This window comes from Rhodococcus maanshanensis NBRC 100610, assembly GCF_001894865.1.
Taxonomy (GTDB): domain Bacteria; phylum Actinomycetota; class Actinomycetes; order Mycobacteriales; family Mycobacteriaceae; genus Rhodococcus_G; species Rhodococcus_G maanshanensis.
In genome coordinates this window covers 1-57,671 of the sequence record NZ_BCXA01000036.1, presented here as the reverse complement: position 1 = coordinate 57,671, position 57,671 = coordinate 1, and the positions used below count along the sequence as shown (strand labels likewise).

Below are 57,671 nucleotides of genomic sequence, written 5' to 3'. Positions count from 1 at the left end.
GTCGCCAACGGGGCCTTCTCGTTGCGCGACACGAAGACACCGGAAGGTGTGCAGCAGCCTGTGACCGGCCTGCGGTCGGGTGGGCCCGGATCTGTCGTGCCGTGGGATTCGCTCGGGTGGCAGGGGCGCAGCTTCATCGGCGAAGGCCCGTCCACCGATCAGATCAGCCAGTTCGTCGACCATCAGGCGCTGGAGCCGATTCGCACCTATGCCGGTCTGGCGTCGTCGGAGGACTCCGAGTCCAGGGCGGCGCTGGCGGTCGAGGACCTCACCCGTGCGGGCGGATTCCAGCGCGCCAACCTGCTCGTGGTGACGACGACGGGGAGCGGCTGGGTGGACCCGGCCCTGGTGGACACCTTCGAGTACCTCACCGGTGGCGACGCGGCGACCGTGGCGATCCAGTACTCGTACCTGCCGTCGTGGATCTCGTACCTGGTTGACCAGTCGAAGGCACGGGAAGCCGGGCGCGACCTGTTCGACGCGGTCTACGACGTGTGGTCCAAACTGCCGCAGGACAACCGTCCCCGGCTGTTCGTCGCAGGGGAGAGCCTGGGCTCGTTCGGCGGCGAGACCGCATTCAGCGGTGAGTACGACCTGCGCAACCGCACCGCGGGAACGCTGTTCGCAGGCCCTCCCAACTTCAACACCCTGTTCCGTGAGTTCAGCGATCAGCGTGATGCGGGGAGCCCGGAAGTCGAGCCGGTCTACAAGGACGGGCGGACCGTGCGCTTCAGCAACGACCCCCAGGAGGGAATTCCTCCCGAGGGGCCGCCGTGGGACGGCAGTCGGGTCCTGTACCTGATGCATCCCTCCGACCCGATCGTCTGGTGGAGTCCGAATCTGATCCTGAGCGAGCCGGACTGGATCGGTCAGCCGCCAGGGCGGGACGTGCTCGAGGAGATGGTCTGGATACCGTTCGTGACGTTCTGGCAGATCACCGCCGACCTGCCGTTCTCCACCGGTGTTCCGGCCGGGCACGGCCACAAGTACATGGGCGAGTATGTCGACGGATGGAATGCGGTCCTCCAACCGGTGGATCTCACCGCAGACAAGCTCGCCACCCTCAGGACCGTCATCGACGCCGGTGGGTAGCCGCGGCTCAGTTGCCGGCCCCGCCGCCGAGCCGGTCCAGCAGCGACGTGCGGATCTGCGGCCGCGTCGCCGCGACGAGGGTCAGCGTCGCCTCGCGCATCAGCCGTTCCGCGGTCGCCCCGGCCACGGCCGCGGAGCTGCCCGTCGCGGTCACCAGCGCTGCGGCGGCCCGGATCGCGAGCTCGGATGCCCTGGCCCGCGCCGCGAAGAGGTCGGACCGGCCGCCGAGCGCGGCATCGAGGTCCGCCCGCACTGTCGATGCCTCCGAGGCGAACCCGGTGGTGTCCACACCCCGCTCGTCGAGCTCGGTGAGACAGCGCCGGGCGACGCCCATCGCCATGCAGGCGTTGAGCCAGGACCCGAATCCCTGACCGGCCGTGAACTCCTCCTGGGTGACCACCTTGCTCACCCGCTCGTCCGGCACCTCGAATCCGTCGAATCGCATCCGGACGGTGTTGCTCCCTCGCGCGGCGATCAGGGGTAGCTCCTCGACCGACACGCCCTGGCCGGGGACCGCGTCGACGACGGCGTGCACGATCGAATCGTCGAACTCGTCGCGGGCGCTCAGCTGCAGGATGTCTACGATGCCCCAGCCGGTGACGAAGGGTGCGACACCGTCGAGCACGTACCCATTGTCGACGCGGCGCGCATACAGCAGCGGCGGTCGCGGGATGGCGCCGGCAAAGGCGACGCCTGCCCGGACGGATCCATCCATCAACCCGTCCCAATACTCGTCGCGCAGATCGTGATTCGCGCTCGACGCCAGTCCCGCGACCACTCCGTGGTGCTGCATCCACGTGAAGCTCGTGGCGAGGCAAGCGCCGCACAGCGTCTCCACCACCGCCACCAGGTCGTCGATACCGAGGCCGGGGCCGCCGAAGTCGGGCGGCGCGGCGAGGCCGTAGAAGCCCTCCGCGGCCAGCGCCTCGAAGTGGCTGAGCGGGATCTCGCCGTCGGCATCGACGCTGTCGGCGGCGGGGTACAGCACGTCGTCGGCGATCTCGCGCGCGAGATCGGGCCAGTTCGTCACGCCTGTGAGGGTAGATCCGCTTGGCCTGCTGCGGTGAGAAGCGCGCGGAGGTTTCGGGTGACGATGCCGGTCGAGATGGACGGGTCGATGGCGCGCTGGATGCCGAGGCCGACGCCCATGCTCAGCACGCTGGTCGCGGCGTCGTCCACCGACATCGGCAGGGTGACCTCACCGGAGGCCACGAGCGCGCTGAGCATGGCGGCCACGATGCCGCGCGCCATGCCGAGGCTGGACACGAGCGCGGCCCGCAGCTCCGGATCGTGGCGGGCCAGCACGATGAACTCGAACTCGAGCGTGGTCCAGCCGACGTCGCCGAGCGTGCGCTCGGCCCAGTTCTCGAACGCCGTCAGCCGTTCCTCCAGCGGTGCCTGCCGGGACATGACCTCGGCCACCTCGGCGCCCTTGGTGACGTGGATCAGCTGCAGCACCTCCAGGCACAGCTCGTTCTTGTTACGGAAGTTGGAGTACACCGCGCCCTTCGAGTAACCCGCCTCCTCGGCGACCTTCTCCAGCGAGGTCACGGCGTACCCGTCCGCGAGGAACAGGTCACGCGCGGTCGCAATCAGGTCGGCCCTGGTCTTGGCCTGACTCTCCGACCTGGTCATTCGCGCCATCACAACTCCGTTCCGAGAAAACTTCAGATTTGGTATACCCATCGTATTCGAATACTGCTAGTTTCTGAATATGACTTCGAGTGACAGACAACTTCGTCGGGGCCTGGTGATCGGCTGCGGCGGCACGCTCGGTGCGGCGTGGACCGTCGCGGCGCTGGCCTCGGTCCGCGACGCGCTGGACTGGGATCCGCGCGAGGCCGAGGTTTTGGTCGGCACCTCGGCGGGCGCGGAACTGGTCACGATGCTCGGCAGCGGGGTCGGGGTGGACGAACTGCTCGCGATGCAGTTGGGGGAGCAGGTCACCGATCCGGCGCTTCGCACACACCTCGCCGACGCTCCTGGCCGGTTCCCGCCGCTGCCGCGGTTCAGGCTCGGCTCGCCGCGACTCGCGCGTGCCGGCCTGCGGCGCGAGGTCGCGCCGGTCACGGCGATGAGTGGTCTCCTGCCACCCGGCGGTGGGGATGCGGGTTGGCTGCACCGCCTCGCGCTCGGCATGGCCCCGGGACGGATGTGGGTGTCGCACCCCGCGACCTGGCTCGTCGCGATGGACTACGACAGCGGAGAGCGCGTCGCGTTCGGTTCACCTGGTGCCCCGGAAGCGACACTCTCGCAGGCTCTTCGGGCCTCCTGGGCGATCCCGGGCTGGTTCCCGCCGGTGCGTGTCGGCGACCGCCGGTTCGTCGACGGCGGTGCGGCCTCGACCGCATCGGCGGACCTGGTGGCATCCCTCCAACTCGACGAACTGGTGGTGCTGGCGCCGATGGCCTCCACCGGACGGGTCCCCGGTCGCGGCGCAGCGCGTGCCGAGCGCCTGGTGCTGCGCGGCTGGATGAGCGCAGGCCTGGACGCGGAGGTCGCCGCCGTGGAGGCCGCGGGCACCCGGGTCATCCGGCTCGACGCCACCGCCGAGGACCTGGCCGTGATGGGCCCGAACTTCATGGACGACCGCAGACGACTGGCCACCCTCGAGTCCTCGCTGCGGACCACAAGGGCCGCCCTGGCCCACCAACTCGCAAACGGAGACGTGCGATGACGCAAGCACAGCATTTCGAGTTCCTCATCGTCGGTGGCGGGATCTCCGGCATCGGCGCGGCGATCACCCTGCGCAGGATGGGGATCACCGATTTCGCGATCCTCGAGAAGAGCGACTCGCTCGGCGGGACCTGGCGCGACAACAGTTATCCCGGGTGCGCGTGCGACGTCCCGTCCGGCCTCTACTCCTACTCGTTCGCCCCGAACCCCGAGTGGACTCGGCTCTTCGCCGGGCAGGAGGAGATCCGCCGGTACATCGACAGGACCGCCGCCGAACACGGGGTCGACGCGCACGTGCGCCTCGGCACCGAGATGACCCGCGCCGAGTGGGACGAGTCGAGCAGGCGGTGGATCGTGGAGACCTCGGCGGGCACGTTCACCGCGAACTCCGTCGTCGCCGCCGCGGGTCCGTGGAACGAGCCGCTGACGCCCGACATCCCCGGCCTGGACACGTTCACCGGGGAGGTCTTTCACTCGTCCCGGTGGAATCACGCATACGACCTGACCGGCAAGCGGGTCGCCGTGGTCGGAACCGGCGCCTCCGCAGTGCAATTCGTGCCCGCGATCCAGCCCGAGGTGGAGCGGCTGCACCTGTACCAGCGCACCGCCCAGTGGGTGCTGCCAAAGCCCGACCACTACGTGCCGAGGATCGAGCGATGGGCGATGCGGCGCATCCCCGGCGCGCATCGGGCACTGCGCTCGATCGAGTACACGATCATGGAGGCCCTCGGCGTCGGGTTCAGGAACCCATGGATCCTGCGGGTCGTGCAGCAGATCGGCCGGGCCCAGCTGCGAGCCCAGGTCCGTGACCCCGAACTGCGCAAGGCGCTCACCCCCGATTACACGCTCGGCTGCAAGCGGCTGCTGCTGTCGAACACCTACTACCCGGCGCTGACCGAGCCGAACGTCGAGGTGCACGCGAACGCGGTCTCGGCCGTGCGCGGGAACATCGTCATCGGCGCCGACGGCTCGGAGCGGGAGGTCGACGCCATCATCTTCGGCACCGGCTTCCACATCCTCGACATGCCGATCGGCAGCAAGGTCTTCGACGGCGGCGGCCGCAGCCTCGACGACCACTGGAAGGGCAGCCCCCAGGCGTACCTCGGCACCACCGTCGCCGGGTTCCCCAACGCGTATGTGCTGCTCGGTCCCGCGCTCGGCACCGGGCACACCTCCGCGTTCATGATCCTCGAGGCACAGCTCGAGTACATGGCGAAGGCGATCGCGGCGGCCCGTGACGGCGGCTGGACCCGGATGGAGACCAGGCCTGAGGTGCAGGCGGCGTTCAACGCCGAGGTGCAGCAGGCGCTGGCCACCACCGTCTACAACGCGGGCGGATGCCAGAGCTACTTCCTGGACGTGAACGGGCGCAACAGCTTCAACTGGCCGTGGTCCACGGACCGGATGCGCACCCGGCTCGGCGAGTTCGACGAGCGCGCATACGAGACCTCCACCGATCTCCCCACAGAAATGGTGACGCGATGAACCTCACAGCACAGCAGCGCTACCCCGCGATCGAGCTCGCCGGGGCCGTCGTCCTCATCACCGGGGCCGGACGCGGGATCGGCCGGGCCACTGCGCTGGCCATGGCCGCGCGCGGCGCCAGGATCGCGGTCGCCGACCTCGATCGCGCCGCGGCCGACGGCGTCGCGGCCGAGATCGGCTCGGCGGCACGGGCCTACACGTTGGACGTGCGGACGCGGCCGTCGTGGGATGACTGCGTCGCCGCGGTGACCGCCGATCTGGGTCCCATCGACGTGCTGGTCGGCAACGCCGGGGTGATGCCGGTGGCCCCGTTCCTCGAGGAGCCGGACGAGGTCGGCGAGGCGACGATCGACGTGAACGTGTGGGGGCTGATCCACGGCATGCGCGCGGTGGCGCCCGCGATGATCGAGCGCGGTCGCGGCCACATCGTCAACGTCGCCTCGCTCGCAGGGAAGATCGCGATCCCCGGGCTGGCCGTCTACAACGCCAGCAAGTTTGCCGCCGTCGGCCTGTCCTCTGCTGCGCGGCTGGAGTTCGCCGACAGCGGGGTGAGCGTCTCGACGGTACTGCCGAGTGCGGTGCGCACCACGCTGACCTCGGGGCTGCCGCTCGGCAAGGGGCTGCCGACGGTGGATCCCGAGGACATCGCCGCCGCGGTGGTGCGGACCTGCCGCACCCGGCGCGCGCAGACGCCGGTGCCCGGCTACCTGGCCGCGCTCGACCTCGGTCTGGCGCTGGCCCCCGAACCGCTCATCGTGTTGGTGCGCCGGGTGGTCGGCGGGAACCGGGCGCTGACGTCGGTGGACGGCGCCGGTCGGGCTGACTACGACGACCGGGTGCGGTCGATCACCCGAACCTGACGCCCTGCGCGAGCGGCAGCTGGTCGGAGTAGTTGACGGTGTTGGTGGCCCGGCGCATGTACGCCTTCCATGCGTCGGAGCCAGACTCGCGGCCACCGCCGGTCTCCTTCTCGCCGCCGAACGCGCCGCCGATCTCCGCGCCGGAGGTGCCGATGTTCACGTTGGCGATCCCGCAATCGGAGCCGTCGGCGGCGAGGAATCGCTCGGCCTCACGCTGGTCCATGGTGAAGATCGACGACGAAAGGCCCTGCGGCACATCGTTGTGCAGTGCGATCGCCTCGTCGAGGGTCTCGTAGGTGAGCACGTAGAGGACGGGGGCGAAGGTCTCCTCGCGTACCACCGAGGTCTGCGCGGGCATCCGGACCAGCGCGGGGGTGACGTAGTGGCCGCCATTTGACTCCACCCGCTCGCCGCCACACACCAGGGTGCCGCCGTCCGCGCTGGCCTTGTCCAGCGCGGCCGTCATGGCGTCCCATGACCGTTCGCCGATCAGCGGACCGACGAGGGTGCCCTCCTCGAGCGGGTTGCCGACCGGGAGTTGCCGGTAGGCGGAGGCGACCCGCTCGACGGTCTCGTCGGCGATCGAGGAGTGCACGATCAGCCGGCGCAGGCTGGTGCAGCGCTGGCCCGCCGTGCCCGCCGCGGAGAACACGATCCCACGCACGGCCAGATCGAGGTCCGCCGACGGCGCGACCACCGCCGCGTTGTTGCCGCCCAGCTCGAGCAGGCACCGGCCGAAGCGCTGCGCCACCCGCGGCCCGACCGCCCGGCCCATCCGCACCGACCCGGTTGCGCTGACCAGCGCGACCCGCGGGTCGTCGACGAGCTGCTCGCCGACCGGTCCCGCGCCCAGGACCAGGCGATGGACGTCGGTCGGCGCGCCGACGTCCTCGGCGGCCCTGCGCAGCAACGCATCACAGGCGATCGCGGTCAGCGGCGTCAGCTCGGACGGCTTCCACACCACGGTGTCCCCGCACACCAGGGCGATCGCGGTGTTCCACGACCACACGGCCACCGGGAAGTTGAACGCGGAGATCACCGCGACCACACCGAGCGGGTGCCAGGTCTCCATCAGTCGGTGCCCTTGGCGCTCGGATGCCATCGTCCTGCCGTACAGCTGGCGGGACAGCCCGACCGCGAACTCGCAGATGTCGATCATCTCCTGGACCTCGCCGAGCGCCTCGGAGGTGATCTTTCCCGCCTCGAGCGTGACAAGGGTCGCGAGGTCCGGCTTGTGCTCGGTCAGCAGCTCGCCGAGCCGCCGGACCAGTGCGCCGCGCCCAGGCGCCGGCACGGTGCGCCACACGGTGAACGCATCGTGAGCCGCGGCCGTCGCGTCCGCGATCTGATCCGGGCTGCTCGGCGTCAGGGTGCAGAGGACTCCGCCGGTGATCGGCGTGCGGGCGAGCAGCGTGCCGTCGGAGGACGGGTGCTCGTCGCGGGCACCACACGCGCGCAGCGCCGCCTCGGCCATCGACCGCAGGGTCTCGGTGTCGGGAAGGTTCATGGTGTTCCTCCTGTCGGTGCCTGCTCCAGTGTCCGCTGAGTTAGCCTGCCTTGGTGCCGGACACACTGGACGAGATCGACACCCTGTTGGTGCGTGAACTGATCGCCGATGGCAGGGCCACCCTGGCGACGCTGGCCGAGAAGGCCGGGTTGTCGGTGTCCGCCGTCCAGACCCGGGTGCGCAGACTGGAGGCCCGTCGGGTGATCCGGGGTTACGCCGCGAGGGTCGATCCGGAAGCGCTGGGCAACCAGCTCTCGGCGTTCGTCGCGATCACCCCTCTCGACCCGTCCAGTCCTGACGACGCGCCAGCCCGCCTCGAGCACATCCCCGGTGTCGAGGCCTGTCATTCCGTCGCGGGGGAGGAGAGCTACGTCCTGTTGGTGCGGGTGGCGTCGCCCCGGGCGCTCGAGGCACTGCTGCAGGAGATCCGGTCGACCGCCAATGTGCGGACCCGCAGCACCATCATTCTGCAAACATTTTACGGCGACTAGCTAACGGCCGAACAATTTTCCACTTTCTAGTGACTTTGGCCGGATTATCAACATAATCTTGAGGTATGAGCACCGCGATCCGGCGTTCTCGGCCCGTCCCCGGCCTCGCTCCCGACGAGGTTCACGAGGTGCTGCGGGCGAGCCTGCTGGTCGACGGCTTCGACCTCGTCCTTGATCTGGAACGCTCGCACGGGCGGCGGCTCGTCGATCACCGCGACGGCACCACCTACCTGGACATGTTCGGCTTCTTCGCGTCCTCGGCGCTCGGGATGAACCACCCCGACCTGGCGACGGACGAGACCTTCCTGGCCGAGCTGACCGCCGCGGCGATGAACAAGCCGAGCAATTCCGACATCTACACGGTGCCGATGGCGGAGTTCGTGCGCACCTTCGTCCGGGTCCTCGGTGATCCGGCGCTACCGCACCTGTTCTTCGTCGACGGCGGCGCGCTCGCCGTCGAGAACGCCCTCAAGGTGGCGTTCGACTGGAAGAGCCGGACGAACGAGGCCCGCGGGCTCGATCCGGCGCTCGGCACCAGGGTGCTGCACCTGACCCACGCCTTCCACGGCAGGAGCGGGTACACGATGTCGCTGACCAACACCGACCCGAACAAGGTCGCGCGGTTCCCGAAGTTCGACTGGCCCCGCATCGACGCCCCGTACCTCGAGCCCGGTCGCGATGTGGCGGCGGCGGAGGCGCTGGCGCTGGCCCAGGCGCGGCGGGCCTTCGACGAACATCCCGACGACATCGCGTGTTTCGTTGCCGAGCCGATCCAGGGCGAGGGCGGCGACCACCACTTCCGGCCCGAGTTCCTCCAGCGGATGGCGGCGCTGTGCCGCGAGCGCGACGCCCTCTTCGTGCTCGACGAGGTGCAGACCGGTGTCGGACTGACCGGGACCGCGTGGGCGTACCAGCAGCTCGGGATCGAACCCGACGTGGTCGCGTTCGGGAAGAAGACGCAGGTGTGCGGGATCATGGCAGGCAGGCGCGTGGACGAGGTGCCCGACAACGTGTTCCGGGTGGCCTCGCGGATCAACTCCACCTGGGGCGGCAACCTCGCCGACATGGTCCGGGCCCGGCGCACCCTCGAGGTGATCGAACGGGACCGGCTGATCGACCGGGCCCGGCTGCTCGGCGCGCACCTGCTCTCGCGGCTCGTCGAACTGGCCGAGCGGCACCCGATCGTGACCGACCCCCGCGGGCGGGGGCTGATGTGCGCGTGCACGCTCGACTCGGCCGCCAGGCGCGACGCCGTCGTCGCCCAGATGCGTGAGCGCGAGCGCGTGCTCATCCTGGGGACGGGGGAGCGCGGCATCCGGTTCCGGCCACCGCTCACGGTGACGGTGGCCGAACTCGACGCCGCGGTCGACGCGCTCGATCGGGTGTTGGGCCGGTAGCGCGTCAGCCCCTGGCCGCCTCCCGGTCGAGGCGCTCCAGGCGCGGGCGATCGGCGAGGATGTGGATCTCGACGATTCGGCCGTTCGTGATGGTCACCGCCATGACCGACTGCAGTCGGCCATCCGGCGCGTTGACCATGCCGACCGCACCGTTGACGAGCGCAGGCATGGACGAGTGGGCGAATCGGGCGAAGCTGAGCGCCTGCGCGGACACCGCCTCCGCCCCGCGGACCACCTTCAGGAATCCGGCGCCGGTGTCGGCCCTGAGCACCACGTCGGGGTCGAGGACTGCGACGAGGGCATCGAAGTCGCCGCCCCTGGACGCGGCGAGGAATGCGTCCACGACCTCCCGCTGTCGGGCGAGGTCGGGATCGGGAACCGGGGCCGAGTCCTGGACGCGGCGGCGCGCGCGGCTGGCGAGCTGCCGAGTGGTGGCGGTGGACTTCCCGACGACGGCCGCCACCTCATCGAAGGGCACGGCGAACATGTCGTGCAGGACGAAGGACAGACGCTCGGCGGGTGTCAGGGTGTCCAGGACAACGAGGAGCGCGAGGCCGACCGAATCGCCCAGCAGCGCCTCGTGTTCGGGGTTGGTGCCCTCCACCACGCCGACGATCGGATCGGGCAACTGCTGGTCGTCGATGGAATCCTCGCGGCGCACCTTGCGGGAGCGCAGCATGTCCAGGCACACCCGTCCCATGACGGTCGTCAGCCACCCGCCGAGATTCGTGAGGCTGTCGGCCTCGGACCGGCTCAGCCGCAGCCAGGTCTCCTGGATCGCGTCGTCGGCATCGCTCAGTGAGCCGAGCATCCGGTAGCCCACCGCCCGCAGGTGGGAGCGGTGCTCCTCGAAACGCAGCGCCAGCCAGTCGTTTTCGTCCACCTGTCACATTCCCCCGTCACATTCCGTCATCACCGTGACGGACGAAAACCCGGACAACACTGGAGAAGTCATTATGCAGGCACGACTGGGCCGGCCGCCAATGCTCAGGCCTCGTTGTTCCTGTCGAAGACGAGTTGTGCGCGCTGCGCCAGGTCGGCGCCGATCTTGTGGCCCTCGGCGGTGAGGTGCTCGTGTGCGTGCGGGTCCGCGGTCTCCGCTCCGAAGAGCAGCCGAACGGACGACTCGTCGATTCGGGAGTATCCGGCGATGCCGTGCTGCAGCTGGGTGGTCATCGCCTCTCGGTAGCCGCGCCGATCGTAGGTGCCCTCGTCGACGGCGGCGACCCCGACGAAGTGCAGCTGGTCGATGGCGCTCGGACCGCCGTCCGGCCCGTCGTCGTAGGCCCAGCCCCGGGTGAACACTCGATCGATCCAGCCCTTGGCGAGGGCGGGCATGGCCCACCAGTACACGGGGAAGAGGACGACGACCACGTCCGCGGAATCCACCAGTCGCTGCTCCCGCAGGACGTCGGCAGGCGCGGCGCCGGTCTGCCGGTAGTGCGCGAGATCCTGCTCGCCGAAGACGGGATCGAATCCCGTTCGCGACAGGTCATGCGTTGTGACGGTGGCGTTCCCATCGGTCTCGATGCCCTGCTCGATGGCGCGGCCGATGGCCCAGGTTGCCGAGTCGCGGTCCGGGTGCGCCACCACGAGGAGCACGTTCGGTCGAGTCGTTTCGTTCGTCATGCGGACAACGTAAAGTATGACATTAACGTCAATGTCAAGGTGGAGGCCGAATGCGGATCAGCGAGTTGAGCGCGATCACGGGCGCGAGTGCGCGGATGCTTCGTCACTACGAGAGCGCGGGCCTGCTCTCGCCCGGCCGCGACCTCAACGGCTATCGCCACTACGCGCCCGAGGATGCGAAGACGGTTCACGATGTCCGCTGCCTGCTGGCATCGGGCCTGTCGCTGTCCGAGGCGGCCTCGATGCTGCACATCGTGTGCGGCGACGAGCCGAACGCATCGGCGGGCGAACGGGAGGCCGCACTGGTCAAGCTCGACGAGCGGAGTCGTCAGCTGGACGAGGCGATCGCGCGTCTGATCGCGGAGAAGGTCGGCATCGAAGAAATCCGTTCAAACATCGAACGAAATTACGGGCGTGCCTGAGAGCCGCGCGGGATCGTGGTCTACCGTGCTGGTATGAGCACTCCTTCCAAGGTCGGCGCCAGCATTCCCATCGCCTCGGTGCCCAACCTGCGCGACATCGGTGGTTATCCGACGGCAGACGGGGCCACGGTCAGGACGGGCGTCGTCTACCGGTCGACCGACCTCGGGCGCGTCGCCGACGGTGACGTGGCCGCGTTGGAGGCGCTGGCGATCACCACCGTGTTCGACCTGCGGACCGAGGCCGAGCGGGCCCTGCTGCCCGACCGGATCCCGGCCGGGGCGAACGAGGTGGTGCTGGACGTGCTCGCGGACACCGATCCGAGCGCGGCCCCCGCGATGATGCAGCAGATCCTCACGGACCCGGAACTGGCGGAGCGGCTGCTCGGCACCGGCGACACCAACGACTACCTGCTCAAGAGCTACGGGGACTTCGTCACCCTGCCCAGCGCGGTCGCGTCCTACCGCAGCCTGTTCACGGACCTGGCGCGGGCGCAGAGCACTCCCGCGCTGATCCACTGCACCACGGGCAAGGACCGGACGGGCTGGGCGAGCGCGTCGCTGCTGATGTTCCTCGGGGTCAGCGAGGAGGACGCCTTCGCCGACTACCTGCTGACCAACGAGCAGCTGTTGCCCGCCTTCGAGCCGGTCTTCGACAAGTTCCGCGCCGCGGGCGGCAACCCCGACATCCTGCTGCCCATCCTCGGTGTGCGCAGGGCCTATCTCGAGGCGGCGATCGAGCAGGTCCGCTCCGGATTCGGAGATGTCGAGGGCTACTTCGCGAACGGTCTCGGGATCTCGGCGGCGGACCGGGACGCGCTGCGCGCGAACCTGCTCACGTAACCGTCAACTCCAGCGCGCCCTCGGCGAACCGGCGGATGACGGTCGTCGCGGTGCTCAGCGCGTCCTCGTGCCCTGGGCGGGCCCAGCCGACCAGCGCGGCCCGCGGTCCGTCCAGGGTCAGACCCACCTCGGCGAGCAGTTCGCCGGTGTTCGGCTGGCACACCGCCCACGAGTAGTGCTCGTCGGCCGCCCACTGTGCGGTGCGGGTTGCGACATAGTCCGGGTCGTCGATCCCGCCGTCGGTCAGGGCGGGTCGGTCGTCGACCCGCTCGTCGGCACGCAAGGCGCGCAGGTACCAGGCGCCCGCGTTGACCTCGATGGGCTCCACTACTCGTCACCGCCCTGATCGCGGCCGGCGGTGTCGATGCGGATCTGGGGGAGCTCTGCCATGGCAACAGGATAATGCGCGCACAGCACAGCGCCCCCGGCTGCCTTGGCAACCGGGGGCGCAGCGAGAGTGCTTGTGCTACTTGAGCTCAGCGAGGACGGTGCCCTGGGTGATGGCGGCGCCCGGCTCCACGGCCAGTCCGGTCACGATGCCGGCCTTGTGCGCGTTGACGGGGTTCTCCATCTTCATGGCCTCGAGCACGGCGATCAGATCGCCCTCGGCGACCTCCTGGCCCTCCTCGACGGCGACCTTGACGACGGTGCCCTGCATGGGGGCCGTCACAGCGTCACCGGACGCCGCTCCGCCCGCGCCGCCGCCACGCTTGCGCGGCTTCGGCTTCTTGCGGGTGGCGCCGTTGGTTGACCCGCCACCGCCGAGCGAGAACTGCCCGGGCAGCGACACCTCGACGCGGCGTCCGCCGACCTCGACCACGACGGACTGACGCGGCAGCGCCTCGTCCTCGTCGAGCGCCTCACCGGCGGTGAACGGCTCGACGGTGTTCTTCCACTCCGTCTCGATCCACTTGGTGTAGACCTCGAAGCTCTCGCCGTTGCCGATGAACGCGGGGTCCGAGACGATGGCGCGGTGGAACGGGATGACCGTCGCGAGGCCCTCGACCTGGAACTCGGCCAGCGCGCGGCGGGCCCGGGCGAGGGCCTGGTCGCGGGTGGCGCCGGTGACGATCAGCTTGGCCAGCATGGAGTCGAACTGGCCGCCGATGACGGAGCCGGACTCGACACCGGAGTCCATGCGGACGCCGGGGCCGGTCGGGGGAACGAACTTGGTGACCGGTCCGGGGGCGGGCAGGAAGCCGCGGCCCGCGTCCTCGCCGTTGATCCGGAACTCGAAGGAGTGGCCGCGCGGGGCCGGATCCTCGGTGAACTCCAGCTCCTCGCCGTTGGCGATCTTGAACTGCTGGAGCACGAGGTCGATGCCCGCGGTCTCCTCGGTGACCGGGTGCTCGACCTGCAGGCGGGTGTTGACCTCGAGGAACGAGACGGTGTCGCCCTGCACGAGGAACTCGACCGTGCCCGCGCCGTAGTAGCCGGCCTCCTTGCAGATGGCCTTCGAGGAGCTGTGGATGCGGGCGCGCTGGTCGTCGGTCAGGAACGGCGCGGGCGCCTCCTCGACCAGCTTCTGGAAGCGGCGCTGCAGCGAGCAGTCGCGGGTGCCCGCGACGATGACGTTGCCGTGCTGGTCGGCGATGACCTGGGCCTCGACGTGGCGGGCCTTGTCGAGGTACTGCTCGACGAAGCACTCGCCGCGGCCGAAGGCGGCGATCGCCTCACGGGTGGCGGAGTCGAAGAGCTCGGGGATCTCCTCGATGGTGTGCGCGACCTTCATGCCGCGGCCACCGCCACCGAAGGCGGCCTTGATCGCGACGGGGACGCCGTACTGCTTGGCGAACTCGACGACCTCGTCGGCGTTCTTGACCGGGTCCTTGGTGCCCGCGGCCATCGGGGCATTGGCGCGCTCGGCGATGTGCCGGGCGGTGACCTTGTCGCCGAGGTCGCGGATGGACTGCGGCGAGGGACCGATCCAGATCAGCCCGGCGTCGATGACGGCCTGGGCGAAGTCGGCGTTCTCGGACAGGAAGCCGTAGCCGGGGTGGATCGCGTCGGCGCCGGACCGCTTCGCTGCATCGAGGATCTTGTCGAACACGAGGTACGACTCGGCGGACGTCTGGCCGCCGAGGGCGAAGGCCTCGTCGGCAAGGCGCACGAACGGCGCGTCGGCATCCGGCTCGGCGTACACGGCGACGCTGGCCAGGCCTGCGTCCGCTGCCGCCCTGATCACACGCACGGCGATTTCGCCGCGGTTGGCGACGAGCACCTTGGTGATGTGCGCGCTGGCATGACTGGGCACTGAGCCTCCTGTTTGTCGCAAGGGGTACCCGCTGTTCGATCCCCTTCCGGGGGTCGTACCCGGCGGGGTGGTTACGGGCATCACATCGGAGTGTAGGCACCGCCCCCCGGCCCGATGTAATCGGATAGCGAATTCGTCCGGATGGCCCCGCGGGCGGGACAAACACTACTGACCAGTAATTCTTCCGGTCACCGGGTGATGTGGTCCGGGAGCCCGCAGGTACCGGTGCCCACGACCTCCTCCATCAGGTTCCTGAGCCGGCCGAGATAGCGGCGCACGTTGGCCGCCGCCTCGTGGGTGTCGGGGTACCGGGCGGCGATGTTCACCCCCCGCGGAGTGCGGTTCACCCAGATGTGCACGTCGTGCTCGTACTGCTTGCTCCGCAACGCCCGCGCGTTCCACTGCTGCCACTGCGTCGCCGCGGGAACGAAGCGCAGGTCCATATAGGAGACGACGAATCGCGGCCGGGCGGCCGTGGTGAGGACCTCGCTGACCCGTTCGTAGGGATACCGTGCCGCGGGCTTGGCCGCGGCGATCTGTTCCTGGGCGCGCGCGGCCAGTTCGCCGAACGACCGGGCGCCGCGCACGTCGAAGCAGATCGGGCCGAGTCCGACGTACCACCCGACGGACGCGGCAAGCCGCGGGTCGTTCCTGGTGTGCATCGGGGTGACGGCCTCGAAGCGCGGCTCGCCCGCGAGCTCGGCACCGACGATGCCGAGGCACGCGAGGGTGCCCGCGAAGAAGCTGTGCCCGAGCTTGCGGCAGGCCAGGGTGAACGCGTCCGCGCCGTCCGCGTCGAGCGCCCAGGCGGACACGCCGCTCTGCGGCACCGGGCCGGGGTCGGCGTCGCCGAGATCGAGCGGGAACTCGGGCAGTGCGCCGCCGCACTGATCGAGGGTCGACCGCCACAGCTCGACCACCGGGTGTCCTGGGTCCAGTTCGGCTGCGCCGTCCCGTTCGCGCGCCCCGAAATCCACGTAGCTGCCGACCGGGAACAGGTCGGCGCCGACGCCGTCGCGGGCCTGCCGATACAGCGCCTCGATCTCCTGCGCGACGATCACGACCGACAGGCCGTCGATGATCGCGTGGTCGGCCGCGAGGAACACGGTGAAACGATCGTCGGGGCCGGGCGGCACCAGGGTGGCGAAGGCGTAGGAGGGCCAGGACAGCGGGGAGGTGCAGCCGTCGAACAGCTGGGCGAGGTCGGCGTGGTTCTGCGCGCCGCTTGACCGGTAGCCGTGGCTGCGGGCGGCCACCCGAACGCGCCCCGTATCGATCGTGTGACGGCTGACCTCGCCCGTGGTCGGACTGATGCTCGCGTGACTTCGCAGCGCCTCGTGCCGGTCGATCCACTCGTTCAGCGCACGCGCGAGCGCCGCGCTGTCGAGCTGTCCGGCTATCTCGAATGCGATCCCGAGCCACGAGCCGTGTTCGGGCCCGGTGGTGCGGGCGGCCTGACGGAGGCGGGCCTCGTGAACGTAGGAGGCGGGCCTTGGATCGTCGAACCACGGCGACGATCCACCGTCGAACGGCGCGGACGGGAGCCACTCGGTGAGGGTGCCCGCGGAGATGGGGTAATCGGAGAGCTCGGTGAATTCCATTGGCAGCATCCAATTCTTGCGAGTGGTGTGCTGATGGATGGGTGGGACCACACTGACCCGCCCGTCCGGGAGTCTACCGGCGGGCGGGTCGGTGTGCAGGTCTCGATCAGTCCGTGAGGTGTCGTTTGATGCGCGTCAACATCGCGGACATCCCGCGGAGCCGGAGCGGGCTCACGGCCTCCGCCAGGCCTAGTGCCGAGTAGAAATCGGCGGGGACATCGAGAATCGCCTTGGCGCTCTGGCCGTCGAGGCCCTGGTGCAGGATCGACGCGAACCCCCTCGTGGTCGGCGCCTCGGGCGGGGCGCTGAAGTGCAACCGCACCCGCTCCCGATCGGTGGCGTCGACCGAGAGGAACAGCGGCGACTGGCACTCGGGCACCGGCTCCATCGCCGCCTGCTCGAGCTCGGCGGGCAGATCGGGGAGTTCGCGGCTGAACTCGAGCAGCAGCTGCAGCTTCTGCTGACCGTCGACGGCGGCGAAGTCGTCGACGATCTCGGCGAGCGGTTCGGGCAGGCTCATACGGACGCGGGGACCTCTCCAGGCTCCTCGCCCTTGGTGATCGGGACCCGCACGGCGTTGCCCCACTCGGTCCAGGAGCCGTCGTAGTTGCGCACCTTCTCGAAGCCGAGCAGGTGGGTGAGCACGAACCAGGTGTGGCTCGACCGCTCGCCGATCCGGCAGTAGGCGACCACGTCGTCGGTCGGTGCGTAGGCGCCGTAGATCTCCTCCAGCTCCGCGCGGGAGCGGAACCGGCTGTCCGGCGCGGCGGCCTTCGCCCACGGGATCGACGCCGCGGTGGGGATGTGGCCGCCGCGGAGGGCGCCCTCCTCCGGGTAGTCGGGCATGTGGGTGCGCTCGCCGGTGTACTCCTGGGGCGAGCGGACGTCGATCAGCGGTCCGGTGCCCAGGTGTCCGAGGACATCGTCCTTGAAGGCGCGGATCGCGGCGTCGTCCCGCTCGACCACCGGGTAGTCGGTGCGCGGGTTCTCCGGCACGTCAAGCGTGGTGCCCCGGTCCTCCGCGATCCACGCGTCCCGACCGCCGTCGAGCAGACGCACGTCCTCGTGGCCGAACAGGGTGAACACCCACAGCGCATAGGCGGCCCACCAGTTGCTCTTGTCGCCGTAGATCACGACGGTGTCGTCGCGGCTGATGCCCTTGCGGCTCATCAGGTCCGCGAAGGCCTCGCCGTCGATGTAGTCGCGGGTCACCGGATCGTTGAGGTCGAGGTGCCAGTCGATCTTCACCGCGCCCGGGATGTGGCCGACGTCGTAGAGCAGCACGTCCTCGTCGGACTCCACGATCTTGACGCCAGGTGCGCCGATGTGAGCGCCCAACCACTCGGATGTGACCAGTCGTTCGGGATGGGCGTACGCCGCGAAGGAGGGATTCGGGTCGGGCGCTACGGGCACTGGGGATCTCCTGACGAGGCGGCGAACGGGTCGCCGTCGATTCTAAGCTGACGGCGCCGGGTGTGCCGCCCGCGCCGATGCCGAGCGGCGGGGCCCTCGCAGGCGATGGAGTGTATAGTTCGCGGTTTCGGACTACGGGTAGAACGCCGAACGGGCGGCCGCGGGGAATTGTCGCCGACCGTCTTGCAGCACTTTGACCTGCACCGATCCGACGTCGAAATGCTACTCGGAGCTTCCTGGCAATTTATCGGACAATTGCACGATTTGCATGCGCGATGCCCTCGGTGTCTCGTAGTCTCCCGCAAAGACACGCGCCGATCCGCGTGCAAAATCAGCGTGCCCAGCACTCGCAAGTGGCACTCAAATACCCCCGCCGCAACCACACATTCGCCCCGTCAACTGGACACTTGCCCAATCGCCGAGTCTCTTGGGGGCTTAGCAATCATCTCGAGAGGTTCTACCCGTGGTGCCTGCACGCGACTCTGTCCGTGAGTCCGATCTCCTCCATTCACATCCGCAGGCGGATGCGGACAGCGGTACCGAGGCGTTTCCGTTGTCGGCGGCACAGCGTGGGATCTGGTTCGCGCAACACCTCCTGCCGGAGGTGCCGATCACGATCGCCCAGTGCGTCGAGGTGGTCGGCGACCTCGACGTCGAGGCCCTGCAGGCCGCGGGGGCCATGGGCTCGCGGGAGATGGGTACGGGGATGTTGCGGATCGTCGAACGCGACGGAGAGCCGGCCCAGGTCATCGACGGGACGCTCAACGACCAGATGAAGGTCGTCGACCTGCGGTCCGCAGCCGACCCGGCCCTGGCGGCCGAGGACTGGATGCGCGCCGAGTACAGCGCTCCGATCGACCTGTTGACGGACCGGTTGATCGAGTCCGCGGTCCTGCGGATCGGGGAGGACCGCTACTACTGGTACGCCCGCATTCACCACATCGCGCTCGACGGGTTCGGCGCGATGACGTACATGAACCGCGTGGCGGAGCTGTACACGGCGGCGGCAGAGGGCAGGCCCGCGGCCGAGCACCTGGCCAGTCCCGTCCGTGAGATCTGCGAGGACGAGACGCGCTACCGGGAGTCCACGCGGTTCGCCAAGGACCGCGAGTACTGGATGGAGCGGACCCGGGACCTGCCCGAGCCGATCAGCCTCGCCGCGAGCACCGCGGCGGTCGGCGCCTTCTCGCTGGTGGCGGGCGGCCCGATGGCCGCGGCGACCGAGGCCGCCATGGAGGGGCAGGACTCTCAGTTCACGCCGACCGCCATCGCCGCGGTGGCGGCCTTCCTCTCCCGGCTGACCGGCGAGTGTGATGTCGCGCTGAGCCTGCCGGTGTCGGCCAGGACGACCGCCCGGATGCGGCGATCCGGCGGCATGGTCTCCAACGTGATCCCGCTGCGGGTCCAGGTCGGCAACGAGACGACGATCTCGGACCTGGTCGCCCAGGTGCAGCTGGAGCTGACCGGGGCGCTGCGCCACCAGCGCTACCGCCACGAGGACATGCGGCGCGGACTCGGCTCCGGTGCCGGGCAGCGCGGCTTCTTCGGGCCCGCGATCAACATCATGATGTTCCACAGCGAGATCCGTCTCGGCGCACTGACCGGGCGGATGCGGGTGCTCACGACCGGCCCGGTCGAGGACCTGTCCGTCAACATCTATCCGAGCGTCGCCGGGAGCAGGCCCCGCATCGACTTCGAGGCGAACCCGAACCTGTACACCACCGAGGACCTGCAGGGGCACCACGCGCGGTTCCTGGAGTACCTCACGCAGTTCGCCGCGGCCGATGGCGCCGCGCCGGTATCCGGCCTCGACGTGCTGCACGACGACGAACGCGCGGAGTTGGTGCCGCTGCGCGGGCCCGTGGCCCCCGCCGCCCGCCTGCTGCCGGACCTGTTGGCGGACGGTGTGACGGCGAACCCGGACGGCATCGCGATCCTCGCGGGTGCGGAGCGGGTCAGCTACCGCGAACTCGATGCCAGGTCCAATCAGCTCGCTCGGCTGCTGATCGACCGCGGCGTCGGCCCCGAGTCGTTCGTGGCCCTCGCCTTCGCGCGGTCGGTCGAGGCGCTGGTGGCCGTGTGGGCGGTGGCGAAGTCCGGTGCGGCCTTCCTGCCCATCGACCCGGAGCTCCCCGTCGACCGCAAGGTGCACATGGTCACCGACTCGGGCGTACTGGTCGGGCTCACCACGGCGGCGCAGCGCGGTGTGTTGCCCTCCTCGGTCGACTGGCTGGTGACGGACGACGAGGAGACGATCGCCCGGATCGCGGTGCTGCCCGGGGATGCGGTCGCCGATGCGGACCGGCGTCGTCCGCTGCGCACCGGAAACCCGGCGTACGTCATCTACACCTCGGGATCCACCGGTATGCCGAAGGGCGTGGTGGTCACGCACGCCGGACTCGCCAACTTCGCCGCCGCGGCGCGCCCCGAGCTGGGCATCACCTCGTCGTCCCGGGTGCTGCGCTTCTCCTCGGCCAGCTTCGATGCCTCGGTCTTCGAGATGATCCAGGCCTTCAGCGCCGGGGCCACCATGGTGGTCGCCCCGCCCGAGGTGTTCGGTGGCGACGAGCTCGTGGATCTGCTTCGGTCGCAACAGGTCACGCACATCATCTCGGCTCCGACGGTGCTCGGGTCGGTCGACCCGAGCGGACTCGCCGACCTGAGCGCGGTTGTGGTCGGCGGTGACGTCTGCACCCCGGACCTGGTCGGGAAGTTCGCCGACGCCTGCCGGTTCACCAACAGCTACGGGCCGACCGAGACGACCATCGTCATCACGACCGGACGCCCGCTCTCGGTGGACGATCGGATCACCATCGGTGCGCCGATCCAGGGTGCGAGTGCCCTCGTGCTCGATCGACGTCTCCGCCCGGTACCGGTGGGGGCGATCGGTGAGCTGTACCTGGCCGGTCCCGCGCTCGCTCGCGGCTACCACGACCGCCGGGGGTTGACCTCCGACCGATTCGTCGCGAATCCCTTCGCGGAGCCGGGTTCTCGGATGTACCGGACAGGCGACGAGGTCAGGTGGACACCCGACCACGAGCTGATGTTCGTCGGGCGCGCCGACCATCAGGTCAAGATCCGCGGATTCCGGATCGAGCTCGGCGAGATCGATGCGGCATTGACGTCGCAGGACGGGATCGACTTCGCCGTCACCATCGCGCACGAGCGCAGCAACGGTGCGATCGCGCTGGTGTCCTACGTCCGGCCCCGGACCGGACATGCCGTCGATCCGACGGAGGTGATCGCTCGGGCAGGGGAGTTCCTGCCAGGCCACATGCTGCCGTCGGTGGTGATGGTGATCGACAAGGTCCCGCTGACCACCGCGGGCAAGCTGGATCGGCGCGCGCTGCCGATCCCCGTGTTCGGCACCGCCACCGCCGAGTACCGCGAACCGGCCACCGAGGCCGAGAAGCTGATCGCGGAGGTGGTGTCGGAGCTGCTCGGCATCCATCGCATCGGTGTCGACGAGTCCTTCTTCGCGGTCGGTGGTGACAGCATCATCGCCATCCAGCTCGTGGCGCGGGCCAAGGAGCGCGGACTGCGTTTCTCGGCCCGTGACGTCTTCGAACGCAAGACCATCGCGGAGATCGCGAAGATCGCTGTCCTGCTCGAGGATTCGGACGCAGTTGCGTTGGCGGAACTCGACGGCGCAGGCATCGGGACGGTGGCACTGACGCCGATCGTGCACTCGATGCTAGATCGCGGTGGCCCGGATGCGTTCTACCAGGCGATCGCACTCACCCTCCCCGACGGCGTCGCTCACGACTCGCTGAGCGTGGCCGTGGCCGCGCTGACCGAGCGTCACGACGCGCTGCGTGCCCGGTTCGTGCCCGACGGTGACGGCTGGGTGTTCGAGACCCGGGCCGACTCGCTCGACCCGGCCCGACTGCTGCGCCGGGTCGCTGTCGACTCGGCCGATGTCTCAGCAGCGCTGCTCGACGAGTGCGCGGCAGCCGTCGGCCGGCTCGACCCGGCCGACGGGATCATGGTCCAGTTCGTCTGGCTGGCAACGGAATCGGCTGCGGCGGACCGGCTGCTGATCGTCGCCCACCACCTGGTCGTCGATGGGGTGTCGTGGCGCACCATCGTCCCGGATCTCGCGCAGGCGTGGATGCAGGCGGCCGCGGGAGCCGTGCCGGACCTGGCCCCGGTCGGGACCTCGCTGCGCCGATGGGCCCACGGCGTTGCCGACTCGGCGGCCGCGAAGACGTTCGTCGGCGAGATGGACCACTGGACCGAGGTTCTGTCGGGCCCGGATCCGGCGCTCGGCGCCAGGGACCTCGACCCCGACCTCGACACGGTGAAGACTGCCGACCGGGTGCGGGTGGAGCTGACCACCGACACGACCGAGTCCCTGTTGACCGTCCTGCCAGGCACTTTCCGGTGTGGTGTCAGCGAGGGGCTGATCGCGGCACTCGCGGTTGCGGTGTCCTTGTGGCGCAGCGGCCGTGGACTCGAGACGCCGTCGGTCCTGCTCAACCTCGAGGGGCACGGCCGCGAGGACGACGCCGTCGCGGGCGCGGACCTGTCCCGAACGGTGGGCTGGTTCACCAGCCTGTTCCCGGTGCGATTGGACCTCGCCGGGGTGGATCTCGGCAGTGCCGTCGTCGGCGGAGACGCGGCGGGCGCCGTGATGAAGGCGGTCAAGGAGCAACTGCACGCGGTCCCGCACCGCGGCGTCGGGTTCGGTGTGTTGCGGTACCTCGACGGCGACACCGCCCCGGTGCTCGCGGCACTGCCCGTGCCACAGATCAGCTTCAACTACCTCGGCCGCACCGGCGCGGCCCACGTGCCCGAGTCGATGCGCGGCCTGGGCTGGACCCCGGACCCGGACGCACCGGATCTCAACGCCGCCAGCGGTCCCGAGCTGACCGTCGCGGCGGTGGTGGACGTGAACGCGGTGGTCGACGACGGAGCAGACGGGCCGCGGCTGTCGGCCACGTTCGCCTTCCCCACCGGGCTGCTGACCGCCGACGAGGTCGCCGACCTCGCCGGCCTGTGGCGGCGTGCCCTCGAGGGGCTCGCGTCGCATGCCGAACAGCCCGACGCAGGCGGGTTCACCCCGTCCGATTTCCCGCTGGTCCGGGTCGGCCAGTCCGAGATCGAGCGGTGGGAGAGTCGGTACCCACTGCTGACCGACGTGTGGCCGCTCTCGCCGCTGCAGCGCGGCCTGCTCTTCCACGCCGAACTCGCCGAGCAGACGGTGGACGTGTACACCGCGCAGCTGCGACTGAGCCTGGCCGGCGTCGTCGATTCGAGCCGGCTGCGTTCGGCCGCAACGGATCTGGTTCGCCGCCACGAGAATCTCCGCACCGCGTTCGGGTACGCCGAGGACGGCACCCCTGTGCAGATCGTCCACGAGAACGTCGATGTGCCGTGGCGCGAGGTGGACGTGCGGGCACTGTCCGAGCACGAGCAGGAGGTCCGCCTGCAGAAGCTGCTCGACGACGAGCGGACCGCCCGGTTCCAGATGGACCACCCGCCGCTCCTGCGAATCCTGCTGATCCGCATGGCAGCCGATCGGTACGTCCTCGCCATCACCAACCACCACATCGTCCTCGACGGCTGGTCGATGCCGCTGCTGGTGCGTGAACTGCTCGTCTCCTACGCCGCCGGAGCGGATGTCGCCGACCTCGCCCGGCCGCGTTCGTACCGGGACTACCTCGCCTGGCTGGCCGAGTCCGACGACGACGCCGCGCGCACCGCCTGGGCGCGTGCGCTCGACGGGGTGACCGAACCGACCCTGATCGCACCCGCCCGGTTGCCGGGGGAGCAGGGACCGCTGCCCGAGGAACTGCTCGTCGAGCTACCCGACGAGCTGGTCGACGGTATGGGACGCATGGCCCGTGAGCGCGGGGTGACGGTGAACACCGTGGTCCAGGCGGCGTGGGGTCTGCTGCTGGCCCGGTTGCTCTCGCGCGGTGACGTCACCTTCGGTGCCACCGTGTCCGGGCGCCCGCCGCAGCTGACCGGCGTGGAGTCGATGCTGGGCCTGTTCATCAACACCGTGCCCGTGCGGGTGCAGATCGACCCCGACGAGGCGGTGGCGGACCTCCTGTCGCGCCTGCAGGGCGATCAGGCGGACCTGCTCGATCACCACCACGTCGGGCTCGGTGACATCCAGGCGACAGTCGGCGTGGGCGAGCTGTTCGATACCCTGACGGTTTTCGAGTCGTACCCGATGGACAAGTCCGGGTTCGACGAGAACACCGACATCGGCGGAATGCGGGTGCTCGACCTCGACGCGCAGGACGCGACCCACTTCGCACTCACGTTGACCTCGATCCTCGACCCGCGTCTGCGCCTGAGCCTGCGGTTCGCACCGCAGTCCTTCGACCGGGCCGAGGCGACGGTGCTCGTCGACCGGTTGGTCCGGATCCTCGAGACCATGGCGACCCGGCCCGACCTCGCGGTCGGGGAGATCGACCTGTTCGCCGAGGGCGAGCGGGAGCGGATGCTCGGGTGGTCGCGCGGCGACCGGGTGGCCGCCGAACAGTCTTCTCCGGTGGCCTTGTTCGCGGCGCAGGCGCACCATCGCCCCGACCACGCCGCGGTGGTCGCAGGCGACCGGTCGGTGACCTACGCAGAACTCGACGACCGTTCGACGGCGGTGTCTCTCGAACTGGCGGGGCTCGGCATCGGTGCCGACGACGTGGTGGCGCTGCTGCTGCCCCGGTCGGTGGAGTGGGTCGTGGCGATGCTGGCGGTCTGGAAGGCCGGCGCGGCGTATGCGCCGATCGACCCGACCTACCCGGCGGAGCGGATCGAGTCGATCCTCACCGACACCGGCGCGCGGTGCGCGCTGACCGAGTCGGCCCGGGAACTGCCGGTCTCGGTCGTGGCGATGGACTCCTTCGCGGAGACCGAGCCGGTTGCAGACCGTCCGGCCGACCGGTGGCGTGAGTCGGGGGCGGGGCAGCGGTTGGGCTACGTCATCTCCACCTCGGGGTCGACGGGCAAGCCGAAGCCGACGCTGGTGCCGATGGCGGGCATCGAGAACACCCTCGCGTGGTACCGCCGCGAGCTGCCTTCCGAGGGCGGGCTGCTCGTGGCGTCGTCGCCGAGCTTCGATCTGACCCAGAAGAACGTGTGGGCGGCCCTGACCGAGGGCCGCACGATCCACCTGGCGGCGGACGGATTCGACCCGTGGGACATCCTGCGGATCGTCGGCACCGGTGGTGTGGCGCTGGCGAACATGTCGCCGAGCGCGTTCGAGGCGGTCGTGGACAGTGACGTCGACGGCGTCCTGTCCGGGCTGGACATGGTCGTTCTCGGTGGCGAGTCGATCCGGGTCGGCAAGATCGCGGCGCTGATGAGTTCCGGTCTGCGTGTGGTCAACAGCTACGGTCCGACGGAAGCCTCGGACGTGGTCTCGAGCCACGCGGCGTCCGCCTCGGATCTCACCGGCGTGCCGATCGGCTCGCCGATCGCGAACCTGGACCTGTTCGTGCTCGACAGCCGGATGCGGCTCGTCCCTGCGGGTGTCGTGGGTGAGCTCTATGTCGGCGGTGTCGGTGTCGGCCGTGGCTACGGGGGACGGTTCGGTCTGACGGCGGACCGCTTCGTCGCGAACCCGTTCGGGGATGCGGGCGCTCGGATGTACCGCACCGGCGACCTGGTGCGCTGGAACGGCGACGGCAACCTGGAGTACATCGGCCGCTCGGACTTCCAGGTGAAGCTTCGGGGGCAGCGCATCGAACTCGGTGAGATCGAGTCCGCGCTCACCGCGGCCGACGAGGTCGGTCAGGCAGTGGTCACCCTGCGTGGGGGTGAGGGCGGCGAGTTCCTCGCCGGTTACGTGGTGCCCGCACCGGGCGCCGAGATCGACCGGGCGGCAGTCCTCGAGGCCGTCCGACGTGACCTGCCGGCCTACATGGTGCCGTCGGTGCTGGTCGTACTCGACGAACTCCCGCTGAACGCCAACGGCAAGCTGGACCGGAAGGCGCTGCCGGAACCCGAGTTCGCGGGCGCGGAGTTCGTCGCCCCCGCGACGGCCACCGAAATCGTGGTCGCGCGGATCTGTGCGGAGTTGCTCGGGAAGCCTCGGGTCGGCGCGTCCGACAGCTTCTTCGACCTCGGCGGCAACTCGTTGCTCGCGACCCGCCTGCTCGCCCGCCTCGACGCGGAACTCGGCGTGCGGATCGGTGTGCGCGAGTTGTTCGAGTCGCCGACGGTGGCGGGGCTGGCCGCGACTCTCGACGGCGCCGTCGGAACGGGGACCAGGCGACCGCTGGTCCGGGTCGAGCGTCCCGGACGGATCCCGTTGTCACCGGCTCAGTCTCGGATGTGGTTCCTCAACCAGTTCGACACCGCCTCCGGCGCGTACAACGTCGCGGTCGCGCTGCGGTTGAGCGGCTCCCTCGACATCGAGGCGCTGCGGGCGGCGGTCGCGGACGTGATGGGCAGGCACGAGTCGCTGCGCACCCGCTACCCGGATTCGGTCGACGGCCCCAGCCAGGTGATCCTGGCCGCGGGCGACACCGGCGTCGAGCTGCCGGTCGCTGCGGCCGCGCCGGCCGAACTCGCGGATCGACTCCTCGCGGAGATGGCCGGCGGGTTCGACGTCACCACCGCGCCGCCGGTGCGGCTGCGACTGTTCCGGGTGGCGCCCGACGAACACGTGCTCTCGATGGTGGTGCACCACATCAGCATCGACGCCTGGTCGATGCAGGCCCTGGCACGTGACGTGATGGTCGCCTTCGGTGCCCGCGCGCACGGCACCGAGCCGGGGTGGGAGCCGCTGGAGGTCCAGTACGCGGACTACTCGTTGTGGAAGCAGGAGATCCTCGGATCGGAATCGGACCCGCAGTCGCTGGTCGCACGCCAGCTCGGGTACTGGTCGCAGCGACTGGCGGGTATGCCGGACCTGCTGGCGCTGCCACACGACCATCGCCGCCCCCCGACGCCGAGCTACCGGGGCGCCGCGGTGCCCTTCACCATCGACGCCGAGGTCTACCGCGGGGTCCGGGAGATCGCGCGGCACGCCAACGCCACACCGTTCATGGTGCTGCACGCGGCGCTGGCGGTGTTGCTCGCCCGGCTGAGCGAGTCCACCGACATCGCCATCGGCACCCCGGTCGCGGGCCGCGGCGAGTCCGCGCTCGACGACGTGGTCGGCATGTTCGTCAACACCCTGGTGCTGCGAACCGAGGTGAGCGGGGCGCGCTCGTTCGACCAGCTGGTCGGCGAGGTCCGCGCGGTCGACCTCGCCGCGTTCGGGCATGCGGACGTGGCGTTCGAGCGACTCGTGGAGGTCGCCGCGCCGGCTCGGTCCACCGCACACCATCCGCTGTTCCAGGTGGTGTTGGCGTTCGAGGACCTGCCGGTCGACGGGTTCGCCCTGCCCGGACTGCAGATCGGGCGCGAACCGCTCGACTTCGGGGTGGCCAAGTTCGACCTGCAGCTGACGGTGAGCGAGCTGGTGGACGCCGAGGGGGCGGCCGCCGAGTTCGTCTATGCCACCGACCTGTTCGACGAGCAGACGGTGGTCGGGTTCGCCACCCGCTTCCTGCGGATCCTCACCGCCGCGGTGCGCACTCCCGCGGCGCCGGTCGGGGACATCGAGATCCTCGATGCGGCCGAGCGGGTGTCGTTGCTGGCGCTGGGCGGCGCGCCGTCGCGCCCCGAGCTTCCCGCGTCGACCCTGGCGTCGTTGCTGGCCGAAGCCGTGACGGCCGATCCCGACGGGCCCGCGCTGGTGTTCGAGGGGACAGCTCTGTCCTACGCCGAGCTGGATGTGCGCTCGAATCGCGTTGCACGCGAACTGATCAACATGGGGATCGGGCCCGAGTCCTGCGTGGCCGTTGCCCTGGAACGGTCCGTGGAGTCCGTCACGGCGGTGTGGGCGGTGGCGAAGACGGGCGCCGCGTTCCTGCCGGTGGACCCGACGTATCCGACCGAGCGGATCGAGCACATGCTCGCCGATTCGGGTGCGCTGGTCGGAGTGACCGTCGGACGAAACCGTCCCGCGCTGAGCGATTCGGTGGACTGGTTGGTGCTCGACGACGCGGCGGCGGTCGAGCGCATCGAGGCCAGGTCGTCGGCGCAGGTCGCCGACGGTGACCGCCTGGGTGCACTGCGGCCGGAGAACCCGGCGTACGTGATCTACACGTCCGGGTCCACGGGTGTCCCGAAGGGCGTCGTGGTCAGTCACGCAGGCCTGCGCGCCTTCGCGGACGATCAGCGCGGCCGGTACGGAGTGCGGACCGATTCCCGGACACTGCATTTCGCCTCGCCGAGTTTCGACGCGTCCGTCCTGGAACTGATGCTCGCGGTGGGCGGCGCGGCGACGATGGTGGTGGCGCCGACCCATGTCTACGGCGGCGACGCGCTCGCCGAGCTGCTGCGTGACGAGCGGGTGACGCATGCGTTCGTGACCCCCGCGGCCCTGGCCACCGTGGACCCGACCGGGCTCGAGCACCTCGAGGTCGTCGTCGTCGGCGGTGACGCCTGCGAGGCCTCGCTGGTCGAGCGCTGGGCACCGGGCCGGCGGATGTTCAATGCCTACGGGCCGACCGAATCGACCGTGGTGGCTGTGCACTCGGATCCGATGGCGCCGGGTGCTCCGGTTGCGCTTGGTCGGCCTGTGGTGGGCACCGACGTTGTGGTGCTGGACGCTCGGCTCCACCCGGTGCCGGCCGGCGTCGCGGGAGAGCTCTATCTGTCGGGCGCCGGGCTGGCGCGCGGCTACCACGCACGGCTGCCGCTGACCGCGGAGCGTTTCGTCGCCAACCCGTTCGGTGGCGCGGGATCACGCCTGTACCGGACCGGTGACCTGGTGCGGTGGACGACCCAGGGAACCCTCGATTACCTGGGCCGTACCGACGCGCAGGTGAAGATCCGTGGCCACCGGATCGAGCTGGGTGAGATCGACGCCGTGCTGTCCGCCCACCCGGACGTCGATTTCGCCGTGACTGTCGGGTTCGACGGTCCGGGTGGCGTGCGGTCGTTGGTGGCATATGTGTTGCCGCGGGCGGGCGCTCCGGCCGACGTCGCCGGGATGGTGGCGCACACCAGGGAGCGGCTGCCGGAGTACATGGTGCCCGCGTCGGTCACCGTGCTGAGCAAGGTGCCGCTGACACCGGGCGGGAAGGTGGACCGGAAGGCGCTTCCGCAGCCCGTGTTCGCCGTCCGCGAGTATCAGCCACCGCGCACGGCGAGTGAACAACTCGTCGCCGATGTCTTCGCCGACGTGCTCGGTCTCGAGCGGGTCGGTGCCGACGACGACTTCTTCGCATTGGGCGGAAACTCGCTCAGCGCCACCCAGGTGGTCGCTCGCCTCAACGCGACCGCGGGCACCGGGCTCCGTGTCCGGGAGATCTTCGGCTGCTCCACCGTGGCCGATCTCGCGGTCCTGGTCGATGCCCACGAGGCATCGGACCGAATCGCGTTGTCGGCGTGGGAGCGGCCGGAGAGGATTCCGCTGTCGCTGGCGCAGCAGCGGATGTGGTTCCTCAACCGCTACGACCCCGCCGCCGCGGTCTACAACATTCCGCTGGCGGTGCGACTGACCGGCGCGCTCGACACCGTGGCCCTCGCGGCCGCGGTGCACGACGTCATCGCCAGGCACGAGTCCCTGCGCACGATGTTCCCGGACTCCGAGCACGGTCCGCGGCAGTCGATCCTGTCCGCGGCCGAGGTGACGATCCCGCTCACCCCGGTAGAGGTCGACGGAGAGGACGCGCTGCGGGCCGCGATCGCCGAGCTGGTGTCCGACGGATTCGATGTGACCGCCGCGGTTCCGCTGCGCGGCGGCATCTTCCGGCTCGATCCCGAGGACCACGTCCTGGTGCTGGTGGTCCATCACATCAGCGCCGACGGGTTCTCGACGCTGCCGCTGGCCAGGGACCTGCTGACCGCGTACACGGCCCGTACCCGCGCCGAGAGCCCGGACTGGGCGCCGCTGCCGGTGCAGTACGCGGACTACGCGCTGTGGCAGCGGGAGGTCCTCGGCTCGGAGGACGACCCGGATTCGCTGGCGTCGGTGCAGCTCGGGTACTGGGCGGACCGGCTGGCCGGCGCGCCTGGCGTGCTCGAATTGCCCGCCGACCGTCCCCGTCCGGCGGTGGCCTCGTACCGGGGCGCCCGGGTGGACTTCGAGCTCGACGAGGACCTGACCGCGGGCCTGCGCGAGCTCGCCCTCGGGCAGGGCGCCACGCTGTTCATGGTCTTGCACACCGCGTTGTCGGTGCAGTTGGCCCGGCTGAGCGGGTCAACCGACATCACCGTGGGCAGCCCGATCGCGGGCCGCGGCGAGGCCGCGCTCGACGACGTGGTCGGCATGTTCGTCAACACCCTGGTGCTGCGCACCGAGGTCGACCCCGCGTCGACGTTCGCGGATCTGCTCGCGCGGACTCGCGCGGTCGACCTGGCCGCGTACTCGCATGCCGACGTACCGTTCGAGCGTGTCGTGGAGGTCGCGAACCCGCCTCGGTCGCAGGCCTACTCGCCGCTGTTCCAGGTCGCGCTGTCGCTGCAGAGCCAGGGTGTCGGATCGCTCGAACTGCCGGGCGTGCGGGTCGCGATGCTCGACCCGGGCATCGACGTCGCGAAGGTCGACCTCGAACTGACCTTCCGCGAGAGCGACGAGGGCATGTCGGGCTCGCTGACCTACGCGGCGGACCTGTTCGGCGCAGGCACCGCGCGTGGGTTCGTCGACCGGCTGGTCCGGGTACTGGGCGCGGTCGTCGCCGACCCGTCGACAGTCGTCGGCGAGGTCGACCTGTTCGACGGAACCGAGCGGGCGCTGCTGGCCGAGCGCGCCCTCGCGGCGACGCTGCCGACCCGGCTGCTGCCCGAGATCCTCACCGCGGGCGCTGCCCTGGATCCGGCTGCGCCCGCGCTGTCCGCGTCCGGCACAGAGATCTCCTATGCCGAACTCGATGCGACGTCGAACCGGCTGGCGCGGCTGCTCATCTCGCGGGGCGTCGGCCCGGAGACCTTCGTGGCGCTGGCGTTCCCGCGGTCTGCCGAATCGGTCGTCGCGATGTGGGCTGTCGCCAAGACCGGCGCGGCGTTCGTGCCGGTTGACCCGGCGCTGCCGACGGCTCGAATCGAGCACATCCTCACCGATTCCGGTGCGGCGCTGGGGTTGACGGTGGCCGCGGTTCGGGAGGGGCTGCCCGGCACGACCGCGTGGATCGAGCTCGACGGTAGGGCGGCCGCGGGGCTGCCGGACGTCGCGGTTGCCGATCGGGACCGGATGGCGCCGCTCTCCGCGTCCAACGTGGCGTACATGATCTACACCTCCGGTTCGACGGGTGTGCCGAAGGGCGTCGAGGTGACCCACACCGGGCTCACCGCGTTCTGCGCGGACACCCGCACCGAACTCGGGCTCACTCGCGAGTCCAGGGTGCTGCGACTCTCGTCCGCCAGCTTCGACGCGTCGGTGTTCGAGATGCTTGCCGCGTTCAGTGCAGGCGCGACGATGGTGATCACCCCGCCCGCGGTCGTCGGCGGCGACGAACTGGCTGCCCTACTGCGCGATACGCGGGTCAGCCATGTCCTCACCGCGCCCGCGGTGCTGGGAACGCTGGACACGTGGGACCTGTCCGCCCTGCGCACCGTGATGGTCGGCGGCGACGTGTGCCCACCGGAGCTGGTGGCCCGGCTCGCGCCAGGGCGTCGGTTCTTCAACAGCTACGGCCCGACCGAGACCACGATCGTCATCACCGTCACCGAGCCCATGGCGGTGGGCGATCCGATCACCATCGGCAGCCCGATCAGGGGCGCGGGTGCGGCGGTGCTCGACGCCCGGTTGCGTCCGGTGCCGGTTGGTGTGGTGGGTGAGCTCTATCTGTCGGGCGCCGGTCTTGCCCGCGGGTACCACGACCGTGCCGGGCTGACCGCGGGCCGCTTCGTGGCAAATCCGCACGGGGCGGCCGGAAGTCGGATGTACGCCACCGGTGACCTGGTGCGCTGGACGGCCGACGGCCAGCTCGACTTCGTCGGTCGCGCGGACTCCCAGATCAAGCTGCGCGGGCTGCGGATCGAGCTCGGCGAGATCGAGGCGGCCCTGGCGGGTTGCGAGGGCGTGTCCCAGGCCGTCGTGGTGCTGCACCACGACCCGCACACGGGGGACCGGCTGCTCGGCTACGTCGTCGGCGAGGGCGATGCCGCGCTCGACCCGCAGTCGCTGCGTGACGAGCTGGCCGGCTCGTTGCCGTCGTACATGCTGCCGGCGCAGGTGCTCGTCCTCGACGCGCTGCCGGTCACCGTCAACGGCAAGCTGGACCGGAAGGCTCTGCCGGTGCCGGAGTTGCAGGCGCGCGAGTTCCGGGCGCCCTCGACGCCGATCGAGGAGATCGTGGCCGGGGTGTTCGCCGAGGTGCTCGGTGTGGACCGGGTCGGCGTGGACGACGACTTCTTCGCCCTTGGTGGCAACTCGCTCGTCGCGACGCAGGTGGTCTCGCGGCTCGGTGTCGCGCTGGAGGCGCAGGTGCCGGTGCGGGCGCTCTTCGAGGCATCGACGGTGGCGGCGCTGGCGGTGGCCCTCGAACAGCACGCGGGCTCCGGTGGCCGTCGCGCGCTGGTGGCCGGTCCTCGCCCCGAGCGGATTCCGTTGTCGCTGGCGCAGCAACGGATGTGGTTCCTCAACCAGTTCGATCCGGAGTCGGCGGCGTACAACGTCCCGATCGCGCTGCGCCTGACCGGCACGCTGGACGTCGCGGCCCTGCGGGCCGCGCTCGGCGACGTGTTCGACCGGCACGAGTCGCTGCGCACCGTCTTCCCCGGATCGGACGATGGCCCACAGCAGCGGATCCTCACTGCGGCCGAGGCCGGACTCGATCTCGACAGTCGCCCGATCACCCCGGATGCGCTGATCCCGGCACTGGCCGAGATCGCCTCGGTCGGATTCGACGTCACGACCGGTGTTCCGGTGCGGGCGCGACTGTTCGAGCTCTCGGAGACCGACCACGTCCTCGTCGTCGTCGTGCACCACATCGCGGCAGACGGTTTCTCGGCGGGCCCGCTCGCACGGGACGTGATGGTCGCCTACTCGGCCCGCAGCCTCGGTGCGGAGCCGACCTGGGCACCGATGCCGGTGCAGTACGCGGACTTCGCGCTCTGGCAGCGTGAGGTGCTCGGGTCCGAGGACGATGCAACGTCGTTGATCGCCGGTCAGCTGGCGCAGTGGCGGGCCGCGCTGGACGGGTTGCCGGATCAGTTGAACCTGCCGACGGACCGGCCCCGGCCCGCCGTCGCGTCGTACCGCGGTGCGCGCCACCGTTTCACCGTCGACGCCGACCTGCGGCGTGCGCTGAACCGCGTGGCACGGGAAAACAACGTCACGCTGTTCATGGTCGTGCACGCTGCCCTGGCGGCCGTACTCTCGCGGCTGTCGGGCAGCGACGACATCGCCGTCGGCACCCCGGTGGCCGGGCGCGGTGACGCGGCCCTCGACGACCTCGTCGGCATGTTCGTCAACACCCTGGTGCTGCGGACCGAACTGGATCAGGCGGAGTCCCTCGCGGACCTGCTGGCGCGGGCCAGGGAGACCGACCTGCAGGCCTTCGGGCGCGCCGACGTCCCCTTCGAGCGGCTGGTCGAGGTGTTGAACCCGGCTCGGTCGCAGTCCCGGCACCCGCTGTTCCAGGTGATGCTGGTGTTCCAGAACTTCGCGCACACCACGTTCGAGTTGCCGGGTCTGACGGTCTCGGCCGTCGATCACGACGCGGCAGCGGCGAAGGTCGACCTGCAGCTGACGATGTCGGAGGGCGAGTCTGCCGACGGCGGACTGTTCGCCGAGTTCGAGTACGCGAGAGACCTTTTCGACGAGGCAACGATCGTGTCGTTCGCCGAGCGGTTCCGGCGGATGCTGGCCGCGCTCGGCGGGGACCTGTCCGTCGCGGTGGGCGACGTCGCGATCGTCGACCGGGCGGAGAACGCCAAGGTGCTCGGGTGGTCGCGGGGCCACCGGATCGAGGCCGCGGATCTCTCGCCGGTCTCGCTGTTCGGCGACTGGGCGGAGCGGCAGCCCGACGCGATGGCCGTCACGGCCGGTGACGAGTCGGTGACCTACGCGGAACTCGACGCCCGTTCGTCGGCGTTGTCCGCCGAGCTGACCCGGCTGGGCGTCGGTGCCGACGACGTGGTCGCGTTGCTGCTGCCCCGGTCGGTCGAGTGGGTCGTGGCGATGCTGGCGGTCTGGAAGGCCGGCGCGGCCTACGCGCCGATCGACCCGACGTATCCCGCCGACCGGATCGAATCGATCCTCGCGGACACCGGCGCCCGGTGCGTGGTGAGCGAGACGGCACGCGAACTGGCCGCGGCGGTCGTCGCGATGGACCGCTTCGCCGTGGCCGGGCGGCCCGCGGCGCGCCCGATCGACCGCTGGCGCGAGCGCGGCGCGGGTCAGCGGCTCGGCTACGTCATCTCCACCTCGGGATCGACGGGTAAGCCGAAGCCGACCCTGGTGCCGATGGCGGGCATCGAGAACACGCTCGCGTGGTACCGCCGGGAGCTGCCGTCCGAGGGCGGACTGCTGATCGCGTCGTCGCCGAGCTTCGACCTGACGCAGAAGAACGTGTGGGCGGCGCTGAGCGACGGGCGCACGATCCATCTGGCGGCGGACGGCTTCGACCCGCGGGACATCCTGCGGATCGTCGGCAGCGGTGGTGTGGCGGTGGCGAACATGTCGCCGAGCGCCTTTGAGGCGGTGGTGGACAGCGACCCGGACGGCACCCTGACCGCGCTCGAGGTGGTCTTCCTCGGGGGCGAGCCGATCCGGGTCGGCAAGCTCGCCGGCCTGATGAATTCCGGTCTGCGGGTGGTCAACAGCTACGGTCCGACGGAGGCCTCGGACGTGGTCTCGTTCTTCGACGCGTCGGTTTCGGACGCGTCGGGGGTGCCGATCGGGCACCCGATCGCGAACCTCGACCTGTTCGTGCTCGACCGCCGGCTGCGGCCGGTTCCGGCGGGGGTGGAGGGCGAACTCTATGTCGGCGGTATCGGCGTCGGCCGCGGCTACGGTGGACGTTTCGACCTGACGGCGGACCGGTTCGTGGCCAACCCCTTCGGTGATTCCGGTGAGCGGATGTACCGCACCGGCGACCTGGTGCGGTGGACGGGCCGAGGGGAGCTCGAGTACGTCGGACGGTCCGACTTCCAGGTGAAGCTGCGTGGCCAGCGGATCGAGCTCGGCGAGATCGAAGCCGCACTGCTCGAACATGATTCGGTCGGGCAGGCCGTCGTCACGCTCCACCACGACACGCATCTGGGCGACCGGCTGGTCGGCTACGTGGTGGCCGCGCCGGGTGCGGCCGTGTCGGTCGCGGATCTGCGGTCGGTACTGGCGCAGCGACTGCCCGCCTACATGGTGCCGTCCGCGGTGATGGTGCTGGGTGCCTTGCCGCTCAACGCCAACGGCAAGGTGGCCAGGGCGGCACTGCCAGCGCCGGAGTTCGAGGTCGCGGTGTACCGGGCGCCGTCGACGCCGGTCGAGGAGATCGTCGCCGCGGTGTTCGGTGACGTCCTCGGCGCCGCGAGGGTCGGTGTGGACGACGACTTCTTCGAACTGGGCGGGAACTCGCTGCTCGCGACGCAGGTGGCCTCGCGACTCGGTGCCGCGCTGGACGCGCAGGTTCCGGTGCGGGTGCTGTTCGAAACGTCGTCGGTCGCCGGGTTGGCGGTCACACTCGAACAGCACGCAGGCTCGGGTGGGCGCCCGTCGCTGGTGGCGCGTCCGCGTCCGGAGCGGCTCCCGCTGTCGTTCGCGCAGGCTCGGATGTGGTTCGTCAACCAGTTCGACACGGCTTCACCGGCGTACAACATTCCGGTCGCGGTTCGGCTGTCCGGTGACCTGGATGTCGCGGCCTTGCGGGCGGCGGTCGGTGATGTGCTGGCGCGGCACGAGTCGCTGCGGACGGTCTTCCCGACCTCGGCGGACGGCCCGTACCAGAGGGTCGTCGGTATCGGCGATGTCCGGTTGAACCTCGACGAGGTGCGGGTCTCGGCGGACGGCCTGATGGCCGCGTTGACCGGCTTCGTGTTGCGGGGCTTCGATGTGTCGGCCGAGATTCCGCTGCGGGCGAGCCTGTTCAGGGTGGCCGAGCGCGAGCACGTCTTCGCCTTCGTGGTGCACCACATCTCGTCGGACGGGTTCTCAGCGGGCCCGTTGGCGCGGGACCTGATGGTCGCGTACCTGGCGCGGACCGGGGGGCTCGCGCCGACGTGGGAGCCGTTGGCGGTGCAGTACCCGGACTTCGCGCTGTGGCAGCGCGAGGTGCTCGGGTCGGAGGACGATCCGGTGTCGCTGGCCTCGGTCCAACTCGCCTACTGGCGCGAGCGGTTGGCCGGCGTGCCGGCGATGTTGGAGCTGCCGACCGACCGCCCGCGCCCGCAGGTGGCGTCGATGCGCGGCGCGCGAACCGATTTCGCGGTGGACGCGGCGCTTCTGGAGAAGCTGACCGACCTCGCCCGCGCGCGGCAGTCGACGCTGTTCATGGTGCTGCACGCCGCGCTGGCAGTGCAGCTCGCCCGGCTCAGCGGGACCACCGACATCACCATCGGCAGCCCGATCGCCGGACGGGGCGAGGCGGCGCTCGACGACCTCGTCGGCATGTTCGTCAACACGCTGGTACTGCGCACCGAGGTGGACCCGGACCAGACCTTCGCCGAACTGCTCGCGCAGACCCGCGCGGTGGACCTGGCCGCGTTCGGCAATGCCGACGTGCCGTTCGAGCGGGTTGTCGAGGTGGCGAACCCGCCTCGTTCGCAGGCGCATTCGCCGCTGTTCCAGGTCGCGTTGTCGCTGCAGAACCAGGGGTTGGCCTCGTTCGCGCTGCCGGGCATCGAGGTCTCGGAACTCGAGGCGGACGTCTCGGTCGCGAAGCTCGACCTCGAACTCACATTCCGTGAAGGTGAGGACGGACTGCGAGGCACGCTGACCTACGCGGCGGACCTGTTCGACGAGTCCACGGCCCGCGGGTTCACCGAGCGGTTCGTGCGACTGCTGGGTGCCCTCGTCGCCGATCCGGCCGTGATGGTCGGCGAGGTGGACCTGCTCGACGAGGCCGAGCGGGCCACGATCACGGCCCGCGCACTCGTGACGCCGCTGCCGACCCAGCTGCTGCCGGAGATCCTCACCGCGGGGGCGGCGCTGAATCCGGCGACGATCGCACTGACCGGGTCCGGCACGGAGCTGTCCTATGCGGAGCTCGACGCGACCTCGAACCGCCTGGCGCGGCTGTTGATCTCGCGGGGCATCGGGCCGGAGACCTTCGTGGCCCTGGCGTTCCCGCGGTCGGTCGAGTCGGTGGTCGCGATGTGGGCGGTCGCCAAGACCGGCGCGGCCTTCGTACCGGTGGACCCGGCGTTGCCTGCGGCGCGGATCGAGCACATCCTCACCGATTCCGGTGCTGCGCTGGGGCTGACGACGGCAGGGGTACGAGAACAGCTGCCCGCCACGACCGAGTGGCTCGAGCTCGACGGCGACGTGGCCGAGGGTCTGCCGGGAACCGCGGTCACCGACCGGGACCGGACGATGCCGCTGTCCGCGGACAACGTCGCGTACATGATCTACACCTCCGGCTCCACAGGCATGCCGAAGGGCGTGGTGGTCACGCACACCGGGCTGGCCGCGTTCACCGTGGACTCGCATCGAGAGCTTGCCGTCACCGCGCGATCACGGGTGCTGCGGCTGGCGTCGGCGAGCTTCGACGCGTCGCTGTTCGAGATGCTGACCTCGTTCAGCGCGGGTGCCACCATGGTGATCGCGCCGCCGGAGGTCGTCGGCGGAGACGAGCTGGCGGGACTGGTGCGCGAGGAGCGGGTGACTCACCTGATCAGCGCGCCCGCGGCGATGGGGACCATGCGCGCCGAGGACCTGCCCGACCTGGAGATGGTGGGCGTAGGCGGCGACGTCTGCCCGCCGGAACTGGTCGCGCGGTTGGCGCCGGGCCGGCTGTTCTTCAACGGTTACGGCCCGACCGAGACCACCATCGTCGTCACCAGGACCGGCTCCCTGGCCGCGGGCGACCGCATCACCATCGGCGCACCGATCGCGGGTGTGAGCGCGGTGGTGCTCGACACTCGCATGCAGCCCGTCGCGCTCGGCGTGGTCGGCGAGCTCTACCTGTCTGGCGCCGGGCTGGCCCGTGGCTACCACGACCGCGCCGAGCTGACCGCGAGCAAGTTCGTCGCGAATCCGTTCGGCGAGGCAGGCACCCGGATGTACGCCACCGGCGACCTCGTGCGCTGGATGCACGGAGGCGAGCTCGACTTCGTCGGTCGCGCCGACTCGCAGGTCAAGCTGCGCGGGCTGCGGATCGAACTCGGCGAGATCGAGTCCGCACTCCTCGGCTGCGCCGGGGTGGCGCAGGCCGTGGTGACGGTGCACGAGAGTCCGCACACCGGGCAGCGTCTGCTCGGCTACGTCGTCGGGGAGCAGGGGATCGCGCTCGACCCGCAGGAACTGCGCAGCGAACTGTCGGTGTCGTTGCCTGCGTACATGGTGCCTGCACAGGTGGTGGTGCTCGACGCGCTGCCGGTGATGGTGAACGGCAAGCTCGATCGCAAGGCGTTGCCGGTGCCTGCCTTCGAGGCCGTCGCGTTCCGGGCGCCCTCGACGCCGGTCGAGGAGATCGTGGCCGACGTGTTCGCCGAGGTGCTCGGGGTCGAACGGGTCGGTGCCGACGACGACTTCTTCGCCCTCGGTGGCAACTCGCTGATCGCCACCCAGGTGGTCTCGCGGTTGGGTGCGGCGCTGGATGCGCAGGTGCCGGTGCGGGTGCTGTTCGAGGCGTCGACGGTCGGTGCGCTCGCCGTCGCGGCCGAGCGCCACGTGGGCTCCGGCGGACGGAGGGCACTGGTGGCGGGTCCGCGCCCGGAGCGGATCCCACTGTCGTTGGCGCAGTCCCGGATGTGGTTCATCAACCAGTTCGACACCGCGTCGCCTGCGTACAACATTCCGCTGGCGATTCGGTTGACCGGCGAACTCGACGTGACCGCGCTGCGCGCGGCGGTCGGGGACGTGCTGGAACGGCACGAGTCGCTGCGCACCGTATTCCCCAACTCGGCAGACGGCCCGTCCCAGGTGGTGGTCGGTGTCGGCGAGATCGACGCGGATCTCGACGAGGTCGGGGTGTCCGCGGACACGCTGGCGGACGCGGTGATCGGCTTCGTGTCCGGCGGATTCGATGTCTCGACCGAGATCCCGTTGCGTGCCAGGCTGTTCAGGACCGGCGAGTCCGAGCACGTCCTCGCGGTCGTGGTGCACCACATCTCGGCGGACGGCTTCTCCGTCGGACCCTTGGCGCGCGACGTGATGGTGGCGTACGCCGCCCGCATCGGGGGGCAGGCGCCGGAGTGGGCGCCACTCACGGTTCAGTACGCGGACTTCGCGTTGTGGCAGCGGGAGGTGCTCGGGTCGGAAGACGATCCGGAGTCGTTGGCGGCGGTCCAGCTCGGCTACTGGGCCGAGCAGTTGGCCGGGGCGCCCGCGGTGCTGGAGTTGCCGACGGACCGTCCGCGTCCGCCGGTGGCATCGATGCGCGGTGCCCGGACCGAATTCAGCGTCGATGCCGAATTGGCAGGCCGCCTACGGGAGCTCGCGCTGGCGAATCAGTCGACGTTGTTCATGGTGTTGCACGCGGCGCTGGCCGCGACGCTCGCGAGGCTGAGCGGGACGACAGACATCACCGTCGGCACCCCGATCGCCGGGCGCGGCGAGGCCGAGCTGGACGAATTGGTCGGCATGTTCGTCAACACGCTGGTGCTGCGCACCGAGGTCGACCCCGCGTCGGGCTTCGCGGAGTTGCTGACGCAGACCCGCGCGACCGACCTGGCCGCGTTCGGGCACGCCGACGTTCCGTTCGAGCGGGTCGTCGAGGTGGTGAACCCACCTCGTTCGCAGGCGCATTCGCCGTTGTTCCAGGTGGCGTTGTCGCTGCAGAACCTGGCGCAGACGTCGTTCGAGTTGCCGGGGATCGAGATCTCGCCGCTCGATACCGAGCTTGCCGTCGCGAAGGGGGACCTGGAGCTGACCTTCCGCGAGTGCGACGACGAACTCAAGGGTTCGTTGATGTATGCGGCGGATCTGTTCGACGAGTCGACGGCGCGGGGGTTCGCCGAGCGGCTGGTGCGACTGCTCGGTGCGGTCGCGGCCGACCCGGCGGTGCCGGTCGGCGAGCTCGACCTGATGGACGAGGTGGAGCGGGCGACGGTCGCCGCGCGTGCGGTCGCCGCCGACCTGCCGGTGCGGTTGCTCCCGGAGATCCTCACCGCAGGCGCAGCCTCGAACCCGGACGCGTCGGCTCTGGTAGCGGGCGACGAGCAGATGTCCTACGCGGAACTCGACGCGTCGTCGAACCGTCTGGCGCGGCTGCTCGTCTCGCGGGGTGCCGGACCGGAGACGTTCGTGGCACTGACGTTCCCGCGGTCGGTCGAGTCGGTGGTCGCGATGTGGGCTGTCGCCAAGACCGGCGCGGCGTTCGTGCCGGTGGACCCTGCCCTGCCGACGGCTCGGATCGAGCACATCCTCGCCGACTCCGGCGCGGTGCTCGGACTGACGGTGGCGCGGTCGCGTGCGGCGCTGCCGGGCGGGGTCGAGTGGCTGGTGCTCGACGGCGAGGACCTGCTCGGTGAGCTGGACTCGGTGTCGGATGTCCCGGTCACGAACGGGGACCGGACGGCACCGCTGTCCGCGTCGAACGTCGCGTACATGATCTACACGTCGGGATCGACCGGCATGCCGAAGGGCGTGGTGGTCACCCACACGGGGCTGACCCCGTTCTGCGCGGACTCCCGTCCGGAGTTCGCCATCACCGACACGTCTCGGGTGCTGCGGATGTCCTCTGCCAGCTTCGACGCGTCGGTGTTCGAGATGATCGTGTCCTTCAGCGCGAGCGCGACGATGGTCGTCGCGCCGCCGGAGATCGTCGGCGGCGACGAACTCGCGGGCCTGCTGCGTGATGCGCGGGTGAGCCATGTGATGAGTGCGCCCGCCGCATTGGCGACGATGCGCTCGGAGGACCTGCCCGCACTGGAGATGGCCGCGGTCGGCGGCGACGTGTGCCCACCGGAACTGGTGGCCCGACTCGCTCCGGGCCGGTTGTTCTACAACGGTTACGGCCCGACGGAGACGACGATCGTCGTCACCCTGACCGACTCGCTGGACGTCGGCGACCGCATCACCATCGGTTCGCCCATCCAGGGAGTGGGTGCGGCGGTGCTCGACGCGCGCTTGCGTCCGGTTCCGATCGGTGTGGCGGGTGAGCTCTACCTGTCGGGTGCCGGCCTGGCGCGCGGCTATCACGATCGCACCGGGTTGACGGCCGCCCGGTTCGTGGCGAATCCGTTCGGCGGCTCGGGCAGCCGGATGTACGCCACTGGCGACGTCGTGCGCTGGACGTCCGACGGTCAACTGGACTTCGTCGGCCGCGCCGATTCGCAGGTGAAGGTTCGCGGCCTGCGGATCGAACTCGGCGAGATCGAGGCGGCCCTGGTGGGCTGCGCGGGCGTCGCGCAGGCCGTCGTGACGGTGCACGACGATCCGCACACCGGGCAGCGGTTGCTCGGCTACGTGGTGGGCGACGTGGACTGCGCGCTCGACCCGCAGGCGTTGCGCGAGGAGCTGAGCGGCTCGTTGCCCTCGTACATGCTGCCTGCGCAGATAGTCGTGCTCGACGCGCTGCCCGTGATGGTGAACGGGAAGCTCGACAAGCGCGCGCTCCCGGTGCCGCAGATGCAGGCGCGGGAGTTCCGCGCGCCGTCGACACCGATCGAGGAGATCGTCGCGGGGGTGTTCGCCGACGTGCTCGGGACCCCGAGGGTCGGCGCCGACGACGACTTCTTCGCGCTCGGCGGCAACTCGCTGATCGCCACGCAGGTGGTCTCGCGTCTTGGTGCGGCGCTGGATGCGCAGGTGCCGGTCCGGGTGCTGTTCGAGGCATCGACGGTGAGCGCGCTCGCCGTCGCCGTCGAGCGGCACGCCGGTGCCGGTGGACGCCCACCGCTGGTGGCCGGTCCGCGGCCGGAGCGGATCCCGCTCTCGCATGCGCAGCAACGGATGTGGTTCTTCAACCAGTTCGACACCAGCTCACCGGCATTCAACATTCCGTTCGTGCTGCGGCTGACCGGCGACCTCGACGTCGCGGCACTGCGGGCTGCGATGGCCGACATGGTCGAGCGGCACGAGTCGCTGCGCACGGTCTTCCCCGACTCGGAAGACGGTCCGTACCAGGTGATCCTGCCCGCCGCGGACGTGGTGCCGGGGCTGCTGCCGGAGCGGGTCGACCCGGCCCGGCTGGAGGCGCGGGTGCTCGAAGTGGTCGGCGGCGGGTTCGACGTGACCAGCGCGGTCCCGTTGCGCGCGGCCCTGTTCCAGCTGGACGAGCGCGAGTTCGTCCTCGCCGTCGGCATGCATCACATCTCTGCTGACGGTGGGTCGTTGGCCCCGATGTCGAGGGACATCCTGGTCGCATACGAGGCCCGACGGATGGGCCTCGAGCCGGCCTGGGCGCCGCTGACGGTGCAGTACGCGGATTACGCACTGTGGCAGCGGCAGATGCTCGGCGACGAACACGACGAAGCGAGCCTGGCCGCCCGGCAGATCGGCTACTGGACGCGGTCCCTGGCCGGGGCCCCGGAGTTGCTGGAACTGCCCACCGACCGGCCGCGGCCCGCGGTCGCGTCGAATCGCGGCGGCAACGTGAACTTCACGCTGTCGGCGGATCTGGCGGATCGGATCGATCAGCTGGCGCGCGAACACAACTCCACCTTCTTCATGGTGGCCCATGCGGCGCTCGCGGTGCTGCTGTCGAGGCTCTCCGGCTCCGACGACATCGTGATCGGCGTCCAGGTCGCCGGCCGCGGCGAGGAGGCCCTCGACGACCTGATCGGTATGTTCGGCAACACCCTGGTGATGCGGAACCAGGTCGAGCCGGCCACCGCGTTCACCGACTTCCTCGGGCAGGTCCGCGCGAGCGACCTCGACGGTTTCGCGCATGCCGACATCCAGGTCGAGCAGTTGATCGACGTGCTCAACCCGACCCGGTCCACCGCGTACTCCGCGCTGTTCCAGGTCCTGCTGGTGGTACAGAACTTCGCCCGCACGGAGTTCGAGATGCCGGGGCTGACCGTCACGCCGTTCGACGCGGTGGCCGACGCGGCGAAGCTGGACCTCCAGCTGACGCTGTCGACCGAGTTCGACGAACAGATGCAACGCACCGGGATCGCGGGGACGTTCAACTACGCGCGCGACCTGTTCGACGAGTCGACGGTGGTCGGCTTCGCGGACAAGTTCACGGCGATCCTCGAGGCCGTCACGAGCGAGGCCGGGCTGGCCGTCGGGGCGATCGAACTGCGCAGTGACGCCGAACGGGCCGCGCTGGCCGGCTGGAACGAGACCGATGTCGCGGTGCAGGAGATCACGCTCGTCGACGCCTACGCGGCGCAGGTCGGGCGCAGCCCCGAGGCCACCGCGCTGATCTTCGGCGACGAGGTGCTGACCTATCGGGAGTTCGACCTCCGGGTGAACCGGCTGGCGCGCTACCTGGTCTCGGTCGGGGTCGGACCCGAGACGCTGGTCGGAATCGGGATGTACCGCTCGGTGGAGCTGCTGGTCGCCGTGTACGCCGTCCTCACGGCGGGTGCCGGCTACCTGCCACTCGACCCGGAACATCCGGACGAGCGCACCGAGTACGTCGTGGCGGCCGCGAAGCCCGTCGTGGTGCTGTCGCGATCGACGGACGCCGGCGACCTGCCGGACTCCGTGGACGTGGTGGAGATCGACACACTCGACCTGTCCGGTTTCGCGGACACCGCGGTGACCGATGCGGATCGCCTGCGGCCGTTGCGGCCCGCGAACGTCGCGTACACGATGTTCACCTCGGGGTCGACCGGCCGACCGAAGGGCGTGGCCGTGACGCACCGCTCGGTCGTGAACCAGATTGCGTGGATGCAGGGCCAGTACCCGCTCGGCCCGTCCGACACCGTGCTGCAGAAGGCGCCGATCACCTTCGACGTGTCGGTGTGGGAGCTGTTCATGCCCCTGCAGGTGGGTGCCCGCACCGTGATCGCGAAGCCGGGTGGGCATCGCGACCCCGAGTACCTGGTGGCCGTCGCGGAGAAATGGTCGGTGACGATCATGGAGTTCGTGCCGTCGATGCTCGACGTCTTCCTGGCCGATCCGCAGCTGCAGCTGCCGTCCTCGCTCAGGTACGTCCTCGCCGGAGGCGAGGAGCTGCCCGCCGACCTGGCCAGGCGTTTCGCGGCCCGCTCCATCGCGGTGCTCGACAACACCTATGGACCAACGGAGGTCACGGTGACCTCGACGGCTCACCGGATCGGGGCCGATGTCGGTGCGGTGGTGCCCATCGGCCGCGGGGTCTGGAACACCCGTGCGCACGTTCTCGACGCGCGCCTGAACGAGGTGCCGGTGGGTGTGCCGGGCGAGCTCTACCTGGCAGGCCTGCAGCTGGCCCGCGGGTACCACGATCGGGCGGACCTGACCGCGGAGCGGTTCGTCGCCGACCCGTTCGGCGGGCCGGGCGAACGGTTGTACCGCACCGGCGACCTGGTCCGCTGGAACCCGAACGGCGAACTGGAGTTCTTGGGCCGCACCGACTTCCAGGTGAAGCTGCGCGGCCTGCGCATCGAGCTCGGCGAGATCGAGACCGCGTTGGCGGCGGACCCGTCGGTGCGGGCGGCGGTGGTGCTCGTGCATGCGGGATCCGCGGGGCAGCAGCTGATCGGCTACGTCGTTCCCGAGGGTGACGTCGAGATCGACACCGCGGAGCTCCGCCGCGGGATGTCGACGACCCTGCCGTCGTACATGGTTCCCGAGACGGTCATGGTGCTCGACGAGTTCCCGCTCAGCGCCAACGGCAAGCTCGAGCGCCGGGCGTTGCCGGTGCCGGAGGCGGCGGTGCGCGAGTACCGGTCACCGGTCACGGACGTCGAACGCACGATCGCGGCGGTGTTCGCGGACCTGCTCGGAATTGAGCGAGTGGGCTTGGACGACAACTTCTTCGAGCTCGGCGGCAACTCGCTGATCGGGATGCGGGTGGTCGGGCGACTGCGGGTCGAACTCGATGCGGTCGTGCAGCTGCCGTGGCTGTTCTCCGACCCCACCCCGGAGGCCCTGGCCCGGCAGGTCGAACACGGCGCCGAGGACGTCACCGAGCACGCCTTCGACATGCTGCTGCCGATCCGCGAGCGGGGGACGCTGCCGCCGGTGTTCTGCGTGCACCCGATCATCGGGTTGGCGTGGTGCTATACCGGATTGACTCCCTATGTCGACCCGGCACGGCCGATCTACGGACTGCAGACGCCCGCGGCGCAGGGCGACGGCGAGCTGCCCGGTTCGATCGAGGCCGTCGCGGAGCTCTACCTCCGCGAGATCCGTCGTGTGCAGCCGTCAGGCCCGTACCACCTCCTCGGGTGGTCGCTCGGCGGCACGATCAGCCACGCGATCGCGGTGTTGCTGCAGGAGCAGGGCGAGGTGGTGGAACTGCTGGCCATGCTCGACAGCTTCACCGCGGAGACCCTGCCGACCACGACCGACGGCGCGGTGACCTTGGCCGAGGTCCTCAGCGGCACGGGAATGGACGGACTGGGCGATCAGCTGGTCTCGGATGTCACCGAGGCCCAAGCGGTCGCCGTGTTCAGCCAGGTCACCGGGCAGAGTGCGGAGCAGGCCGCGGGAGTCGTCGGTCGTCTGCTCGCGGCCGCCGAGCACAATTCGGGTCTCACCGCGATGTACCGGCCCCGCGTGTTCGACGGCGACGTGCTGTTCTTCACCGCGGCGGGGGACGACCCGAGCGGCGAGCGCGCGGCGACGGGTTGGCAGCGGTATGTCAGCGGGACAGTTCACAACCACGGCGTCTCCAGCACGCACTGGGGCATGACGTCGCCTGCCGCACTGGGCGTCGTCGGACCCGTCCTGAGGGAGCACACCGGCGGGAACCGGGGCCGGTAGGGAGGGCCCGGTCGGGACATGAAGCCGCCCACCGACACCGCGATCGCGGTGTCGGTGGGCGGTGACTTCAGTGGGCGGGGTTCGAGTTCAGTTGGCTGGGGTCGCGGCCCAGAGCTCGGAGATGCCGACGCCGACCTCGCCGAGCAGTCGGCGGACCAACGGCAGGCCGATGCCGATCACGCTGGACGGGTCGCCCTCGATGCGATCGATGAACCAGCCGCCGAGCCCGTCGAGGGTGAAGGCGCCCGCGACCTGCATGGGCTCGCCCGACTCGAGGTAGGCCTCGAGATCGTCCCCGGACGGGGTCCCGAAGTGCACGATCGTCGCGCTGTCCGCACTGGCCTCGCCGACGGTCGCCCCGTCGCGCACCCGCAGCACGCAGTGCCCGGTGAGCAGGGTGCCGCTGCGACCCATCATCGAACGCCAGCGGGCCCTGGCCACGTCGGCGGTGTGCGGCTTGCCCTGCAGGGTGCCGTCGATCAGCAGCATCGAATCGCAGCCGATCACCACCGCGTCGGCGGCGACCTCGGCAGGCAGCTCGGAGAGCACGGCCGTGGCCTTCGCCCGTGCGAGCTCGGTGACCACCCGCGATGGCGCGGCCGACGGGCCGAGCGCCTCCTGCACCGCGTCCTCGTCGACACCGGAGACCAGGACAAATGGCTCGACCCCGGCCTTGCGCAGCACGGTCAACCGTGCCGGCGAGGCCGAGGCCAGAACGAGCGTGGTCACCGACGGTTCGAGTACGCGTACGGGGACAGGGGGGCGGCGCCCCGGTGCATGCCTGCGGGGTCGCCCCACCGCTCGGCCGGACGGGTGTCGGCCGGTGCCTCCTCGGCGCCTGCAGCTGCGGCGAAGACGGTCACGAGTGCCGCCACCTCGATGTCGGTCGGTGCGCCCTTGACCACCTTGATGACCGGCAATTGAGAGCCCTTGCTGTCGGCAGCCACGATGTCGACCGTAGCGGAGTCGACGGCCTCCGCGGCTGCGGAGAGCACCTCGACGTCTTCGAGTGTCGTTTCCCTCGTCGCTGTCATAGCGGGATGTTCCCATGCTTCTTGGGCGGAAGGGAAACCTGCTTGCGCTCGAGCAGGCGAAGGGCAGCCACGATCTGGCCGCGGGTGTGCGACGGCGGGATGACCGCGTCGATGTAACCGCGCTCGGCCGCGACGTACGGGTTCACCAGGGTGTCCTCGTACTCGTTCTGCAGCTTGAGGCGCAGCGCGTCGACGTCGGCGCCGGACGCCTCGGCCTCCTTGAGCTGCTTGCGGTAGACGAAGCCGACGGCGCCGGAGGCACCCATGACCGCGATCTGCGCGCTCGGCCACGCCAGGTTCAGGTCGGCGCCCATGTGCTTGGAGCCCATGACGTCGTACGCGCCGCCGTACGCCTTGCGGGTGATGACGGTGATCTTTCCGACCGTGGCCTCGCCGTACGCGTAGAGCAGCTTGGCGCCGCGGCGGATGATGCCGTTGTACTCCTGCTCGGTGCCGGGCAGGAAGCCGGGCACGTCGACCAGGGTGATGATCGGGACGTTGAAGGCGTCGCAGGTGCGCACGAAGCGGGCGGCCTTCTCGGAGGCGTTGATGTCGAGGCAGCCGGCGAACTGGGTGGGCTGGTTCGCGACGATGCCGACGCTGCGGCCGTCGACGCGACCGAAGCCACAGATGATGTTCGCGGCGCGCTCGGCCTGCACCTCGAGGAACTCGTCGTCGTCGAGGATGCGCCGGATGACCTCGTGCATGTCGTACGGCTGGTTCGGCGAGTCCGGGATGAGGGTGTCGAGCTCGATGTCCTCGGCGGTCAGCGAGTCCTCGATAGAGCCGACGATCGGGTCGGACGGGGCCAGTCGCGGCGCGGCGGCCTGGTTGTTGCTCGGCAGGTAGCTGAGCAGGTCCTTGACGTAGTCGAGGGCGTCCTGCTCGCCGGACGCGACGTAGTGGGCCACGCCGGACTTGACCATGTGGGTGTGGGCGCCGCCCAGGTCCTCCATGGTGACGTCCTCGCCGGTGACGGTCTTGATCACGTCGGGGCCGGTGACGAACATCTGGCTGGTCTGGTCGACCATCACGACGAAGTCGGTCAGCGCGGGGGAGTAGACGTGGCCACCCGCGGCCGGGCCCATGATCAGCGAGATCTGGGGGATGACGCCGGAGGCCTGCACGTTGCGGTGGAAGATCTCGCCGTAGAGGCCGAGCGAGACCACGCCCTCCTGGATGCGGGCGCCCGCGCCCTCGTTGATGCCGACGAGCGGGCGGCCGGTCTTGAGTGCCAGGTCCATGACCTTGACGATCTTCTCGCCGTAGATCTCGCCGAGGCTGCCGCCGAACACGGTGGCGTCCTGGGAGAAGACGCACACGTCGCGGCCGTCGATGGTGCCGTAGCCGGTCACCACGCCGTCGCCGAACGGGCGGTTGTCGGCGAGACCGAAGTTCACGCTCCGGTGCCGGGCGAGAGCGTCGAGCTCTACGAAGGAGCCCTCGTCGAGCAGCGCGGTGATGCGCTCACGGGCGGTCAGCTTGCCCTTCGCGTGCACGCGCTCGACGGCGGCTTCGCCGCTGGGGAACTTCGCCTCTTCCTGACGTCTGCGCAGGTCGGCGAGCTTTCCGGCCGTCGTGTGGATATCAGGGGTGTTTGTCGCCTCTGGCGCAGTGGGCTCCTGGACACTGGTCATGGGGACAGAGCTTATCCAGCCCGTCCAGGTGCCCGTTGACCGAGGTCAGGTTGCGTTCAATCATTGAACCCAAGCTACTGGCCAGTACGAAATTGTGATCCCCGCCGCAGCGGCAGGAGCCCATAGGCTGATCGGCATGTACACCGATCTGAATCGGCCCCCCTTGGTCGCCGGAGCACTGCGCAGGGCGCTGGTGCGCGGGACGGCCGGCGGCGACCCCGACGCCTTCTACTCGAGTCTCGACGTCGTCGCCGAGACCGGTTCGACGAACGCCGACATGTTGGCGAGGGCGGTGGACTCCGCCCTCGACCGCGCGGTGCTGATCTCGGAGTTCCAGGACCACGGCCGTGGCAGGCACGCCCGTTCCTGGGTGGCCCCGCCGAGGTCGGCGGTCTCCGTCTCGGTGTTGCTGCGGATGCCGGGAATCGATCCAGCGGATCTGGGGTGGCTCCCGCTGCTCGCGGGTGTCGCGGTGGTCGATGCGCTGCGGTCGGTCGCCGAGGTGGACGCCGTGCTCAAGTGGCCGAACGACGTGCTGATCGGTGGCAGCAAGGTGGCGGGCATCCTCGCGGAGGTCGCCGCGACCGCACCGATCCCGTCGGTCGTGCTCGGGATCGGGTTGAACGTCAGCCTCACCGAGTCGGAGCTGCCGGTGCCGACCGCGACCTCGCTCGCGCTCGCGGGTGCCGCCACAACCGATCGGGACACCGTGGTGCGCGCACTGCTCCGCGCGTTGGCGTCGGAGTGGACGAAGTGGAACCGGAACGGTTGGGACACAACGGCTCTCGCCGAGTCGTATCGGGAGCGGTGCGCCACGATCGGGCAGCGTGTCCGTGCGGAACTGCCGGGCGGCGGCGAACTGCTCGGCACCGCGAGCGGGATCGATGCGCAGGGCAGGATCGTGATCAGCCCGGACGACGGCAGGGAACCGGTCGCGGTCTCCGCGGGCGACATCACGCACCTGCGTCCGCAGCAATGACGAGAAGAGGGTGCGGGCCGATGGCCCGCACCCTCTTCATCAGTCGCACCGTGGCTAGTCGTTGTCCCACGTCGCGATGGCCCAGATGATGACCACGTCGAGGGCGATGATCAGGATCGACCACCACGGGTAGTAGGGCAGCCACATGAAGTTGGCGATGATCGAGAGGGCGGCCAGGAAGATACCCGCGATCCGCGCCCAGGTCGCACCGGTGAGCAGGCCGAAGCCGGTCAGCGCGATGAGGATTCCCACGATCAGGTGGATCCAGCCCCAGCCCGTGGTGTTGAGCGCGTAGGTGTACTCCGGCCCGACGATCAGGACGCTGTCCTTGGCCAGTGCGGAGATTCCCTGGAAGACCTGGAGGATGCCCACGGTCAGCAGCAGGACCGCCGCCGCGATCGAGCCCCCGGCCGCGAATCCCTGCTTGACGCTGTTGTCCGCGCGGTTTGCCGTCATAGCTGTTCCTCTCTCATATGGGAGTGGTGCTTCGACAAGCAGTGTGAGTCCCGATCGATACTTGTGCCTCATCCGTCGTGGGTGAAGCGTGCACGGCGCGCTCGGTGCGACCCTCACTGCGAACGACTGTGAGATCGAGGAAGGACAGCAATGACGAGCTATCCGGGAGGACCGGGCGTGTCCGGCACCCCAGGGGCGCCGACGCGCGGCATCGCCGGGGGCAAGTTCTGGGCGGGTGCCGCCGCGGCCGCGCTGGTCACCGCATTGAGCGCGCTGGTGGCCACGGTGATCCTCCGGGTCTTCGACCTGATGCCGCTCTCGCCGAACTGGTTGCCAGAGACCACCGTCGCGGTCCGGTTCGCGATCCTCGGGTTCATCGGGGCGCTCGTCGCCGCCGGGCTGCTCCAGCTCTTGCTGCTGACCACCCCCGGTGGCGACTCGTTCTTCGGGTGGATCATCGGCCTGATCACTCTCGCCATGGCCGTCGTGCCCTTCGCCTACGACGCCGTGATGGGCGACCGGATCGCCACGAGTCTGGTCCATCTCGCCATCGGCCTGCCGATCCTCGGCCTGCTGCCCGGCGTCGCCGATCGAGCCGCGGTGTGGAAATGAGCCGATCCGTCGACGCCGCGCCCGCGTCCGCCCCGCCGTCCCCTGTGCCACCTTCGACGCTGCCGCGCGGGCTGATCGTGCTGCTCGGCATGGCCGCCGCCGTCGTCGCGATCGCAGGCACCAGGGCCTTCGCCGGGATCGTCGGGCCGGTGTTCCTGGCGCTGATGCTGGTGGTGGGTGTGCAGCCGCTCGGCGACTGGCTGCAGCGCAAGGGCGCACCCAAATGGGTCGCGGTGATCTCGACGCTGACGGCCGTCTACCTGATCCTGCTGGGGCTGGTCGCGGCGCTCGTCGTCTCGATCGCCCAGCTGGCCACGTTGTTGCCGGAGTACACCGACAAGGCCGACGAGCTGATCGCCAACATCCAGGATCAGTTCGCCCAGCTGAACATCGGTTCCGACCAGGTGGAGAAGGCACTCTCGAGCATCGACCTCGGCAAGGTCATCGGCCTGGTCGACGACGTGCTGGTCGGGCTGCTCGGTGTGTTCTCGAATCTCTTCTTCATCCTGGCCCTGCTGATCTTCATGGCTATGGACGCGAGTTCGTTCGGTGAGCGGATGCGCGCGGTGGCCTACTCCCGGGCGGACATCGCCTACGCCTTCTCCTCCTTCGCCAGCGGTACCCGCAGCTACCTCATCGTCTCGACCGTGTTCGGCCTCATCGTCGCGGTGATCGACGCCGGCGCGCTCTGGGCCATGGGCATTCCGCTGCCGATCCTGTGGGGACTGCTCTCCTTCATCACCAACTACATCCCGAACATCGGGTTCGTCATCGGCGTGATCCCGCCCGCGCTGATCGCCCTGCTGGAGGGCGGTCCGACGCTGATGCTGTGGGTGATCGTGGTCTACAGCGTCATCAACGTCATCATCCAGTCGGTGATCCAGCCGAAGTTCGTCGGCGAGGCCGTCGGGTTGTCGGTGACGCTGACGTTCCTGGCGTTGGTGTTCTGGGGATGGGTGATCGGGCCGCTCGGCGCGCTGCTCGCGATTCCGATGACGCTGCTGGCCAAAGCGCTCCTGCTCGACATCGATCCGTCGACCCGATGGGCCAACGCGCTGATCGCGGGCTCCCCGCCGACCGCGGAGGAGCTGGCGACGGCCGAGGTCGAGGCCGCGAAGAAGGCCGCGGAACTGCAGGCGGAGGCCGAATCCGAAGTCGAGGATGCGGTCGAACCCGTGGTCGAGCCCGCGGTCGAGCCTGCGAAGTAGTCGATACGCTTTCCCGATGGGATACCCGGAGGACGCCCTCGCCACGGACGAGGAGCTGCTGCTGCACCGACACCCGCATTGGAAGATGCTGGTGCTGCCCGCGTTGACGTTCATCGTGGCGACGGCGTTCGCCGGGTACGCGCTCGGACTCGCCCAGGACCGGCTGGAGGGGACCGCCCGCTCCGTCGCGCTGATCGTGGTTGCGGTGGCCTGGGTCGGAATCGTCGGGTGGCGCTGCGTCGGGCCGCTGTTGAGGTGGAAATTCACCCATTTCATCGTCACGGACCGGCGGGTGTTGATCCGGCACGGCGTGATCACCCACACGGGGATCGACATCCCGATGGGTCGGATCAGCAACGTGCAGTTCCGGCACGGACTGATCGACCGGATGCTGCGGACCGGCACCCTGGTGATCGCGTCGGCGGCCGACGATCCGCTGGAGTTCGACGACATCCCGGATGTGCAGCGGGTGCACTCGCTCCTCTACCACCAGGTGTTCGACGCGATGAATCTCGATTCCGGTCCGCCGACGGAGCGCGGCGAGGCCGCTCCGTAGGCTGGGGTCGTGACAGCCGTACTGCTTGCCGAAGACGACGAGGCCATCGCCGCCCCGCTCTCCCGTGCCCTCGGCCGTGAGGGCTACACGGTCACCGTCGAACCGACCGGTCCCGGGACTCTCGAACTCGCGCTGAGCGGGTCCTTCGACCTGCTGGTCCTCGATCTCGGCCTGCCCGGCATGGACGGGCTGGAGGTGTGCAGGCAACTGCGCGCGGGCGGCTCGGAACTCGCGGTACTGATGCTGACGGCGCGCACCGACGAGGTGGATTTCGTGGTCGGCCTCGACGCGGGCGCCGACGACTACGTGGGCAAACCGTTCCGGCTGGCCGAGCTGATGGCGCGGGTCCGCGCGCTGATGCGCCGCCGCGGCGGCTCCGAGGACACCACCATCGCGGTGGGGGACATCCGGCTCGAACCGGCCGCACGGCGCGTGCTGGTCGGCGGCTCCGAGGTCATCCTCGCGAACAAGGAATACGAGCTGCTCAAGGTCCTGCTCGACCGGGCGGGCGAGGTGGTCTCGCGCGATGTCATCCTGCAGGAGGTGTGGGGTGATGCGGATCTGCGCGGATCCAAGACCCTCGACATGCACATGTCGTGGCTGCGCAGGAAGATCGGCGACGAGGGTCCGGTCGCCGAGCGGCGCATCGCGACCGTGCGGGGCGTCGGCTTCCGGCTGAACACCTAGCCGGGCGCAGACGTGCGCCGCCGAATCCTGCTCTCCATCCTGGCCGTCGTCATCCTCATCGCGCTCCTGCTCGGGCTGCCGCTGATGTACACCGCCTGGCTGTGGGTCGAGGACCTCACCAGGAGCGACCTGCAGGCCAGGCTGGATCGGATGGCCGCGGAGATCGTCTCGCAGGAGGGCGAGCAGGGCGTGATCGTGAACGGTCTCGACACCGCGCCGCTGCGGCTGGTCGTCCCGGCCGGCGCCAAACTCACGGTCATCTATCCGACCCCTGGCGACCTCGAGGTGCAGGTCGACATCGGCGAGCCCGCGGTCGAGCAGCCGCTGATCGAGTCGCTCTCCATGGGCCGGTCCGGTTCGTTGCGGCTCGAGGCGCCGTCGGATTCGATGAAATCGCTCCAGCAGCAGGCGGTCGGGGCGGTGGCGTTGGTGGTGCTGGCCTCGCTCGGCGCGGGCACGGCGGTGGCGACGGTGACCGCCCGGCGGCTCGCGGACCCACTCCGGGACGTCGCTGACCGGGCCGCCCGGCTGGCGGAGGGCGACTTCCGCAAGGAACCACGCAGGCACGGGATCGCCGAACTGGACCGGGTGTCCGAGGTGCTCGACGCGGTCACCGTCGAGATCTCCGGGCGATTGCAGCGCGAGCGGGCGCTGGTCGGCGACGTCTCCCACCAGCTCCGCAGCCGACTCACCGCCGTGCGACTGCGGCTCGACGAGTTGTCGGTGCACCCGGATCCCGCGGTGGTCGACGAGGCGACCGAGGCGCTGGCCCAGGTGGACCGGTTGACGGTGGCGATCGACGAGCTGGTGCGGTCGTCCCGGATGGCGGGCGGCGGCCCGGAACCCGTCGCGGTGGTCCGCGAGCTCGCCGGGGTCGTCGCCGATTGGCAGCGGCCCTATCGCGACGCGGGCCGGGACCTGGTGCTGCGGGGCGAGGCCGCGGTGATGTCGACGGCCAGGTCCTCGCGACTGCGCGAGTCCGTGTCCGTGCTGGTCGACAACGCGCTCATGCACGGCGGTGGTACCTGCACCGTGGCCGTCCGGTCGGTGCCGGGGACGGCGGAGCACGAGGCGATGGTCTGCGTGGAGGTCGGCGACGAGGGCGAGGGCGTCAGCGACGAACTGGCCCCGCACATCTTCGACCGCGGGTTCTCCGGTGGCGGCTCGACGGGGGTCGGGCTGGCGTTGGCCCGGGCCCTGGTCGAGGCGGACGGCGGCAGGCTCGACCTCCAGCGCAGGCGACCCGCGCTGTTCGCGGCGTTCCTGCCGATGGCGCCCGACGCGGAGCCGCGCTAGCTAGCTGTGCCCGAGCTCTTCCTCGGCGAGTTCCTCGGGCGTCGGGTCGAAGTCGGTTGACCCCGCCGCCGCGCCCCTGGCGTTCTCTTCGGGGAACGCGAACCGGCGCAGCGCCCAGAACCGGAAGATCATCTGCAGCACGTTGCCGATGATGTAGTTGAGGACGAAGTCGACGATCACGAGCGTGGTCAGGCTCGCGGACGCCCGGATGTCGAAGATGTTGTTCGCGATGAACAGCGGCGCCGCGGAGATGACGACGCCGATGCCGCTGATGGTGAAGAACAGCAACGCCTCGTGGTGGCGCTCGCGGCCGCCGCGGTTCTTGAACGACCACTCGCGGTTGAGGATGTAGCTCAAGATCGTGGCCATCACGCCGGAGATGATCTTGGCGACGACGGGCTTCTGCTCGAGGATCGTCAGGCTCAGCGAGTAGAAGATCGCGAGGTCGAAGACCATGGTCGTGCCGCCGACGATCGCGAACTTGATCAGCTCGTGATGGCGGAGGACCACGTCCCGCATGGGCTGGGGCACGCGGCTGACCGCCTGATCGACTAAAGACACAACGACTGAGTGTACGAAAGAGGTCTCCGAACCGGCGAACTGACACTCCGATCGCAGGTTCGGAGGTCGTCATGACACCATTGACTGCCGTGAGCGTCGATTCCGGATCCCAGCACCGCCCAAGCACCCCCCGCGGCCCGAAGGCCGGATTGCCGGTGGTCGCGATGATCGGCGGTGGGCAGTTGGCCCGGATGACCCATCAGGCCGCCATCGAACTCGGGCAGTGCCTCCGGGTGCTCTCCGGCGGCCCCGACGAGCCGGCCGCCAAGGTGTGCGCGGACGTCGTGATCGGCAGTCACACCGACCTCGACGCGCTGCGCGCCGTCGCCGCAGGGGCCAGCGCGCTGACCTTCGACCACGAGCACGTTCCGACCGAGCACCTCGAGGTCCTCGTCGCCGAGGGCGTGAACGTCCAGCCGCCGCCGCAGGCGCTGATCTACGCGCAGGACAAGCTCGCCATGCGGCGGAAGCTGGCGGAGCTGGGCGCGCCCGTGCCCGCGTTCGCGGAGATCACCTGGGCGGGCGACGTGGTGCGCTTCGGGGACGAGCACAACTGGCAGATCGTGATCAAGGCGGTCAGGGGCGGCTACGACGGGCGCGGTGTGTGGATGCCTGCGGATTCCGACGAGGCCGAGGCCATCGTCACCGAGCAGCTCGACAAGGGCGTCGCCCTCATGGTCGAGCAGAAGGTGTCGATGCGACGCGAGCTGTCCGCGATGGTCGCGCGCTCGCCGTTCGGACAGGGTGCGACCTGGCCGGTTGTGGAGACGGTGCAGCGCGACGGGCAGTGCGCGGTGGTGATCGCGCCCGCCCCCGAGCTGTCCGACTCGCTCGCCATGGAGGCCGAGCAGATGGCGCTGCGCATCTCGGCCGAGCTCGGCGTCGTCGGGTCGATGGCCGTGGAGCTGTTCGAGACGACCGACGGCCGGCTGGTGGTGAACGAGCTGGCGATGCGGCCGCACAACTCCGGGCACTGGACCCAGGACGGGGCACGGACGTCCCAGTTCGAGCAGCACCTGCGGGCCGTGCTCGACTACCCGCTCGGCGACCCCTCGCCGACCGCGCCGGTCACCGTGATGGCGAACGTGCTCGGCGCGGAGTCGGCTCCCGAGATGAGCATGGACGAGCGCCTGCACCACTTGTTCGCCCGGATGCCGGACGTGAAGGTGCACCTCTACGACAAGGGCGAGCGACCGGCCCGCAAGATCGGGCACGTCAACGTGGTCGGCGGCGCGCAGGGCTCGATCGCCGACGAGGCGTACGTCGCGGCGGTGCGCGAGCGCGCCGAGCGGGCTGCGCACTGGCTCTCGCACGGGGAATGGACCGACGGATGGGATGTGCACGGTGAGTGATTCGAATGGGCCCGTTGTCGGCCTGATCATGGGCAGCGACTCGGACTGGCCGACGATGGAGGCGGCCGCCGAGGCCCTCGCCGAGTTCGGGATCCGGTTCGAGGTCGGCGTCGTCTCGGCGCACCGGACCCCGCAGCGGATGCTCGACTACGCCCGTGACGCCGCCGATCGTGGGATCAAGGTGATCATCGCGGGAGCGGGCGGCGCGGCGCACCTGCCGGGCATGGTCGCCTCGGCGACGCCGCTCCCGGTGATCGGCGTGCCCGTTCCGCTCAAGTACCTCGACGGCATGGACTCGCTGCTGTCGATCGTGCAGATGCCAGCGGGCGTGCCGGTCGCGACGGTGTCGATCGGTGGCGCCCGCAATGCCGGGTTGTTGGCGGCGCGGATCCTCGGCGCCTCGGATCCCGCGCTGCGCGCGGCGATGGCGACGTTCCAGGCCGGACTCGAGGCGATGGTGCTGGAGAAGGACGCGGCGCTGCGCTCGAAGCTGCTGGATTGAGGGTCGGTTCTGCCAATCGGCTGACCTGAGCGGATCTCCCGGGGTTAAATGGCGTCGTCCGGATTACGTTTGATGCTGTAACGAATCCCCCAGGGAGTGTCCTCATGCCTGCGCCGCTTGACGAATACCCGATCCACCAGACGCCGCTCTCGATGGCGCGGGTCGCCTCCAGTGACAAGAACTTCTACGACCGGTCGTATTTCAACGCGATCGACACCGAGGGTGAGCTGTTCCTGGTGAGCGGCTTCGGCGTGTACCCGAACCTCGGCGTCACCGATGCGTTCGCCACCGTCCGCAAGGGCGAGCGGCAGTGGGCGGTCAAGTTCTCCGACGCGCTCGAGGAGCGGTCGATGGATCTCGCCGTCGGTGGCTATCGGATCGAGGTGCTCGAGCCGCTGCGCAGGCTGCGGATGGTCTGCGAGGGCGACGGTGAGGGCGGACTCGGGTTCGACCTCACCTGGGAGGGCTCCGGACCCGCGGTCGCGGAGCAGCCGCACCTGCTGATGAGCAAGTTCCGGCCGACCCTCGACGCGAGTCGTTTCGCGCAGACCGGCACGTGGACCGGGGTGCTCTCGGTCGACGGCGACGATGTCGTGGTGAACCCGGATCGGTGGATCGGCACCAGGGATCGGTCCTGGGGCATCCGCCCGGTCGGCGATGGTGACCCGGCAGGCAGGCTCGCCGACGAGCCGTCCGAGGGCTTCTGGTGGATGTACGTGCCGATGCGCTTCGACGAGTTCTCGATCATCGTGATCCTGCAGGAGAATCCCGATGGCTACCGGACGCTGAACGATGCGACCCGGGTATGGAACGACGGCCGGATCGAGCAGCTCGGCTGGCCGCGCTACGACATCAAGTACCAGTCCGGCACCCGCAGGCCGTTCGCGGCGACGCTGCACCTGACCGCCTCCGACGGCAGCCCGCTGACCGTCGAGGTGACCCCGCGCGACGGTCTCGCGCTGCATGTCGGCGCGGGATACGGCGGTGACCCGGAGTGGACGCACGGGCAGTGGCGCGGCCGCAACTGGAGCTCGCGATCGGTGTACGACCTGAACGATCCCGCGATCACGGCGCGAATTCCGTACGGCGTCAACGAATATCCGGCCAGCGTCACCTGCAACGGGATCCCGGGTGCAGGCATGTTCGAGCACGCGAGCATGGGCAGGCACGATCCGACGGGCTTCGCGGACTGGGGTTCGGTGGCG

33 protein-coding genes (1 of these 33 running past the window's edge) are annotated in these 57,671 nt (G+C 70.0%); 18 read left to right on the top strand and 15 right to left on the bottom strand.

Annotation, left to right across the window (positions count from 1 at the left end):
- Positions 1–1,092: the 3' portion of an alpha/beta hydrolase gene (locus RM1_RS17975; RefSeq protein ID WP_083576810.1), read on the top strand. Its footprint begins 618 nt before the window's first position; the window shows 1,092 of its 1,710 coding nt (coding positions 619–1,710); its start codon lies off the left edge, out of view; the stop codon is at positions 1,090–1,092.
- A gap of 7 nt (positions 1,093–1,099) precedes the next feature.
- Here the strand turns inward: RM1_RS17975 and RM1_RS17970 are convergent, their stop codons facing one another.
- Complete coding sequence (locus RM1_RS17970) at positions 1,100–2,122, bottom strand: acyl-CoA dehydrogenase family protein (protein ID WP_072753099.1); 1,023 nt, start codon at positions 2,120–2,122, stop codon at positions 1,100–1,102.
- Positions 2,119–2,736, bottom strand: a complete 618-nt coding sequence (locus tag RM1_RS17965; protein ID WP_072753098.1) for a TetR/AcrR family transcriptional regulator — start codon at positions 2,734–2,736, stop codon at positions 2,119–2,121. The genes RM1_RS17970 and RM1_RS17965 overlap by 4 nt, the downstream gene beginning before the upstream one ends.
- Before the next feature lie 70 nt (positions 2,737–2,806).
- Here RM1_RS17965 and RM1_RS17960 point away from each other — a divergent pair, with 70 nt between their 5' ends.
- From RM1_RS17960 to RM1_RS17950, 3 genes are read left to right on the top strand one after another with little or no spacing between them, the layout of a single operon-like run.
- Positions 2,807–3,769: a patatin-like phospholipase family protein gene (locus RM1_RS17960; protein ID WP_072753097.1), complete on the top strand. Its 963-nt coding sequence runs from the start codon at positions 2,807–2,809 to the stop codon at positions 3,767–3,769.
- The gene (locus RM1_RS17955; RefSeq protein WP_072753096.1) at positions 3,766–5,253 is read left to right on the top strand and encodes a flavin-containing monooxygenase; all 1,488 of its coding nucleotides are present in this window, start codon (positions 3,766–3,768) and stop codon (positions 5,251–5,253) included. The genes RM1_RS17960 and RM1_RS17955 overlap by 4 nt, the downstream gene beginning before the upstream one ends.
- A complete protein-coding gene (locus tag RM1_RS17950; protein WP_072753095.1) occupies positions 5,250–6,113 on the top strand; it encodes an SDR family oxidoreductase in 864 nt (287 codons plus the stop codon). The genes RM1_RS17955 and RM1_RS17950 overlap by 4 nt, the downstream gene beginning before the upstream one ends.
- Here the strand turns inward: RM1_RS17950 and amaB are convergent.
- Positions 6,100–7,620 carry an L-piperidine-6-carboxylate dehydrogenase gene (gene amaB, locus RM1_RS17945; RefSeq protein WP_072753094.1) on the bottom strand — a complete coding sequence of 507 codons (1,521 nt, stop codon included), beginning with the start codon at positions 7,618–7,620 and terminating at the stop codon, positions 6,100–6,102. The genes RM1_RS17950 and amaB overlap by 14 nt on opposite strands.
- A 50-nt stretch (positions 7,621–7,670) precedes the next feature.
- Between amaB and RM1_RS17940 the strand changes: the two genes are divergently transcribed.
- Both RM1_RS17940 and lat read left to right on the top strand, forming a co-directional pair.
- Positions 7,671–8,111 carry an Lrp/AsnC family transcriptional regulator gene (locus tag RM1_RS17940; protein ID WP_072753093.1) on the top strand — a complete coding sequence of 147 codons (441 nt, stop codon included), beginning with the start codon at positions 7,671–7,673 and terminating at the stop codon, positions 8,109–8,111.
- Positions 8,112–8,176: 65 nt separating this feature from the next.
- Positions 8,177–9,508 (top strand): L-lysine 6-transaminase, encoded by a 1,332-nt coding sequence (lat, locus tag RM1_RS17935; RefSeq protein ID WP_072753092.1) that lies wholly within the window; start codon positions 8,177–8,179, stop codon positions 9,506–9,508.
- A gap of 4 nt (positions 9,509–9,512) precedes the next feature.
- Here the strand turns inward: lat and RM1_RS17930 are convergent, their stop codons facing one another.
- Together RM1_RS17930 and RM1_RS17925 are read right to left on the bottom strand one after the other, a co-directional pair.
- Entirely contained in the window at positions 9,513–10,391 is an 879-nt protein-coding gene (locus RM1_RS17930; protein ID WP_072753091.1) for a sigma-70 family RNA polymerase sigma factor, read from the bottom strand.
- A 104-nt stretch (positions 10,392–10,495) separates the two neighbouring features.
- The gene (locus tag RM1_RS17925) at positions 10,496–11,137 is read right to left on the bottom strand and encodes an NAD(P)H-dependent oxidoreductase (protein WP_072753090.1); all 642 of its coding nucleotides are present in this window, start codon (positions 11,135–11,137) and stop codon (positions 10,496–10,498) included.
- A gap of 50 nt (positions 11,138–11,187) precedes the next feature.
- Between RM1_RS17925 and RM1_RS17920 the strand changes: the two genes are divergently transcribed.
- Positions 11,188–11,559 (top strand): MerR family transcriptional regulator, encoded by a 372-nt coding sequence (locus RM1_RS17920; RefSeq protein ID WP_072753089.1) that lies wholly within the window; start codon positions 11,188–11,190, stop codon positions 11,557–11,559.
- A 33-nt stretch (positions 11,560–11,592) separates the two neighbouring features.
- Positions 11,593–12,399, top strand: coding sequence for a tyrosine-protein phosphatase (locus tag RM1_RS17915; protein WP_072753088.1), 807 nt, complete (start codon positions 11,593–11,595; stop codon positions 12,397–12,399).
- On the opposite strand, the gene RM1_RS17910 is transcribed toward RM1_RS17915, so the two are convergent.
- From RM1_RS17910 to RM1_RS17890, 5 genes are all read right to left on the bottom strand, one after another.
- A complete protein-coding gene (locus RM1_RS17910; protein WP_072753087.1) occupies positions 12,392–12,727 on the bottom strand; it encodes a hypothetical protein in 336 nt (111 codons plus the stop codon). The genes RM1_RS17915 and RM1_RS17910 overlap by 8 nt on opposite strands.
- Before the next feature lie 138 nt (positions 12,728–12,865).
- Positions 12,866–14,653 carry an acetyl/propionyl/methylcrotonyl-CoA carboxylase subunit alpha gene (locus RM1_RS17905; protein ID WP_072753086.1) on the bottom strand — a complete coding sequence of 596 codons (1,788 nt, stop codon included), beginning with the start codon at positions 14,651–14,653 and terminating at the stop codon, positions 12,866–12,868.
- 188 nt (positions 14,654–14,841) lie between these two features.
- Positions 14,842–16,254, bottom strand: a complete 1,413-nt coding sequence (locus tag RM1_RS17900; RefSeq protein ID WP_072753085.1) for a condensation domain-containing protein — start codon at positions 16,252–16,254, stop codon at positions 14,842–14,844.
- Positions 16,255–16,360: 106 nt separating this feature from the next.
- Entirely contained in the window at positions 16,361–16,774 is a 414-nt protein-coding gene (locus tag RM1_RS17895) for a SufE family protein (RefSeq protein WP_027500227.1), read from the bottom strand.
- A complete protein-coding gene (locus RM1_RS17890) occupies positions 16,771–17,667 on the bottom strand; it encodes a sulfurtransferase (protein ID WP_072753084.1) in 897 nt (298 codons plus the stop codon). Before RM1_RS17890 ends, RM1_RS17895 begins: the two co-directional genes overlap by 4 nt.
- 463 nt (positions 17,668–18,130) lie before the next feature.
- Between RM1_RS17890 and RM1_RS17885 the strand changes: the two genes are divergently transcribed.
- Positions 18,131–45,586 (top strand): non-ribosomal peptide synthetase, encoded by a 27,456-nt coding sequence (locus RM1_RS17885; protein WP_072753083.1) that lies wholly within the window; start codon positions 18,131–18,133, stop codon positions 45,584–45,586.
- An 87-nt stretch (positions 45,587–45,673) separates the two neighbouring features.
- Here the strand turns inward: RM1_RS17885 and RM1_RS17880 are convergent, their stop codons facing one another.
- The 3 genes from RM1_RS17880 to RM1_RS17870 are packed head-to-tail and all read right to left on the bottom strand — an operon-like array spanning position 45,674 to position 48,257.
- A complete protein-coding gene (locus RM1_RS17880; RefSeq protein ID WP_072753082.1) occupies positions 45,674–46,315 on the bottom strand; it encodes a Maf family protein in 642 nt (213 codons plus the stop codon).
- On the bottom strand, positions 46,312–46,620 hold the full coding sequence (locus RM1_RS17875; RefSeq protein ID WP_083576809.1) for an acyl-CoA carboxylase subunit epsilon: 309 nt from the start codon (positions 46,618–46,620) through the stop codon (positions 46,312–46,314). Before RM1_RS17875 ends, RM1_RS17880 begins: the two co-directional genes overlap by 4 nt.
- Positions 46,617–48,257 carry an acyl-CoA carboxylase subunit beta gene (locus RM1_RS17870; protein ID WP_027500223.1) on the bottom strand — a complete coding sequence of 547 codons (1,641 nt, stop codon included), beginning with the start codon at positions 48,255–48,257 and terminating at the stop codon, positions 46,617–46,619. Before RM1_RS17870 ends, RM1_RS17875 begins: the two co-directional genes overlap by 4 nt.
- Before the next feature lie 136 nt (positions 48,258–48,393).
- Between RM1_RS17870 and RM1_RS17865 the strand changes: the two genes are divergently transcribed.
- Positions 48,394–49,236, top strand: coding sequence for a biotin--[acetyl-CoA-carboxylase] ligase (locus tag RM1_RS17865; protein ID WP_072753080.1), 843 nt, complete (start codon positions 48,394–48,396; stop codon positions 49,234–49,236).
- A gap of 54 nt (positions 49,237–49,290) precedes the next feature.
- Here RM1_RS17865 and RM1_RS17860 read toward each other — a convergent pair whose 3' ends face one another.
- A complete protein-coding gene (locus tag RM1_RS17860) occupies positions 49,291–49,692 on the bottom strand; it encodes a DUF7144 family membrane protein (RefSeq protein ID WP_027500221.1) in 402 nt (133 codons plus the stop codon).
- A gap of 150 nt (positions 49,693–49,842) precedes the next feature.
- Here RM1_RS17860 and RM1_RS17855 point away from each other — a divergent pair, with 150 nt between their 5' ends.
- Genes RM1_RS17855 through RM1_RS17835 form a run of 5 tightly spaced genes read left to right on the top strand, consistent with a single transcriptional unit; the run spans position 49,843 to position 54,051 of the window.
- Positions 49,843–50,304: a DUF6069 family protein gene (locus RM1_RS17855; RefSeq protein ID WP_072753079.1), complete on the top strand. Its 462-nt coding sequence runs from the start codon at positions 49,843–49,845 to the stop codon at positions 50,302–50,304.
- The gene (locus tag RM1_RS17850) at positions 50,301–51,512 is read left to right on the top strand and encodes an AI-2E family transporter (RefSeq protein WP_072753078.1); all 1,212 of its coding nucleotides are present in this window, start codon (positions 50,301–50,303) and stop codon (positions 51,510–51,512) included. The genes RM1_RS17855 and RM1_RS17850 overlap by 4 nt, the downstream gene beginning before the upstream one ends.
- Positions 51,513–51,528: 16 nt before the next feature.
- On the top strand, positions 51,529–52,068 hold the full coding sequence (locus tag RM1_RS17845) for a PH domain-containing protein (RefSeq protein WP_072753077.1): 540 nt from the start codon (positions 51,529–51,531) through the stop codon (positions 52,066–52,068).
- A 9-nt stretch (positions 52,069–52,077) separates the two neighbouring features.
- A complete protein-coding gene (locus RM1_RS17840; RefSeq protein WP_027500220.1) occupies positions 52,078–52,755 on the top strand; it encodes a response regulator transcription factor in 678 nt (225 codons plus the stop codon).
- Between the two features lie 12 nt (positions 52,756–52,767).
- Positions 52,768–54,051 carry a sensor histidine kinase gene (locus tag RM1_RS17835; protein ID WP_072753076.1) on the top strand — a complete coding sequence of 428 codons (1,284 nt, stop codon included), beginning with the start codon at positions 52,768–52,770 and terminating at the stop codon, positions 54,049–54,051.
- Here RM1_RS17835 and RM1_RS17830 read toward each other — a convergent pair whose 3' ends face one another.
- Positions 54,052–54,612, bottom strand: coding sequence for a GtrA family protein (locus RM1_RS17830; protein ID WP_218019714.1), 561 nt, complete (start codon positions 54,610–54,612; stop codon positions 54,052–54,054).
- Positions 54,613–54,683: 71 nt separating this feature from the next.
- Here RM1_RS17830 and RM1_RS17825 point away from each other — a divergent pair, with 71 nt between their 5' ends.
- The 3 genes from RM1_RS17825 to RM1_RS17815 form a co-directional block, all read left to right on the top strand.
- The gene (locus tag RM1_RS17825; protein ID WP_072753074.1) at positions 54,684–55,964 is read left to right on the top strand and encodes a 5-(carboxyamino)imidazole ribonucleotide synthase; all 1,281 of its coding nucleotides are present in this window, start codon (positions 54,684–54,686) and stop codon (positions 55,962–55,964) included.
- Positions 55,948–56,466 carry a 5-(carboxyamino)imidazole ribonucleotide mutase gene (gene purE / locus RM1_RS17820; RefSeq protein ID WP_072753073.1) on the top strand — a complete coding sequence of 173 codons (519 nt, stop codon included), beginning with the start codon at positions 55,948–55,950 and terminating at the stop codon, positions 56,464–56,466. Before RM1_RS17825 ends, purE begins: the two co-directional genes overlap by 17 nt.
- 104 nt (positions 56,467–56,570) lie before the next feature.
- Positions 56,571–57,671 (top strand): Rv3169 family protein (locus RM1_RS17815; RefSeq protein WP_072753072.1); only part of this gene is annotated, 1,101 nt, incomplete at its 3' end.

Excerpts from the sequence above, each read along its gene's own strand:
- RM1_RS17965 (WP_072753098.1), bottom strand. The coding sequence starts at position 2,736 with ATGGCGCGAATGACCAGGTCGGAGAGTCAGGCCAAGACCAGGGCCGAC.
- RM1_RS17960 (WP_072753097.1), top strand. The coding sequence starts at position 2,807 with ATGACTTCGAGTGACAGACAACTTCGTCGGGGCCTGGTGATCGGCTGC.
- RM1_RS17955 (WP_072753096.1), top strand. The coding sequence starts at position 3,766 with ATGACGCAAGCACAGCATTTCGAGTTCCTCATCGTCGGTGGCGGGATC.
- RM1_RS17950 (WP_072753095.1), top strand. The coding sequence starts at position 5,250 with ATGAACCTCACAGCACAGCAGCGCTACCCCGCGATCGAGCTCGCCGGG.
- amaB (WP_072753094.1), bottom strand. The coding sequence starts at position 7,620 with ATGAACCTTCCCGACACCGAGACCCTGCGGTCGATGGCCGAGGCGGCG.
- lat (WP_072753092.1), top strand. The coding sequence starts at position 8,177 with ATGAGCACCGCGATCCGGCGTTCTCGGCCCGTCCCCGGCCTCGCTCCC.
- RM1_RS17925 (WP_072753090.1), bottom strand. The coding sequence starts at position 11,137 with ATGACGAACGAAACGACTCGACCGAACGTGCTCCTCGTGGTGGCGCAC.
- RM1_RS17920 (WP_072753089.1), top strand. The coding sequence starts at position 11,188 with ATGCGGATCAGCGAGTTGAGCGCGATCACGGGCGCGAGTGCGCGGATG.
- RM1_RS17915 (WP_072753088.1), top strand. The coding sequence starts at position 11,593 with ATGAGCACTCCTTCCAAGGTCGGCGCCAGCATTCCCATCGCCTCGGTG.
- RM1_RS17900 (WP_072753085.1), bottom strand. The coding sequence starts at position 16,254 with ATGGAATTCACCGAGCTCTCCGATTACCCCATCTCCGCGGGCACCCTC.
- RM1_RS17895 (WP_027500227.1), bottom strand. The coding sequence starts at position 16,774 with ATGAGCCTGCCCGAACCGCTCGCCGAGATCGTCGACGACTTCGCCGCC.
- RM1_RS17875 (WP_083576809.1), bottom strand. The coding sequence starts at position 46,620 with ATGACAGCGACGAGGGAAACGACACTCGAAGACGTCGAGGTGCTCTCC.
- RM1_RS17870 (WP_027500223.1), bottom strand. The coding sequence starts at position 48,257 with ATGACCAGTGTCCAGGAGCCCACTGCGCCAGAGGCGACAAACACCCCT.
- RM1_RS17865 (WP_072753080.1), top strand. The coding sequence starts at position 48,394 with ATGTACACCGATCTGAATCGGCCCCCCTTGGTCGCCGGAGCACTGCGC.
- RM1_RS17860 (WP_027500221.1), bottom strand. The coding sequence starts at position 49,692 with ATGACGGCAAACCGCGCGGACAACAGCGTCAAGCAGGGATTCGCGGCC.
- RM1_RS17855 (WP_072753079.1), top strand. The coding sequence starts at position 49,843 with ATGACGAGCTATCCGGGAGGACCGGGCGTGTCCGGCACCCCAGGGGCG.
- RM1_RS17850 (WP_072753078.1), top strand. The coding sequence starts at position 50,301 with ATGAGCCGATCCGTCGACGCCGCGCCCGCGTCCGCCCCGCCGTCCCCT.
- RM1_RS17845 (WP_072753077.1), top strand. The coding sequence starts at position 51,529 with ATGGGATACCCGGAGGACGCCCTCGCCACGGACGAGGAGCTGCTGCTG.
- RM1_RS17825 (WP_072753074.1), top strand. The coding sequence starts at position 54,684 with ATGACACCATTGACTGCCGTGAGCGTCGATTCCGGATCCCAGCACCGC.
- purE (WP_072753073.1), top strand. The coding sequence starts at position 55,948 with ATGTGCACGGTGAGTGATTCGAATGGGCCCGTTGTCGGCCTGATCATG.